Genomic DNA, 56,065 nt, shown 5'->3' on the forward strand with positions numbered 1-56,065 from the left:
CACCGGGAGAGCATAGATATCCCTGGTGCTCCTCATCGAACATCTCCGGAAGCGCGCCGACCCGGGAAGCCACGACCGCAACTCCACTTGCGAGAGCCTCCATGACCACATTGGGGCGTCCATCCAAACGGGAGGGAAGCACCAAAATGTCGCAGGCCCGAAGATAGGGTTTGACGTCAGGCACCGAGCCCAGAAGAAGAAACCGATTGACCGGAAACCCCGCCGCCGATATTGCCTCCCGCAGCGCAGCTTCCATCGGTCCCGCGCCAGTCATGATGAATGTCACGTCGGATTTCGATGGCACGCGCTTGGCAATTTCAACGAATCCGAGCGGATCTTTTTCTTCTGACCATCGCCCAAAAAATCCGACCACGGTAGTCCCACTTGGAATTCCAAGTTTCTCCAGCGACTTCGTGCTTTCCGTTGCGGGAGCGTTCTCTTCTAGATCCACGCCACTTTCAACGCAGCAAATTCTATTCTGCAACTCACCTGCATTCATCAACCAATTTTTAACTTCCGTATTCTCCACGAATGTAAGATCAATACAGTAGCTGTATCTTCTATTGTTTTCGGTATGACCTATCGTATTGAAAAGCAAGTCGACAATTTTTAACTCCGGATGCCTAAGCTTAAGTGCCGGCAAATAGTCGTAAAAAAACGAGCTCCCAACAAGCCAAAGGAGATTTATTTTGCGAGTGGCAAATACGTAATCAACGAAATCCTTCCAGCATTCAGTTTTCAAAAAACGTGGAAGATGGAATATTTCAGCCGTAGAACTTTCGAACCAGGACGTCGTGTCGCCGTGAGATCGATCAACCGGGACGGTTGTTAAAATGATCACGCGCCAACCGCATTTCGAGAGATTTGCGACAACGGCGCTGAGAAGTCGCTCTGCGCCACCCAGAATTAGAAATGGCATTGCGAACAGCAATGTCGGTCCTTTAGTCCGCGCCACCTCGTGATTGTGTTTCAGATCCCCAAGCAATTTAAATCTTCGGGGCGGCGGCGAAGCGCTACTCCGCCTCGCGCGTTCAAAGGCTTCGTCGGTAAGCACATCCGCGTTGAATTGTCGGATCAAGAGCTTCTGGGCATCGTTATCCAGGACCGACTCGCTGTTACTCAGCGTGCTACCGTGACTGCGGTAGTGAAGGAGCGGTTCCTGAATATTGATGAAGCGGGCGCCAAGTGCAGCCAAACGAACCCACAACAGCCAATCTTCATGCACGTGACCTGTTTTCGGGTCTGAATCTCGATAGCCGTCGGCCTCTTGCCACAAGGTCTTGCGATACACCGCACAGGTCACCACCTGGTTTCCTTCGATCAGCATGTTCAACGTCGGTTGCTCATGCGGCATCCACACATCCGACTTGTTTCCGAAAAATTGAAGACCAGGAGAGACTACGTCGTACCCAGCGCTTTCCATCACGAAGACAGCCTTCTCGATGTAGGTCGGCGCAAGGCGATCGTCGGCGTCAAGACAACAGATGTATTTGCCGCGAGCGTGGCTGATGCCGAAGTTCCGGTTCGCTCCCGCGCGATGCGGCTTGCTTTGCAGCAACAGCCTCACACGGGAAGATGCTTTCTCCACGGCTTCGATCAATTGCTGACGAGACTCAGCCGAACTGGAACCGCCTTCCACCACGATGATTTCCAGATCCGGGAAGGTTTGCTCTTCCACCGATCGAATAGCTTCCGACACCAGATGGCCATAATTAAAACAGGGGATCACCACGCTCACGAGTGGGCGGTCATCTGGCCAGTCGAGCCCTTCCGGCAAAGGAACCAAGTCGGCAACGACGCATGTTTCAGTCATCAACTTCACTTTGCGAAGCAGCCGCTGCTGATCGGCATTCACAGTCGCTGAGGCTGGGTGCGCCGCTGCGCGCCGGCGTCTGAACTCTCGAACATGGTCACCTAAAGTGCCATTGGCCGTCCACCAGATCAGCTTCGCCAATTGCCCGGTTCGCTTTGCAAGTCGCGGGTAGCGGCGGCTCGCCCTGCGCAAAGCCGCAGTAGCCCGCCAGGTGGTGCTTTGCTCAATCGCAGCTAGGCGGTTCATCAGATCAGACGCATACGCCTCCTGATCCGCGGCTCTGGTTTCAGCGGCAGAGATTTTCTTGCGAAGCGCCGCATCTTTGCGCACGACGGCGGCACCACGCCTGATTTCGAAGGTCAGGGCCTCGGTTGCCCGCTCCGCATTGAGTCGCGCATCGTGTTGAACCGCTTCGAGATCTGCTCTAAGGCGATCTACCTCCTGAGCCGCTCTGTCGATCTGCTCCGCTCTCGAATCCAGCCTTCTAAGATCAAAGGACCAGAGTTGGGCAATCCGCGCAACCAGCGGAGGCGTCATGTCGCGGCTGGGAAGTCTCGCTAGGGATTTGACGAATACATCGGACGCATGCCCGGCGTGCAGGAGATGCAAGTGCGTCGCAGCCCGAGCCTCTTCGTTGGATACGCTGTCAAGATCAGCCGCCATCAGTCGGTCAAAGACTCCCCGCACGCGTTCCGATTGCGCTGGGTCTTTTGTCACCAACCCAACGTAGGTCGAGGCATAGTCCTTGATGACGAGTTCCGAACCCACCAACTGACAGCCGAGGACGGTTTCGACGATATAGCGGATCGACTTCTCGGTGGGATAGTAGATATGCTCGAAAGAGCTTTGCATCCAAGCAACGTTGTTGCCGGAGGGAGACATCACCGGCACTTCGAACAGCAGGAATCCGTCGCTCTTGAGCATCGCGACTGCAGCCTCGAATCCTTGTCGAAAGTCGAGCAGATGTTCAAAGACCGCGATCGAAGTCACGACGTCGAACTCAGATCGATACTGCTTGACCAGTTCGGGAGACAACAGGTCATGGCCGAGTATCTGAATACCCTTCCCACCAGCCTCCGCCGCAGCCTTCGCGTTGACCTCGACTCCGAACCTGTCGAACTCAGGCCCGAATTTCTCCAGCAAGTACCCATCGGCACAGCCAATATCGAGGATTCGCCCCCGGCTGCACAACAGGTTCACCAGCGCCGCGGTCCATCCGAGGCCATGCTCTGCCATGAAGCTGTAGTCTTCATAGCCGCTGTTGCCTCCCTCCACGTAGTAGTTGTCGTCGTAGTACTCCTCCGTGCTTTCGGGAAGTTGAGCAACGACACCCAGACCGCAATACGTGCACTGCTTTATCTCGACGCCATCCCCTCGAATGGAGAAATGCTTGAAATCTGTCCCGGAACAGGCGTTACAAATCATGGGAGGGGGTTCAATCGTGTTTTCAGTATTGGGAAAGCCAAGGAAGTTCTCTCGATGAACGCAGTCATCGAGAGACTCGCTCCGTCTCAGTCTGCGCTGACCTCGAGTCGAGCGCTTCTCAGGATGCTTTCCAGGAGGGGACGGATGTCGGGAGATGAAGGAGTCAGACCGAGTGACCGCAGTTCGGTCGGATCTCCAATGAACGAACGCACGTCACTGTTGCCACGCCGGGACGCGTCACACTGCAATTCCACCGGAATCCCCGAGATCTCGATCAAACTCTCGGTCAATTCCTGCAATCGAAGACCCTTGCCGGTACATACATTGACGATGTCGACCGAGCCCTGGTGCTTCAATGCGAGCGCCACGAAAAGACTTGCGGCAGCCCGGACGTCCATGAAGTCCCGCACGACATCAAGATCTCCGGTAGTCAGCACACCGCCGCGTTCGTCCATCATTGCGATCTGGTGTGCAAAACTCCCCAACGCCAGTGACTTCGGCATGCCGGGCCCGATGGGATTGAAAAGCCGGGCAACCGCGACGGGCAGCCCGCGCATCCTGGCAGAAAGTGCATGGCCGGTTTGAGCGAGTTTGCTGATGCCGTATGCGGTGTTGGGCCGGCAAGAAAAGTCTTCCCTGACGGGAAGTTGCGCCTCCGGGACCGGTCCATACTCTGCGGCGCTTCCAGCCAGAAGCACGTGTGGCTTGCGCGACATGGCAAGCGATGCATCCAGCAGATTTGCCGCGAAAACGACGTTGGCTCCGTACAAATCCGCATAGTTGCCGGCGGAAGATATGCCAGCAAGATGAATGACAAACTCAGGATCAACCGATCGGAGCAGGTCTTGCACCGCAATCGCATCCTCAGGGGATTCGAGCACGCGACACTGCTCGCCAGCCACGGCCGCGCGCTCGCGCCTGCTCACCGCGATGGCATCAAGTCCGCGCGCACGCAGTTCTTCGAGAACCGCGCGGCCCAGGAATCCACTGGCCCCCGTGACAAGTACGCGCATGGCCTACGCGGGCAGGAAGAGCTCGCGGTTCTCGTCGAACATCTTCTGAGCAGTTGAATAGTCGTCTGGGCGACCGATGTCGAGCCAGAAGCTCTCCGCCTGTTGATGGCAGTGCACTTTCCTGCCGCCATTGAGCAGTTTCATCAACAGATCCGGCATGTCCAAATGGACGCCAGCCTGGACGTGAGGGGCAATGGCATCGCGATTGAGYACGTAGAGGCCCATGCTGACCAGGTGCTTGCTCATCGGCTTTTCCAGATACCCCTTGAGGTTCATGTCCGAGTCGACCTGAATGAGCCCGAAGTCAATTTTGACCTCGCGCTCGTAGACGCAGATCGTTGCGTCCGACTGCCGCTCCGAGTGCGTTTGGATCAGCTTTTCAATGTTGAATGTCGTGAGCAAATCACCGTTCGTGACGATGAAGTTTTCGCCGACTTTTTGCAACAGCGTCCCCAAGGGACCGGCTGTTCCCAGCGGGCTATCCTCAAGACTGTAGTCAATCTTCAGGCCGAACCTGGAACCGTCACCGCAGAAGGCGCGAATCAGGTGATGTAAGTGATTGACCGCGAGGAACACCTCGTCAACTCCCGCACGACGAAGTTGATGCAATAGAAGCTCCAACACGGGCATATCGCCCAGCGGCATGAGAGGCTTCGGAAACGACGCCGTGAAGGGCTGCAATCGCGTTCCCTTGCCCCCGGCCATGATGACTGCTTTCATTTTTAACACCCCAGAACAGGAAGGCTTTTAGACGGTGTAGACCGTCGGCCGATACAGGTGAATGTTCTTGCGCACGAAGTCAATGCTCTGCAAAAGGCCTTCGTCCAGATCTACCTTGGGACTCCATCCCATGGCCTTGGCGGCAAGGGAATTGTCCGAAACGAGTTTGAGCACTTCGCTCTTCTCGGGACGCATGCGCGCCGCGTCGGCGACGATTTTCCTTTCGACGCCCATCAATCGAAGAATCCGCTCCGCGAAATGACCGATGGTGAACGTGGAGCCCGTGCCCAGATTGATGGTTTCACCTTCGATCCCCGGCRTCACCGCGGCAGCAACAAAGCCAGCGACAGTGTCGGTGACGAATGTCATGTCGCGCTCCGGAGTCAGAGATCCAAGCTTGATCTCGTCCTGCGTCAGCGCCTGCGAAATGATGGTAGGAATGAAGGCTCTGGCTGATTGCCTCGGCCCGAACGTGTTGAAGGGCCGCAGCGTTACGACCCCGGTATCGAAAGACCGGTAGTAGCTTTCTGCCATCTTGTCGGCGCCGATCTTCGAAGCCGAATAGGGGGACTGGCCCTGCAGCGGGTGCGATTCGTCGATCGGAACACGCATCGCTGTTCCATAGACCTCCGACGTACTAGTGTGCACGACGCGGCGCACCGACAGCCGGCGTGCCGCCTCCAGAACATTCAGCGTTCCTTCGACATTCGTGCGGACATAGCTTCGCGGCGCCACGTACGAGTATGGAATTGCGATCAACGCGGCAAGATGGCAAACGGTGTCGATGCCTTGCATCGCATGAAAGACGAAATCTCCGTCGTCGATGTTCCCAGCCACGACGCGGAAGTTTCCCTTTATGTCGTCGGCAACGAATTCCAGATTTCCCCAACTGGAGGCAGAACCATAGCGAACCATCGCCGTAACGTCCGCGCCAGCGCGAACCAGCGCCTCAACGAGGTGACTGCCAATGAATCCGCCTGCGCCCGTAACCAGATACTTTTGGCCGGGGATGACACTATTTGAAGATGACTGCATAGCTTGTACTTGAGGTAAGAAAATCGTGGTGGCAGAAGTGTTCAGGAGCGGATCTTGTCGCTCAACAGGCGGTTGAGGTATTTCCCGTACCCATTCTTCTGAAGCGGCAGAGCCAGACTCGCCAACTGCTGGTCATCGATGAAGCCGTGCCGCCATGCAATCTCTTCGGGACAAGCAATCTTCAGACCTTGCCGATGCTCCAGCGTCGCAATGAACTGACTCGCTTCGAGCAAGCTTTCGTGCGTGCCCGTATCAAGCCATGCATAGCCGCGCTGCATGATCTGGACATTCAGCTTGCCGAGGTCCAGATAGGCTTGATTGACTGCAGTGATCTCCAGTTCACCGCGCGCGCTCGGCTTGACCGCCCGGGCAATGTCGATCACCCGACTGTCGTAAAAATAAAGCCCGGTCACCGCATAACTGCTCTTGGGTTCGACCGGCTTCTCCTCGATGCTGCTCGCCTTTCCATTCGCATCGAAGGCCACCACACCATAGCGTTCGGGATCTTGAACGTGGTACGCAAACACCGTCGCCCCGGTTGCGTTCGAGTCTGCATCGCTCAGCAGATTCTCGAGGTCGTGCCCGTAGAAGATGTTGTCCCCCAGCACCAGCGCACTCGGCGAATTCCCCACGAACTTGTCGCCGATGATGAAGGCCTGTGCCAGCCCGTCCGGACTCGGCTGCACCGCATACTGCAGATTGATGCCCCACTGGCTCCCATCGCCCAGCAACTGCTGGAATCGCGGCGTGTCTTGCGGCGTGCTGATGATCAGGATGTCGCGCATGCCACCCAGCATCAGCGTGCTCAACGGGTAGTAGATCATCGGCTTGTCGTACACCGGCAGGAGCTGCTTGCTCATCGCGAGTGTGGCCGGATGAAGCCGGGTGCCGGAKCCACCGGCCAGGATGATGCCTTTGCGTTGGGTCATTCTTTTGGATCGTGGAATTACAGGGTCTCGGCCAGCATGCGCGCCACGCCGACCTGCCAGTGCGGCAGCTTCAGCCCGAAAGCGGCTTGCAGCTTGTCGGTGTTCAGCCGGGAATTATGTGGGCGTACCGCCGGCGTGGGGAACGCGCTCGTCGGCACCGCCTCGACGGCTGCCGGCGATGCCTTCAGGGCCACGCCTGCCGTTTGCGCCTGTTGCAGGACGAACCGCGCATAGCCATGCCACGTCGTCTCGCCGCCAGCCACCAAGTGATAGAGCCCCGCCTTGGCCGGGTCGCTCAGCGTCGCCCGGATGGCATGGGCCGTGACATCGGCCAGCAACTCGGCGCCGGTCGGCGCGCCGAACTGGTCGTCGATCACGGTGAGCCGGTCTCGTTCCCTGGCCAGGCGCAGCATGGTCTTGGCGAAGTTCCCGCCGCGCGCCGCATAGACCCAGCTGGTGCGAAAGATCAGGTGGCGCGCGCAGTTCTGCGCGACCAGCCGATCGCCTTCGAGCTTGGTGCTGCCGTAAACGCTGAGCGGCCCGGTGGGGTCGTCCTCGCGCCAGGGCCTGCTGCCGCTGCCGTCGAAAACATAGTCGGTCGAGTAGTGCACCATCAGCGCGCCGATCTGCTGCGCCGCCTGCGCCACCACGCCGGGTGACGTCGCGTTCAGCTTGCGCGCGAACTCGGGCTCGCTCTCGGCCTTGTCGACCGCGGTGTGCGCGGCCGAATTCACGATCACGTCGGGCCGCACCTTCAGCACCGTCTCGGCCAATTGCTCCGGGTGGCTGAAATCGGCATGCAGATCGGTGCTGGCGGAGCCCAGCGCCACCAGTTCGCCCAGCGGCGCCAGACTGCGCTGCAGCTCCCAGCCCACCTGCCCGCTCTTGCCGAGCAGCAGGAGCTTCATGCCGCCGCCTTCGCGGGCGCAGCGTCGTACTGCTTCTGCACCCATTCGCGGTAAGCGCCGCTCTGCACGTTGCCCACCCACTCGCCGTTGGCCAGATACCACTCGACCGTCTTGCGGATGCCGGTATCGAAGGTCTCGGCCGGCTTCCAGCCCAGTTCGCGCTCGAGCTTGCGCGCATCGATCGCGTAGCGGCGGTCGTGCCCGGGGCGGTCGGTCACGTAGGTGATCTGCTCGCGGTAGCTCTTGCCGTCGGCGCGCGGACGCAGTTCGTCGAACAGCGCGCAGACCGTGTTGACGATCTCGATGTTGGGTTTCTCGTTCCAGCCGCCGACGTTGTAGGTTTCGCCGAGCCGGCCGGCCTCCAGCACGCGGCGGATCGCGCTGCAATGGTCCTTGACATAGAGCCAGTCGCGCACCTGCATGCCGTCGCCGTACACCGGCAGTGCTTTGCCGGCGAGCGCGTTGACGATCATCAGCGGGATGAGCTTTTCGGGGAAATGGAAGGGCCCGTAGTTGTTCGAGCAGTTGGTCGTGAGAACGGGCAGGCCGTAGGTGTGGTGCCAGGCCCGCACCAGATGGTCGCTGGCCGCCTTGCTGGCCGAGTAGGGGCTGTTGGGCTCGTACTTGTTCTCTTCGGTGAAGGCCGGATCGGTGGCCGAGAGCGACCCGTACACCTCGTCGGTCGAGACGTGAAGGAAGCGGAAAGCCGATTTCTGCTCCGCAGGGAGGGTGCCCCAGTAGCCCCGGACCGACTCGAGCAGCCGGAAGCTGCCGAGCACGTTGGTCTGGACGAAGTCTTCCGGGCCATGGATCGAACGGTCGACATGCGACTCGGCGGCGAAGTTGACGACGGCCCGAGGCTTGTGCTCGGCCAGCAACCGGCCGACCAGGGCGCTGTCGCCGATATCGCCCTGAACGAAGACGTGCCTGGCATTGCCCTTGAGGGACGCCAGCGTCTCGAGGTTGCCGGCGTAGGTCAGCTTGTCCAGATTAACGACGGCCTCGTTGCCTTGCGCAATCCAGTCGAGAACGAAATTGGCACCGATGAAGCCGGCGCCCCCGGTTACCAGGATCATTGAGGGTCCCTCGTTATTAGTCAGATGTACGAATGTCGCCTACCGGCGCGCGAACCGGGGATTATCCCATCTGTGAAAGTTTCCCTTCGAAGCTAGAACTTAGCCTCTACATCCGTCCCGACACCGCGGCTAGAGTCGCAGTGCCACACCAAGGATCACCCATGCCGACCCCAGACGACGAAAAGCCCACCGACCGCATCAAGGACTCCGCCCAGCAGATCTGGCTGGCCGGGCTCGGCGCCTTCGCCAAGATGCAGCAGGAAGGCAGCAAGGCCTTCGAAGCGCTCGTGAAGGACGGCGCGGGCGTGCAGAAGAAGACCCAGCAGGCCGCGGAAGAGACGCTGGCACAGGCCCAGGCGCGGATGGCCGGTTTCGCGAGCGAGTTCGGAACCAAGGCCGCGGGCAGCTGGGGCAAGCTCGAGAACATCTTCGAGGACCGGGTCGCTCGGGCCCTCGAGAAGCTCGGCGTGCCGTCGGCTCAGGAAGTCGAGGCGCTGCGGACCCGGGTGGAGGCGCTCGAGGCGCAGCTGAAACGTCAGGGCGGCGCTGGCGCCACCGCACGCGCAGCCATTCCCCGCAAACCCTCCCAACGACACAAGCCCGGCGACGCCAGCTGACCCCGAGCTGATTCCCTGGAAGGCACCCAGCAGGTGCCGCCCCCCTCCCCGCGCCCCTTGGACTTGCGCTAGAGTGTTCCAACGAGACAAACCGGGGCTACGACATGGCCAAGAAAGCGCCACGCCGAACTGCGCAACGCATCCTCGAAGCCGCACTTGACCTGTTCAACCGGTTCGGGGAACCGAACGTCTCGACCACCCTGGTGGCCGGCGAACTCAACATCAGCCCCGGCAATCTCTATTACCACTATCCCGCCAAGGACGAGCTGATCAACCGGCTCTACGAAGGCTACGAGACCGAGTTGCTGGAACTCCTGCACGCGAGCGAAGGCGTGCACGACGTGGAGGACGCCTGGTTCTTCATGCACAGCCTGTTCGAGCTGATCTGGCGCTACCGTTTCCTCTACCGGGACCTGAACGACCTGCTGAGCAAGAACCGGCATCTCGAAACCCAGTTCCAGCTGGTGCTCAAGCACAAGGTGCGCGCCATTCGCGTCCTGCTCGCCGGCCTGGGCCGCGCCGGGCACCTGGACATCGATGCGCGCGAGGTCGACACGCTGGCGCAGAGCATGGTGGTGGTGCTGACCTACTGGCTCAGCTACGAATACGTTCGCAACCCGCGCGAGGCGCTGGAGCCGGCCCACGCTCAGGGCGCCCTGCTGCGCGGCGCGCATCACACGCTGCATCTGCTGGCGCCCTACCTGGCGACGGAACAACGGCGGCATTTGCTGACGCTCAGCACCGCCTATGCCGGCGAAGATCAACCTGCGACGGCCTGACTTCTCATTTTTTTCGAATGAACCCACCGCACCTCGAACCGCTCTCGCTGCTGTCGCCCGCGGACCCCGACGCGGCCGGACCGTGGGCCTGGACCCGGCTGCCTTACCCCGATGCGCCCCGTTTCAGTGCCGCCGACCTGCACCTGCACTGGCCCCGGCTGCATGCGGGCCAGGGCGTCTCGCCGCCCGAGCAAGGCCCGCTGGCGGACGGCTGGGCGGCCTACCACAGCGGCGAGTTCGAGCGCGCCGCCGCCCTCGGCCTGGCGCACGGCCACGAGGGCCTGGCGCTCGCCAACCAGGCGACGGCCATCTACGCCAACTACCTCGAGCCCCGCGAATCCGTGCGGCTGGCGTTGTTCAAGCAGGTGGCCGAGCGCGCCACCGCGCAAATCGCCGCCGATCCCGACAACTGCCAGGCGCTCTATTGGCAGGCTTATGCGCTGGGACGCTACAGCCAGGGCATCAGCGTCGCACGGGCGCTGGCGCAGGGCCTGGGGACCAAGGTCAAGGGGGCGCTGGAGCACGTGATCGAGTTGCGGCCGCTGCATGCCGACGCCCATGTGGCACTGGCCGCCTTCCATGCCGAGGTGATCGACAAGGTCGGCTCGCTGGTCGGGCGCATGACCTACGGCGTTCGGACCGACACCGCGGTCGCGCTGTTCGAGCGCGGGCTCCAGCTCAACCCACACTCGGCCGGCGCGCTCATGGAATACGCCCGCGGCCTGCTAATGCTGCATGGCGACTCGCGCATGGGCGACGCAACCCGGCTCTACGAGAAGGCGGCCCGACTCGAACCGGCCGACGCACGCGAGAAGCTCGACGTCGAACTGGCGCGCGCGGGGTTGATCGACTGAACCTCTGGGTTTCTAAACGGCACCGTCACTTAAGATCGCGTTTCGTTCCCTTTCCAAGCCCCCGTTTTCATGTCCGACCTGAACACCCTGTTCGAAACCGCCCAAGCCAACTCCAAGCTGCTCGCAGAGCGCCCGGACAATCCCACCCTGCTGAAGATCTACGGCCTGTTCAAGCAGGCCACGGCCGGCGACAACAGCGAGAAAAAGCCCAGTTTCAGCGACATCGTGGCGCGTGCCAAGTGGGATGCCTGGACCGCGCGCAAGGGCCTCAGCCCCGACGAGGCGAAGCAACAGTACATCGACCTGATCGAATCACTGAGATAGGCTCGCCCCCAGGTCGGGCTCACTTCGTGTAGCCCTCCCACCCCCTGCCGGGGGCAACACCAGCGGCCCGGCGAAGCCGGTTCCGCGGTGGCACTGTTGCTCGCCCCCAGGTCGGGCTCACTTCGTGTAGCCCTCCCACCCCCTACCGGGGGCAACACCAGCGGCCCGGCAAAGCCGGTTCCGCGGTGTTTCACCAACGGGCCTGGCTGCGCCGGCCAACGGCGACTTGCGCTCAACGAAGGCTCGCTACGGGTTGCGCGGATGTCGTGAGCGCCTGTCGGCGCTCGGCCTGGGGTAGCTCGGCCAGCCGCCTGGCGGCGGCATAGAAGCGCGGCCAGTCCTCGCCTTCGCGCTCGAACAGCGCCTCGAAACCGGGCACCAGTTCGTCGTAGGCGGCCTGGGCGCCGAAGGTCGCGTTGTTGGCCCGCGCCACCCAGCCGTCGTAGGCGCCCTGGCGCGGACCGCTCCAGCCGGCACGCGACACCGCGTAACGCTGGCGGAAATCCTCCATCACGGACTTCTTCATGGCGTCGACCGCCGGCCAGTCCTGCGCCTTGGCTTCCCGGGAGGCATAGACCTTTTCCAGCGCACGCCGCGTTTCGGCCGTCAGCGCCCGGAACTGCTGGCGCCGGGCGTCGAACTGCGCGTACTCCACCCGCGCGGCTTCGGTGGCCTGGGTCTTGAGCCAGCGCGCGCCGCCGATACGCTCCACTGCGGTGGCGAAGGATTCGTTGAACATGGTGTCGTCGGGCACATACAGCACCTGGTGCGCGAGTTCGTGGAACACCAGGCGCGCCAGTTCGCCTTCCGGATAGCCGATGAAGGTCGACAGGAGCGGGTCGCCGCCGGCCCAGTTCATCCAGCCGAGGGTCGAGTACGCCGGCACCGGGTAGACCGCGGTTTCCAGGCCTCGCGCCTCCTGGGCAGCGGCCTCGCCCTTCGCGGCCGCCTCGTCGTAGTAGCCGCGATAGCCGACGCAGCCGGCGACCGGGAAGCACCAGGTCTTGAGCGTCAGCGAATGCGGCGGCGCGGCCACCACGTTCCAGAGCGCGGCGTTGCGGTGCAGGTCGGCATAGGACTTGTAGCTGGCGTTGTCGGGCAGGCCGAGCTCGGCCACCGCGAACTGGCGGATGCGCTGCGTGAGCGCCAGCTTGGTCTTGAGCGCCTCGGAGGTGGCCGGGTCTTCGAGCCACTGCGGCACCGGACGGGCGGCGCGCATGAGCCCCAGGTGGCCGCTGGCCGATTGCCAGTAGTAGCCGAGGTCGGCACAACCCGCCAGCAGCGCCGCAGCGGCGAGCACCGCCAGCGCCGCCGCGCCGCGCCGGCCGGGCCTCATGGCGTGACCGCTTCGGCGACGGCCTCGACCTCGACCAGGCAGTCGTAGAAGGTGGGCCCGCGCCCGATGTCGGTCAGCCGCTGGCTGGTGAGCTGGTTGACGTTGGTGCCGTCCAGCCCGAGCTTGCGCCACCAGATGCCCAGGCCGTGCACCACGCCCGGACGGGCGCGGCGCGAGACCTCGGCGCGGCAGCGGTGCTCGCCGCGCCGGTTGAAGACGCGCACCGTGGCGCCGTCGGCGATGCCGCGCGCCGCCGCGTCGGCTTCATGGATCTCGAGCAGGGGCTCGCCCTCGATCGCGCGCAGGCTGCGCACGTTGACGAAGCTCGAGTTGAGGAAGTTGCGCGCGGGCGGCGAGATCATCGCGAGCGGGAACGCCTTCGAACTGCCTGCCGGCTCGTAGTTGGGCACATGGTCGGGCAGTCCATCCTGGCCCGTCGCCGCCAGCCGCTCGCTGAAGAATTCGCAGCGCCCCGATGGCGTTGGAAAATTGCCTTCGGCGTAGGGCGCATCGGCCAGCTTGAGGCTCGTGAAGCCCTGCGCCTGCAACTGCCCGAAATCGACCACGTCGGCGGCGAAGGCGCTGCGGCAGATTGCCTCGTCGTCGTCCGAGAAGCAGGGTTCGTCGAAGCCCATGCGGCGGGCCAGCTCGCGGAATACCCAGGTGTTGCTGCGGGCCTGGCCGCGCGGCGCGATCGCCGGCCGGTTCAGCAGCACGTCGGTGTGGCCATAGCTGGTGTGGATGTCCCAGTGCTCGAGCTGCGTGGTGGCCGGCAGCACGTAGTCGGCGTAGTCGGCGGTATCGGTCTGGAACTGCTCCAGCACCACGGTGAAGAGATCCTCGCGGGCAAAGCCCGCCACCACCTTGCCCGAGTCGGGCGCGACCGCGACCGGGTTGCTGTTGTAGACGATCAGGGCCTCGATCGGATTCGCGGTGTCGGCGAGCGCGTCGCCGATCGTGCTCATGTTGATGGTCCGCGGCCGCCGGCCGGCCAGCAGGTCGGGCCGCTGCAGGGCCGCCCGGTTCACCGGGTACAGGCCCGAGCTGCTCAGCAGCAGGCCGCCGGCCCGATGGCGCCAGGCACCGACCAGTGCCGGCAGGCAGGCCACGGCGCGTGCCGCGTTGCCGCCGCCGCGCACGCGCTGCATGCCGTAGTTGAGGCGGATGGCGGCCGGTTGGGTGGTGCCGTAGGCGCGCGCCAGCGCCACGATTTGCGCCTCGGGCACCCCGCAGACCGCGGCAGCCCGGGCCGGTGGCCATTGCAGCGCGCGCTCGCGCAGCCGGTCCCAGCCCACGGTGTGGCGCTCGATGTAGTCGGGGTCGAGCCAGTCGTTCACGATCAGCTCGTGCATCAGGGCCAGCGCCAGCGCCGCGTCGGTGCCGGGCAGCAGCGCCACGTGCTCGTCGCACTTGTCGGCGGTCTCGGTCTTGCGCGGGTCGATGCACACCAGCCGCGCGCCGGCGCGCCTGGCGGCCTGGGCGTGGCGCCAGAAGTGCAGGTTGCTCGCGATCGAGTTGCTGCCCCAGATCAGGATCAGCTTCGCTTCCGCGAAGAACTCGACCCGCATGCCCACCTTTCCGCCCAACGTAAAGCTTAAGGCTTCACCCCCGGCGGTCGAGCAGATCGTGCGGTCCAGCAGGGACGCGCCGAGCTTGTGGAAAAAACGACGGTCCATCGATTCGCCCTGCACCAGACCCATGGTTCCGGCATAGCTGTAGGGCACAATCGTTTCGGGATTGTTACTTTTGAGCACCTGGAGACGGGCGGCGATGTCGTCGAGCGCCGCGTCCCAGCTCACCGGCTCGAAGCGGCCGCTGCCCTTCGGGCCCGAGCGCTTCAGAGGTTGCACGAGGCGCTCGGCATGGTCGTTGCGTTCGATGTAGCGCGAGACCTTGGTGCAGAGCACGCCCGCGGTGTGTCGATGCTCGGGATTGCCTTGCAGCTTGATGGCCACGCCGTCCTGCACGGTGGTGACGAGGGCGCAGGTGTCGGGGCAGTCGTGCGGGCAGGCGCCGAGCACCTGGGTCACGGGATTTGCAGGAGTGTGGAAAGTCATGATTCGACCGGGGCGAGGACCAACGGGCGAGTCTAGTTTGTACGCCGCGAACGCGGGCGAAGGGGTTTTCAGGATGATCCATCGCAGGCACTTTTCGATCGCCACCGGTGCCGCGGCGCTCGGCGGCTTCCGCTTCGCGCGGGCGCAGAGCGACAGCCCGATCGTGCTGGGCCAGTCGGCGCCCTTCAGCGGACCGGCGGCGCAGCTCGGCATCCAGTTCTACGAGGGCGCCAAGCTCTTCCTCGACCAGTACAACGCGCAGCCGGGCCACCGCGAGGTGCAGATCAGGTTCCTGGACGACGGCTACGAGCCCGATCGCTGCGCCGCCAACACGAAGAAGCTGATCGATGACGAGGCCTTCGCGCTGTTCGGCTACATCGGCACGCCGACCAGCCTGGCGGCGCTGCCGCTGGCGGTGAACGCGAAGATCCCGTTCGTTGCGCCCTTCACCGGCGCCATGGCGCTGCGCGAGCCGTTCCAGCGCAATGTGTTCCACCTGCGCGCCTCGTACAACGACGAGACCGCGCTGATCGTCAAGCAGCTCACCCACCTGGGGCTGAAGAAGATCGCGGTCTTCTACCAGAACGACGCCTACGGCAAGGCGGGCCTCGACGGCGTGACGCTGGCGCTGGCGCAGCTGGACCTGAAGCCGGCCGCGCTGGCCACGGTCGAGCGCAACTCGGTCGACGTGGCCGCCGCGGCCAGGACCATCGCGGCCGCGAAGCCGGATGCGGTGGTCCAGGTCAGTGCCTACAAGTCCTGCGCCGCCTTCATCCGCGAGGCGCGCAGGGCGGGCTATGGCGGGACCTTCTTCAACGTCTCTTTCGTCGGCACGCAGGCGCTGGCCGACGAGCTCGGCAGGGATGGGGCCGGCGTGGTCGTGACGCAGGTCGTCCCGTCGCCCTACAACGCGGCCAACGGCATCACGCGCGAATTCAACGAGGCGCTGCGCAAGGGCGGCAGCGCCACCAAGGCCAATTTCTCCAGCCTGGAGGGCTATCTGGCGGCCAAGGTGCTGGTCGAAGGCCTGCGCCGGGCACCGGGCAAGGCCACGCGCGAGGGGCTGATCGCCGGTCTCGAGAGCATCGACCGGCAGCAGTTCGGCGGCTTCGAGGTCTCTTTCTCGCCACGCAACCACGTGGCGTCGAGGTTCGTCGAGCTGTCGATGATCACCGGCGACGGCCGAATAAGAACGTAGCTCGCCCCCAGGTTGCCCGGCACTTCGTGTCCGGGCGCCCACCCCCTACCGGGGGCAACACCAGCGGCCCGGCAGAGCCGGTTCCGCGGTGTTCCACCAACGGGCCTGGCTGCGCCGGCCAAAAACAATGGGCGCTGTGGTTGTTCGACGGCTGCGCGCAGCGCGCCTGTTCGTGGGCAGCCGCGGAACCGGCTTCGCCGGGCCGCTGGCTGCGCCCCCCGGTAGGGGGGTGGGCGCCCCGACACGAAGTGCGGGGCAACCTGGGGGGCGAGCCCGTTACCTCGGGGAGAGCCCATCCACCGTTTGGAACATGGCCTGGCGGGCCTGGCTGATGATCTGGCCGCGCCAGGCATCGGTGTCGGTGTAGAAGGCCTCCAGCATCTTCGAGCGGATCGACGCCGCCAGATCGGCCGGGGCTTCCGGATGCTTGTGCAGCCAATGGTCGGCCCGGAGCGCACCCACCACCTCCATCACGGACACGGTGCCGTATTCGAGCGCGATGCCGGTGTACTCGGCCTGCGGGCATTCCTCGTAGACCGAGCCCCACATCAGCCCCGTCAGGAAGGCCGAGGTCGACGAGCCGTCGTAGATCGAGGTCACGGGTGCGGCCGGCGTGCCCCACCACGCGTTGGCGCGCGCATAGGCGGCCTTGTCGTCCCGGCAGGAAAAGATGCGTTCGCCGAGGCCGTTGGGACCCAGCCCCGTGTGAAGGTCGATCCAGGCCAGCTGGCGCGCCGCCTGCACCTGGGTGCGCAAGACCTCGCGCAGGGTGTTGTTGCTCCAGGTCGGGGCCTTGCCGCCGAAGAACAGGCCGTCCTCGAACTGGTACTGGCCGCGGGTCACGGCCGCCTGGTAGGCGGTCGCCCCGTTCTTTTCGATCCAGGCCGTGATCGCGGCCTCGTTGGCGGCGGAGGGCGGCCACTGTTCGGGCAGCAGCAGCGCGTGCAGTTCGGCGTACGCCTCGTTCACCGGCAGCGGTTGAGCGAAATCGAAGAAGTTGCGGTTCAGGTCGCAGCCCTCGTTCGTCACGCGGCGGCCATGCGAGAAACCATGCGGATTGAGCGCATGCACGTACAGCACGGCCACACCCTGCGCCTTCGCCTTCTCGCGCCATTCGGCATCGTGCAGCGCGAACACCTGCACACCGCTGCCGCAGTGGCCCTCGACCCCGTGGCAGGCGCTGGTCAGGATCAGCAGACGCTCGGCCTGCGGATCGCCGTCGAGCGCCACGTCCATCGCGAGCTCTTCGCCATCGCGTCCCTTCAAGGGGTGGACGTGGGAGCGCACCGCGAGCCCGGCTTCGGCGCAGCCCTGGAGGAATTTCTGCCGCGCCTGGGCATAGCGCGGCGAGAAAGCCTCACCGACGCCGATCATGCCGCGCCCCCTTCGGAGAGCCGGGGTCCGTTCAGGAACTGCTCGGCGAGCTGCACCCAGCAGGTGGCGCCCAGCGGGATCAGGTCGTCGTTGAAGTCGTAGCTCGCGTTGTGCAGCAGGCACGGGCCGCCGCCGTGCTGCATGGCGCGGTGGCTGCCGTCGCCGTTGCCGATGAAGGCATAGGCGCCCGGCTTGGCCAGCAGCATGAAGGCGAAGTCCTCGGCCGTCATGGCGGCCTCCTGCACCAGCACGTTCTCCTCGCCGACGATGCCGGCCATCACGCGGCGCGCGAAATTGGCCTCGGCGGCCGAATTGATGGTCGGCGGGTAGTTGCGGTGGAAGTGGAAGTCGCACTGCGCCTCGTGGGCCGCGCAGATGTGCTCGGCGACGGTCTTCATGCGGGCCTCGATCAGGTCCAGCACCTCCAGCGAGAAGGTGCGCACCGTGCCCTTGAGCTCGCAGGTGTCGGGAATCACGTTGCTGGCCTCGCCGCCGTGGATCATCGTGACCGAGATCACGCCGGCGTCGGTCGGCTTCTTGTTGCGCGTGAGGATGGTCTGGAAGGCCTGCACCATCTCGCACGCCACCAGCACCGGATCGATGCCCGTGTGCGGCAGCGCGGCGTGGCCGCCCTTGCCGCGGACCGTGATCACGAACTCGTTGCTCGAGGCCATGGCCGGACCCGGACTGACCGCGAACTGGCCGGCCTTCATGCCGGGCCAGTTGTGCATCCCGAACACGGCTTCCATCGGGAATTGCTCGAACAATCCTTCCTTGACCATCTCGCGCGCGCCGCCGCCGCCCTCCTCGGCCGGCTGGAAGATCAGGTAGACCGTGCCGTCGAAGTTGCGGTGCTTCGCCAGATGCTGCGCCGCCGCCAGCAGCATCGCGGTGTGGCCGTCGTGGCCGCAGGCGTGCATCTTGCCGTGGTGTTTGCTCGCGTGCGCGAAGGTGTTGAGTTCGGTGACGGGCAGCGCGTCCATGTCGGCGCGCAGGCCGATGGCGCGCTCGCTGGTGCCGTTCTTGACGATGCCCACCACGCCGGTGGTGCCGAGCCCGCGGTGGATCGGGATGCCCCACTCGGTCAGCTTGGCCGCCACCACGTCGGCGGTGCGGACTTCTTCGAAGCAGAGTTCGGGATGGGCATGGAGGTCGCGCCGGACCGCGGCGATGCCGGCCGCCTGGGTGACCAGGGAATCGATGAGTTTCATGGACACGAGTCTAGACTTTGCGGATGGAGCCCGCAAAGAGCGTGCCGCGTGGGGCCGCGCGACTGACGATTCAACGCACTTGCTGTTTCAGCCACGCTGCGCGCGCGGCCAGTGCCGTATCGGTGAAATCGGTGAAGACGCCGTCCACGCCCAGCCGGTAGTACACCAGGTACTCGTTCGACGGATCGCCCTTGTAGTCCGCCGGCAGCCGCCGCGATTCGTTGCGGAAGGTGAAAGGATGGACGAACAGGCCGGCCTTGTGGGCGTCGGCGACCAGCGGGGTCGGGCCAAGGGTGGTGGCGTCGGCATCGTTGATCTTGCCGTCGCCATTGACGTCCACCGGCTTGCCATCGGGCCCGATGGTGCCTTTCATGCTCACGATGTAGCGCTTCCAGGGGCCGATGCCGTCCGCATAGGTCTTGATCTCGGCCAGGCCTGCGGGCGTCACCATCACGTCGAAATTGCGCCGGTCGCCTGCTTTGGTCCATTCGTAAGGACGATCGACCGGCACCGCATAGGTCATCGCGCCGCTCTTCATGTCGATGCCATCGCCATCGATCAGCTGGACGACGCGGGTCTTCAGTCCCTTGGCCTTCATGTATTTGAGGCTGCCGGGCTCGAAGGACTGGACGAACACCGGCGCCCCCTTGTTGTTCCAGCCGGCGGCCTCGAGCATCGCGATCAGCTTGTCTTCGAGCGGCAGGCCCAGGTCGCGGAAGTAGGTCGGGTTCTTGGTCTCCGGATAGATGCCGATGGTGCGGCCGCTTTCGCGCGACTTGGCCTTCGCGAGGTCGATCACCTGCTGGAAGGTCGGCACCTTGTACTGGCCATTGAACTGCCGCGGACGCTCGGCATCGGTAGAGATGGCCCCCAGCCGCTGGATCTCGGCCAAGGTGAAATCATTGCTGAACCAGCCGGTCTGCGTTTCGCCGTCGACCTGGATGGTCTTCTTGCGAGCCGCGAATTCGGGCCGGCTGGCGACGTCGGTGCTGATCGCCAGGTTGGGATCGTGGCGCGTGATCAACACGCCGTCCTTGGTCGAGACCAAGTCCATCTCGATGTAGTCGGCACCCAGTTCGATCGCGCGCGCATAGGCCTCCAGCGTCTCCTCGGGCAGATAGCCCGAAGCACCGCGGTGCGCGACCACCAGCGGCGGCTGGCCGTCCAGCGTCGGCAGGCCGGAGGTGGATTTGCCGCCCGGCGCGCTGCAGCCCGCAAGGCAAAGCACAGCGGCCAGCGTGCCGGCTGCGATCGGGGTCTGGCTGGATGTCATGGTTCTTCTCCTTGGTGAATGCGACCGCACAGCCTACTCCTGCGCCATGACACTTCGGCGGCGCCGGCACGCCAGCCCCGACTTCCGGGACAATGCCCCGCATGCCACACGTGCTCTCCCCCCGCAGCCTCGAACTCGCGCAGACGCTGGTGCGCATGAACACGGTCAGCGCCAACAGCAATCTCGAGCTGATCGACTTCGCACGCGACCACCTGGCGGGGCTGGGCATCCGCAGCCGGTTGACCTACAACGCCGACAAGACCAAGGCCAACCTGTTCGCCACGCTCGGCGCCGGCAAGAAGGCCGGCGTGATCGTCTCGGGCCATACCGACACCGTGCCGTGGGACGGCCAGGACTGGAGCGTCGACCCGCTTTCGGCGATCGTGCAGGACTGGCCGAGCGACGACGCCGATGCCGACGCCGCGCACGTCCAGCCGCGCCTCTACGGCCGTGGCGCGGCCGACATGAAGAGCTTCATCGCGATCGCGCTGGCCAATGCCGAGCGCTTCATCGAGAGCGACTCGCCCTTCGCGGTGCATTTCGCCTTCAGCTACGACGAGGAGGTCGGCTGCTTCGGAGTGCGCGAGCTGATCGCCGACATGAAGGACCAGGGCATCAAGCCGCTGGCCTGCATCGTCGGCGAGCCGACGCTGATGGTGCCGGCCATCGCCCACAAGGGCGTCTACCGCTACAAGTGCTGCGTGCGCGGCAAGGAGGCGCATTCGTCGCTCACGCCGCAGTCGGTCAATGCGATCGAGATGGCGGCACGCGTGGTCGGCAAGCTGCGCGACATGGCCGAGGACTTCGAGCGCAAGGAGCCGCGCTACGCCGGTTTCGACGTGCCCTTCAGCACCGCCAGCGTCGGCCAGTTCCACGGCGGCATCGCCGACAACGTGGTGCCGCGCGACGCCGAGTTCCGCTATGAATTCCGCAACCTGCCGACCGCCGATGCGCAGCGGATGCAGGACGAGATCCTGGCCTACGCCGGCCGCGCCGAGGTGGCCATGAAGAAGATCGCGCCCGATGCCGGCTTCCGCTTCGAGACCATCTGCGAGATCCCGAGCTTCCTGAGTTCCGCCGACGAGCCCGTGACCCGCCTCGCCCAGCGGCTGGCGAAGGAGCCGGGCACCACGCTGGTGGCCTTCGGCACCGAGGCCGGCATCTTCCGCAATGCCGGCATCCCGACCGTGGTCTGCGGCCCCGGCAGCATCACGCAGGCGCACCAGCCCGACGAGTTCGTGACGCTGGAGCAGCTGGCCCGCTGCGAGCAGTTCCTGCGGGGGCTGGCGAACATCGAGGAAATTCGCTGAAACGCGTCGCGCTCGCCCTGCTGGGCGCCGCCGCGCTGCTCTACGCGCTGGCGACCGCGCTCGAGGCCAGGCACCCGGCCTGGGGCTACGTGGCGGCCTTCGCCGAAGCCGCAATGGTCGGCGCGATCGCGGACTGGTTCGCGGTGGTGGCGCTGTTCCGGCACCCGCTGGGCCTGCCGATCCCGCATACCGCGATCATCCCGGCCAACAAGGACCGCATCGGCGCCAGGCTCGCCGGCTTCATCTGCAACAACTTCCTGAGCACGCCGCAGGTGCTGGCCAAGCTGGCGCAGTTCGACCCTGCCGCGCGGCTCGCCGACTGGCTCTCGCGGCCCGAGAGCGCCGAGAAGATCGGCGGCCACCTGGTGGCCGCGACGCGCTACGGTCTCGCGGCCTTCGACGACGCACGGGTGCGCGATTTCCTCGGCCGCATGGCGGCCGCCGGGCTCGCCCAGGTGGATCTCGCCAGGCTGGCCGGCCAGGCGCTCGAGGCGCTGACCGCCGATGGCCGCCATCACGCGCTGCTGGACGACGTGCTGCGGCAGGTGGCGGACGCGGTCGAGGGCGAGGATGTGCAGGAGCGGGTCACCGAGGCGATCGCGCGCGAGATCAAGGCGCTGCGCTACGTCGGGCTGGACCAGATGGCGGCCAGGCTCGCCACGCGCAAGATCGTGGCCGCGGCAGTCCACACCCTCGGTGAGATCGCCATCGAGCCGGCGCATCCGCTGCGGCTGCGCTTCGATGCCTACATGGCCGGCTTCGTCGAACGGCTGAAGGCCGACCCCGAATTCCACCGCCGCGGCGAAGCGATCCGGGCCGAACTGCAGGCGCATCCGGCGCTGGGCGACTACCTGCACGGCCTGTGGAGCGAACTGCTGGCCTGGCTGCACGACGACCTGGCGAAAAGCGAGTCGACCATCCACCGGCGCCTGGTCGGCATGGCGGGCACCCTGGGCGCGCGGCTTTCGGCCGACGCGGCGATGTGCCGCTGGATCAACGAGCAGATCCTGGATGCGGCACCGCGCGCCATCGAGCGCTATCGCGAGGACATCCGGCGCTACATCGTGGAACGCGTGGCCGACTGGAACGCCGACGAGATGACGAGCGAACTCGAGCGCCACATCGGCCGCGACCTGCAATTCATCCGGGTCAACGGCACCCTGGTCGGCGGCCTGGTCGGCCTGGCGATCCACACCGCCACGCAGCTCTGGAAGGGCTGATCAAGCGGGAGCCGGCGCCATGCCCCCTCCGCGACGCATGAAACCGGCGCGCCCAGATCCTGGGATACCGCGGAACCGGCTTCGCCGGGCCGCTGGTATCGCCCCCTGGGGGGCAGCGCCGAAGGCGCTTCGGGGGGGCACCTACCCCGGGAGCAGGCGCTCCTGGGCGATCACCAGCAGCCCGTCCATGATCAGGCTGTCGACCAACTCGAAGTCGCCGTTCATGCTGGGCGCCATCTTCCAGCCCGCGCCGCCGGTCATGTAGCAGGCCGGCTCGGCGCCGCAGTGCGCCCTCACATGCTGCACCATGCGGTCGACCGCGCCCGCGATCGCATAGGTGCCGCCGCTGGTCAGGGCGTCGCTGGTGTTGGTCGGGAACTCGCGCACCTCGCCGGTCGGCACATGCAGGCCGGCCGTGCCGGACTCGAGCGCGCGCAGCATGATGCCGTGGCCCGGCAGGATCAGGCCGCCGAGAAAGCGGCCATGGGTGTCGACCGCCTCGACCGTGACCGCGGTGCCGATCATCACCACCACCATCGGCCGCGCAGCGCCTTGCGACATCATGCGGTGGCGCGCGCCGATCATCGCGACCCAGCGGTCGGCGCCCAGGCGCGTCGGGTGGTCGTAGCCGTTCACGATGCCGGCCTCGGCCACACTGGAAACCACCCAGCGCGGCGAGCACTCGAAATGCTCCACCAACTGCTCCTCGGCGCGGCGCCGCACCGCATCGCCGGCCACCACGCAGCCCAGCATCGAATCGGGCGCAGGCAGTTCGGCCCAGGGACCGTCGGCCAGCCGCTCGATGTGGTCGAGGAACTCTGCACCATGCGCGAGCAGCGCGGCGCCGGGCCGTGCCGCATCGTAGAGGGACCACTTGAGGCGGGTGTTGCCGATGTCGATCGCGAGGAATGCCATGCGCGGCATTATTGCGAGTTTGTGCTTACGGGCGCTTGCAGATGCGGCCACAGCCTACGCGAAGGTGCCATCTTCCGCCGTTAAAGTCGCCTGTCCCATCCACACGTCACAAGGAGAAAGCCATGGGTTTGCTGAGTTTCATCAAGGAGGCCGGAGAGAAGCTCTTCGGCGGTTCGGCGGCGCAGGCGGCGGAGCCGGACAAGGACCAGGCGGCGGCAGCGGCGATCAAGACCTACATCGAGACCCAGAACCTGGGCCTGACAGGACTGGAAGTCGGCTACGTCGCCGTCACCGGCATCGTGACGCTGTCGGGCAGCGCGCCCTCGCAGGAAGCCAGCGAGAAGGCCTCGCTGGCCGCGGGCAACGTGGCCAACGTGACGCAGGTCGACAACAACCTGGTGGCACCGGCCGCCGATCCGGCGCAATACCACGACGTGGTCCGCGGCGACACGCTCTCGGCGATCTCGAAGAAGTTCTACGGCGACGCCAACAAGTACAACGCGATCTTCGAGGCCAACAAGCCGATGCTGAGCCATCCGGACAAGATCTATCCGGGCCAGAAACTACGCATTCCGAAGCTCTGACTCGCCCCAAGGCTCTGAGCTCGCCCCCAGGTTGCCCGGCACTTCGTGTCCGGGCGCCCACCCCCTACCGGGGGCGCAGCCAGCGGCCCGGCGAAGCCGGTTCCGCGGCTGCCCACGAACGGGCGCGCCGCGCGCAGCCGTAGAAAAAACACAGCGCCGAATGATCTGGCCGGCGCAGCCAGGCCTGTTGGTGGAACACCGCGGAACCGGCTCCGCCGGGCCGCTGGTGTTGCCCCCGGTAGGGGGTGGGAGGGCTACACGAAGTGAGCCCGACCTGGGGGCGAGCAACACCTACTACATCTGTTTCCAGGGTAGGCCGCGGAAGCGCCAGCCGCCCTTGCGGCCGCGATGGCCCTCTTCGTCGGCATCGCCCTCGAAGCCTTCGAGGATGTTGTAGGCCTCGAGGCCGAGTTCGGTCGCGCGCCTGGCGGCCGCGATCGATCGCACGCCGCTGCGGCACAGCATCAAGACCTTGGCGTCCGCCGGCACGGCGGCCCGCAAGACTTCGTCGAAGGCCGGATTGAGCGCCATGCCGGGCCACTGCTTCCAGGCCAGGCCCAGCGCGCCCGGCACGTAGCCCACCCATTCGCGTTCGGCGTCGCTGCGAATGTCGACCAGCACACCCTCGCCGCTGTCGATCCATTGCGCCGCCTGTTCCGGCGTGACGTCGCCGGCATAGCCCGCGGCCGGCCTCACACCGGCCCGATCGGCAGCCGGGGAAGACGTTGTCGCGTCGATGGGAGTCATTTCTTGTCCTTGAAACATGGAGGGAAAGAGCCGGGCCGAATTCTTCACCACTTGGGAAAACGGCCCGCCACAGATCGAATTCTGCTCAGTTCGAGAAAACCCTCTCTATCACAAAAGTTCACACATCAAAGAAAATGTCTAGGTCTCATACCCACGGAGGCACGCGATGACAGAGAACTCAATGAGCCGTCGACGCAGTGTGTTGAAGGGGGCCGCCGTCGCGGCGGGCGCACTGTCCGCGCCCATGATCAGCATGGCCCAGACCACTTCGATGCGATTCCAGAGCACCTGGCCGGCGAAGGATATCTTCCATGAATACGCCAACGACTTCGCCAAGAAGGTCAACGACATGGCGGGCGGCCGCCTGAAGATCGAAGTCCTGCCCTCGGGCGCCGTGGTGCCGGCCTTCCAGCTCCTCGAAGCGGTGAACAAGGGCACGCTGGACGGCGGCCATGGTGTCGTGGCCTACCACTACGGCAAGAATTCGGCGCTCGCGCTGTGGGGCTCGGGCCCGGCCTACGGCATGGATGCGAACATGGTCCTGGCCTGGCACTACTACGGCGGCGGCAAGGCGCTGCTCGAGGAAATCTACAAGTCGATCCACATGGACGTGGTGTCGTACCTCTATGGCCCGATGCCGACGCAGCCGCTGGGCTGGTTCAAGAAGCCGATTGCGCGCGTCGAGGACCTCAAGGGCCTGAAGTACCGCACCGTGGGTCTCGCGGTCGACATCTTCACCGAGCTGGGCGCGGCGGTGAACCCGCTGTCCGGCGGCGAGATCGTGCCGGCGCTCGACCGCGGCCTGATCGACGCCGCCGAGTTCAACAATGCGTCGAGCGATCGCGTGCTGGGTTTTCCCGATGTGGCGAAAAACTGCATGCTGCAGAGCTTTCACCAGAGCGGCGAGCAGTTCGAGATCCTGTTCAACAAGGGCAAGTACAACGCGTTGCCGCAGGAGCTTCGGTCCATCATCGACTACGCGGTGCAGGCCGCCAGCGCCGACATGAGCTGGAAGGCCGTGGACCGCAACACCAAGGACTACCAGGAGATGAAGAAGGCCGGCGTCAAGTTCTACAAGACGCCCGACGCCATCCTGCGCGCCCAGCTCGCCGCCTGGGACAAGACCATTGCCCAGAAGGCGAAGGAAAACCCGCTGTTCCAGAAGGTGCTCGATTCGCAGAAGACCTTTGCACAGGCCGCCGGCCAATGGCAGAACGACTACATGGTCGATTTCAAGATGGCCTACAACCACTACTTCTCCTCCTCGGCGAAGAAGGCCTGACGGCCATGCGCCTCCCGCCATCGCGGCGCCAGCTTTCCGGTTGACCCCGGAAGGCGCCTTCCTGCCCAGGTAGCTGCACGCCGCGACGCCGATGAAAACCCAACAACTGCTGCATGCCGCCGACCGCCTGAGCACCTGGACCGGCAAGGCTTTCGCGTGGCTCATCGTGGCGCTCATGCTGGTGGTGTGCGCCGAGGTGTTCAAGCGCTATGCGCTCAACGCACCCACGGCGTGGATCTACGACGTGAACAACATGCTCTACGGCACGCTCTTCATGATGTGCGGCGCCTACGCGCTGTCGCAGGACGGCCATGTGCGCGGCGACTTCCTCTACGCCAGCATGAAGCCGCGCACCCAGGCCACCCTGGACCTGGTGCTCTACATCGCCTTCTTCCTCCCCGGCATCGGCGCCCTGACCTGGGCCGGCTGGAGCTACTTCCAGGACTCCCTGGCCATGAACGAGCAGACCTTCAATGCCACGCCGCTGCCGGTGTATCCCTTCAAGTTCGTGATCCCACTGGCCGGCGCCATCGTGATGCTGCAGGGGCTCGCCGAGATCCTGCGCTGCGTGGTGTGCCTGCGCACCGGCGCCTGGACGCCGCGACTGAAGGACGCCGGCGAGATGGACGTGGTCGAGCAGCAGCTCGCCAACAGCACCTTCGTGGACGAGGAGGCGCGGCGCGACGCCATCGAGCGCGCCAAGGACCTGGACGAAGCGGCGCGCCTGCGCGGCAGGGAGGCGACATGAGGCGCTTCGAATGACCCAGGCCGTACTCGGGCTCACGATGCTCGGCCTCATCGTGGTCGTCATCATGCTGGGCTTCCCCACCGCCTTCACCCTGATGGGGCTGGGCATGCTGTTCGGCTTCGTCGCGTTCTACGACCCCGCCGCGCCGTGGTTCGACAACCACGTCTTCGACCTGATGGTGCAGCGCACCTTCGGCGCGATGACCAACGAGACGCTGCTGTCGATCCCGCTGTTCGTGCTGATGGGCTACGTGATGGAACGCGGCGCGCTGGTCGACAAGATGTTCTACAGCGTGCAGCTCGCGTTCCGGCGCGTGCCGGGATCGCTGGCGGTCGCGACCCTGATCATCTGCACCTTCTGGGGCATCGCCAGCGGCCTGGTCGGCGCGGTGGTGGTGCTGATGGGCGTGATCGCGATGCGGCCGATGCTCAACGCGGGCTACGACACGCGGCTCGCCGCCGGCGTGATCACCGCGGGCGGCACGCTGGGGATTCTGATCCCCCCGTCGGTGATGATCATCGTCTACGCCGCGGTGGCCGGGCAGTCGGTCGTCAAGCTCTACGCGGCGGCGATGTTTCCGGGCTTCTTTCTCGCGTTCCTCTATCTGATCTACGTCATTGCCTGGGCGCTGATCCAGCCCAAGGTGGCGCCGAAGCTGCCGCCCGAGGCACAGCGCGCCCCCGTCACGCCCGCGGTGGCGCACCTCGCTGCCAGCTACTCGCCGCGCATGCTGCCGGCGCTCGCGACCGCGGTGATTCTGCCCGGACGTGCGTTGGGCGCGGCAGCCGCCGGCCTGCGAATCACGTGGCGGACGCTGCTGGGCTATCTGGCGCAGGCGCTCGTGCCGCTTCTTCTTTCGATCGTCACGCTGGGCTCCGTCTGGTGGTATGTGACGATCTACTCGCAGGCGGACACCGACACGCCGCCTCCGGTGGCAGAGCAGTCCGGGCAGGCGCCGCGGGGCGGCAGCGCACTGCCGGAACCGCCGACCGAGGGCTTGCAGGAGCCGCCCTCGTCCGAAGGCGTGCAGGAGCCGCCCGGCGCTGAGAGCCACTCCCCCGGCGGCGCCTCGGAAGGCCTGCAGGCGCTCGGCGAGCCGGTCGCCGCGCCGCACGCGCAAGCGGTCCCCGCCGCCTTCTACACGGGCTTCTGGTGGACCTGCGCCTTCGTGCTGGCGCTGCTCGGCTGGTACTACGCGAAGCTGGACGCCGAGCAGTTCGAGATCCTGCGCATGCTGGTGTCATCGGTCATGCCGCTGGGCATCCTGACGCTGATCGTGCTGGGCGTGATCCTGTTCGGCATCACCACCGCGACCGAATCGGCGGCCGTCGGCGCGGCGGGCGCCTTCCTGATGGCCTGGCAGGCAAAGACGCTGAACTTCCAGCGCATCAAGGAGGCCGTGTTCCTGACCGCGAAGACCACGGCGATGGTCTGCTGGCTGTTCGTGGGCTCCGCGCTGTTCTCGGCGGTCTTCGCGCTGCTCGGCGGCCAGCGCGTCATCGAAGAGTGGGTGATGGGGATGAACCTGACGCCGCTGCAGTTCCTGCTGCTGTCGCAGGCGATCATCTTCGTGCTCGGCTGGCCGCTCGAATGGACCGAGATCATCGTGATCTTCATCCCGATCTTCCTGCCGCTGCTGGCGCATTTCCAGATCGACCCGCTGCTCTTCGGCGTGCTGGTCTTCGTGAACCTGCAGGCCGCCTTCCTGTCGCCGCCGGTGGCGATGTCGGCCTTCTATCTGAAAGGGGTGTCGCCTTCGCACGTGACGCTCAACCAGATCTTCGCGGGCATGATGCCCTACATGCTCATCGTGATCCTGTGCATGGTGTTCATGTATGTCTGGCCCGGCCTGACGCTGTGGCTGCCGAAGTATCTTTATGGAGGCTAGCCAGACATCAAAAACCATCCATATGGATGGCAACGGGATGGTGGTAGGATGGCGAGATGCAAAGTCATCCCGTCCCCGCCGCGCTGCGCGCCAGGCCGCCTGAGGCCGAGAAGATCACGATCAACCTCGGCTATGTCGACCTGGGCCACGTCGACCTGCTGGTGGCCGAGGGCTTCTACTCGAACCGCACCGACTTCATCCGGACCGCCATCCGCAACCAGCTGGCGGTCCATGGCGAGGCACTGAAGCAGGTGGTCGCGCGCAAGATGCTGGTGCTCGGCCTGCAGCAATTCAGCGCCGCCGACCTCGAGGCGGTCCGCGGCGCCGGCGAGAAGCTCGAGATCCGGGTGCTCGGCCTGGCGAGCATTTCCGCTGACGTGACGCCCGAACTGGCGCTCGAAACGATCGCTTCGGTCACGGTGCTCGGCGCCCTGCACGCGAGTGCCGCGGTCAAGGCCGCGCTGGCCGACCGCCTGCATTGATTCCCTCGCTTTCCCTTCCTTCGAGGCACCCCATGAATCCCCTGTTCGAACGCCTGATGCGCAAGGCCACCCTTCTCACCCAGGGGGGCCACCTGCAGGAGGCGACCCGGGCGATCCAGCGCGCGCTGGGCGGCGCCGACGCGACGCCCCGGGCCGAGCGGACGACCCCCGCCGCGCCTGCGGCCAACGATGACGAGGCGCCGGTCGTGGACGTCGAGGCCCGCGTCGTCGGGCCCGCCCCGGCACACCTCCCGACGCGCGAAAGCGGCACCGAGCAATGGACCGACGGCCTGTTCGCCCACCAGCACCGGCCGATCGCCTACAAGCTGTTCGTGCCCGAAACGGGTGCCGGCAGCCCGCGCCCGCTGGTGCTCATGCTGCACGGCTGCACCCAGAACCCGGAGGACTTCGCCGCCGGCACGCAGATGAACCAGCTGGCGCGCGAGCACGGTTTTCTGGTGCTCTACCCGGCGCAGACCCAGCACGCCAATTCGTCGAAGTGCTGGAACTGGTTCAAACCGCAGCACCAGCAGCGCGGGCGCGGCGAACCGGCCCTGCTGGCCAGCCTCGCGCAGTCGGTCATCGACGCCCACGGCGTCGACCCCGAGCGGGTCTATGTCGCGGGCCTGTCTGCCGGTGGCGCGATGGCCGACATCCTCGGGCGCAGCTACCCCGACCTGTTCGCCGCGGTGGGCGTGCACTCCGGCCTGCCGAGCGGCGCGGCCAGCGACCTGATGTCGGCGCTGGCCGCGATGAAGAGCGGGCCCGCCGCCGCCGGTTCGGGCGGACGGACGGTGCCGACCATCGTCTTCCATGGCGACGCCGATGGCACCGTGAATGTCCGCAATGGCGAGGCGCTGGTCACCGCGGCACTCGCGGGCCAGGAAGAGGCCGCAGCGTCGGCGCAGGCATCGGACGGCCGCTCGACGCAGGGCCGCGCCTTCACCCGCCGCGTGCACACGGATGCCCGGGGCCTGCCGGCCGTCGAGCACTGGCTGCTGCACGGCGCCGGCCACGCCTGGTCCGGCGGCAACGCGCGCGGCTCCTACACCGACCCTTCGGGCCCGGACGCCAGCGCCGAGATGCTGCGTTTCTTCCTGAGCCACCGCAAAGCGATGGCCCCAGCCACGCCCTGAACCCGCGACCTCGGCCGCCGGACGGAGGCAAGCCACGCTTACATGCGGTTGCCTGCCGGGGGGAAATATTGCGGTGCTTTGCACAGCGGATGCCAGCGCGGACCCGCCTTCGTGCGTTGAGTGCGAAGAGACGAAAGAAGGATCGGATGAAGCACCGCACCGCCCTCTTTTCCGCACGCGCCGCGCGCTGGCTGCTCGGCCTGGCATTGCTGCTGGCAGGCCTGCCCGTGTCCGCCCAGCAAGACCCTCCCGGCCGGGTCGGCCACCTGAACTACCAGCAGGGCGCGGTGAGCTTTTCGCCCGCCGGCGACAACGACTGGTTCGAGCTCGGCCCGAACCGCCCGATCACCACGGGCGACCGGGTCTGGACCGACCGCGACGCCCGCGCCGAACTCTACCTGGGCGCCATCGCGCTGCGCCTCGATGAGCAGACCGGCATCACCGTGTCCGAACTCGACGACGACACCGCCCGCATCACGGCCTCGCAGGGCCGCCTGCAGTTGCGGGTGCGCGAGGAACTGGCCGGCCGGCGCCTCGAGATCGATACCGCGAACCTCGCACTGGTGGTCGACGCGCCGGGCGACTACCGGGTCGAGACCGATCGGGCCGCCGGCACCACCCGCGTCGCGGTGGCGGCCGGCCATGTCACGCTGTTCGGCGAGGGCGGCGAATCGGTCGCCCTGGGCGCGCAGCAGCAGCTCACCACCTCCGGTCGCAACCTCGCGGCGGTGGACGCAGCGGCGGCTCGCGTCGACACCGGGTTCGATCGCTGGCTGGCCGAACGCGATCGCCTCGAGGAGCAATCGGTCTCGGCGCGCTACGTATCGCGCGAAGTGGTCGGCTACCAGCAGCTCGATGCCTATGGCGACTGGCAGAACGACCCGGACTACGGCGACGTCTGGTATCCGCGCAACGTCGACGCCGCATGGGCGCCCTACCAAGACGGCCAGTGGATCGACGTCGCGCCCTGGGGCTGGACATGGATCGACGCCGCGCCCTGGGGCTTCGCGCCGGCCCACTATGGCCGCTGGGCACGCATCGGCCCGCGCTGGGGCTGGGTCCCGGGGCGGCGGCAGGCACGGCCGGTGTATGCGCCGGCGCTGGTGGGCTTCGTCGGCGGCACGGCCGGCGGCCATGCGACCCTGGCGATCGGCGGCGGCCGCAACGGCGTGGGCTGGTTCCCTCTGGCGCCGGGCGAACCCTGGCGGCCGGGCTACCGCACCAGCCAGCGCTACGTGGACGCGGCCAATCGGGCCGCCTTCCAGCGGCAGATCGCGGCGCGCGACGCCGGCTTCGCGAACCAGCACCTGCCCGGCGCGGTCACGGTGGTGCCCACCGATGTCTTCGGCCGCCGTCCGATCGGCCGGCGCGACGTGGTCCGCCTGCCGGCCGACCGCCTGACCGGCGTGCCGGTCGGCATGGGTGCGCCGATTCCGCACGGCCGCGATCACGGCCCCGGCGGCTTCGGCCGCCCCGCCGCGCCGCCGCCGCCGCAGGCCGCGATACAGCTGCGACAGTTCGAGCAGGTGCAGCAACTTCAGCAACTGCAGCAGGCCCAACGGCTGCAACAGGCGCAACAGCTTCAGCAAGCACAGCAGCTGCAGCAGGGGCAGCAGCTGCAACAAGCCCAGCAACTCCAGCAGGCCCAGCGCCAGCAGATCGAGGCCCAGCAGCGTGCCGCGCAGGCGCAGGCCCAGCAGCAGCAGCAATGGCAGCAGCAGGCCTTGCGCCAGCAGCAGGAGATGCAGCAGCGCGCTGCCCAGGCGCAGGCCCAGCAACTGCAAGCGCAACACCAGTTGCTGCAGGCGCAGCAGGCCAACGCCATCCGCCAGGCGCAGGAGGTGCAGCAGCGCGTCCTGCAGATGCAGATGCAGCAGCAGGCGCGGGTGCCTGTCGATCCGCGCGCGCCGCAGCGCACTGGCGTGCCGGCGCCGGGCCAGCCTGCCCATCAGCAGCAGCCGGATCGTCCATAGGCCAAGGCCCAGCGGCAACGCCTCGCGCCGGCTACAGTCGGCGCGAAGGAGTTCCCATGCGCACCTACGACTTCGACTTTTTCGTCATCGGCGGCGGCAGCGGCGGCGTGCGCGCCGCGCGAATGGCCGCGCAGCGCGGCGCCCGCGTCGCGCTGGCCGAAAGCGCCGAGCTGGGCGGCACCTGCGTCAACGTGGGCTGCATCCCCAAGAAGCTCTACAGCTATGCCGCAGGCTATGGCGAAGCCTTCGAGGAGGCGGCCGGCTTCGGCTGGGACCTCGGCGAACGGCGCTTCGACTGGGGCCGGCTGAAGGCCAACCGCGCGCGCGAGATCAAGCGCCTCAACGAGGTCTATCGCAGCCTCCTCGAAGGCGTCGACGTGACCTTGATCCAGGGCTGGGCGCAGCTCGCCGATCCCCACACGGTGCAGGTCGGCGACCGCTCGTACACGGCCCAGCACGTGCTGCTCGCCACCGGCGGCATGCCCTTCGTGCCCGATCTGCCGGGACGCGAACATGTCATCGTCTCCGACGCGATGTTCGATCTCGACCCTTTCCCGAAACGCCTGCTGGTGGTGGGCGGCGGCTACATCGCCTGCGAGTTCGCCTCGATCTTCAACGGCCTCGGCGCCGAGGTCGTCCAGTTGCAGCGGCGCGCACATCTTCTGTCCGACTTCGACGAGGACATCCGCGAGTTCCTGGCCAAGGAAATGCGGCGCGCCGGCGTCGACATCCGCTTCAACACCGAGATCACGTCGATCCGCCGCCTGGACAGCGGCCTGTGCGCCGTGCTTTCGCGCGGCCAGCGGGTCGAGGCCGACGCCATCCTGTTCGCGACCGGGCGCGTGCCGAACACCCAGGACATGGGGCTCGAGGCCGCCGGCATCGCGCTCGACGAGCGCGGCCGCGTGGCGGTCGATGCCAACTACCGCAGCTCGGCGCCTTCGGTCTACGCGGTGGGCGACGTCTCGACCCGCCAGCAGCTCACGCCGGTGGCGCTGGCCGAGGCGATGGCGGTGGTGGACACGCTGTTCGGCAAGGGCGAGCGGCGGCTCGACTACGAATTCACGCCCACCGCGGTCTTCACGCACCCGAACATCGGCACCTGCGGCTACACCGAGGCCGCGGCGCGCATGAAGTTCGGCGCCGTCACGCTGTTCTCGAGCGAATTCCGCGCGCTGCGCCACACCTTGTCGGAGAGCAAGGAGCGCACCTTCATGAAGCTGGTGGTCGACACGGCCAGCGATCGCGTGGTCGGCCTGCACATGGTCGGCCCCGACGCCGGCGAGATCGTCCAGGGCTTCGCGGTCGCGATGCGCGCCGGTGCCACCAAGGCGATGTTCGACCGCACGATCGGCATCCACCCCACGGTCGCCGAGGAATTCGTGACGATGCGCGAACCGATGCCGGGCTGAGAATGCCCGGCCGGCGCAGCCAGGCCCATTGGTGAAACACCGCGGAACCGGCTTTGCCGGGCCGCTGGTGTTGCCCCCGGTAGGGGGTGGGCGGGCTACACGAAGTGAGACCAACCTGGGGGTGAGCCACAATGCCTTTATGCCGTACATGCCTGCCTTCATCGCTCCAGCCCGGTTCACCGATCCCGACGCCGCCCTGGAACAGGTCCGCCTGATCTACAACGGCGGCCTGCAGCACCTGCGCGACGCCATGCAGCGCTTCGTGGCCGGCGAGAGCCTGCCGGGCCGCGTGCGGGCCTGCTACCCCTTCGTCCGGATCCACACCCACACGGTGTCGCGCAGCACGCCGCCGGCCAATGCCGGCCTGAGCTACGGCTTCGTGTCCGGGCCCGGGCGCTACGAAACCACGCTGACGCGGCCCGACCTGTTCCTGCGCTATTACCGCGAACAGTTCCGGCTGCTGCTCGAGAACCACCAGGTCGAACTCGAGATCGGCACCAGCACGCAGCCGATCCCGATCCACTTCTCGTTCGCCGAGAACGACCACATCGAGGGCACGATGAGCGCCGAGCGCCGAGCGCTGATGCGCGACGTGTTCGACCTGCCGGACCTCGGCGCGATGGACGACGGCATCGCCAATGGCACCTACGAAGCCAGGGCCGGCGAGGCGCAGCCGCTGTCGCTCTTCACCGCCGCGCGCGTCGACTATTCGCTGCACCGGCTGCGCCACTACAGCGGCACCGCGCCCGAGTGGTTCCAGAATTTCGTGCTGTTCACCAACTACCAGTTCTACATCGACGAATTCGTGCGATTGGGCCACGAGGCCATGACCGACGAGAACAGCGAATACATCGCCTTCATCGAACCCGGCAACGTGATCACGCGGCGCCGCGGCCTGGCCGCGGCTTCGAGCTCGATGTACGGCGAACTGCTCGACGGCTCGCAGGGCACGCCGCCGCCGCGGCTGCCGCAGATGCCGGGCTACCACCTGGTGCGCGAGGACTGCACCGGCATCAGCATGGTCAACATCGGTGTCGGCCCGGCCAATGCCAAGACCATCACCGACCACGTGGCGGTGCTGCGGCCGCACGCCTGGGTGATGCTCGGCCACTGCGCCGGGCTGCGCCAGGGGCAGCGGCTCGGCGACTACGTGCTGGCGCATGCCTATGTGCGCGAGGACCACGTGCTCGACGAGGAGCTGCCGCTGTGGGTGCCGATCCCGGCGCTGTCCGAGATCCAGCTCGCGCTCGAGAAGGCGGTGGCCGAGGTCACCCGCACGCAAGGCACCGAGCTCAAGAAGATCATGCGCACCGGCACCGTGGCGAGCACCGACAACCGCAACTGGGAGCTGCTGCCCGGCAACCAGCCGCAGCGGCGCTTCAGCCAGAGCCGGGCGGTCGCGCTCGACATGGAGAGCGCCACCATCGCGGCCAACGGCTTCCGTTTCCGGGTGCCCTACGGAACCCTGCTGTGCGTCAGCGACAAGCCGCTGCACGGCGAGATCAAGCTGCCCGGCATGGCCAACCAGTTCTACCGCGAGCGCGTGGAGCAGCACTTGCGCATCGGCATGGCCGCCATCGACATCCTGCGCCAGGAAGGTTCGAGCCGGCTGCACAGCCGCAAGCTGCGAAGCTTCGCGGAAGTGGCTTTCCAGTAACCACGCTCAGGCCAGGCCGAAAAGCTCCGGCATCTCGCGCTCGGCCTTGAGGGTGAGCGTGAGCGCCCGGCCGTCGAGTTCCTGGCGCACCCAGCCGCGCCGCAGCGACAGCTGCAGGCAGGCCGCGCCCAGCGCTCCGCCCAGGTGGGGCCGCCGCTCGCTCCAGTCGAGGCAGGCGCAGGCAAAGCGCCGGCGGGCGCCGCGCGCCGTCTCCACGTCGAGCCCCAGGCTCTCGAGCGCCACGGCACCCTCGGGCGTGAGTTCGTAGTCGCCGCCTTCCGCCGTCGCATGCAGCCAACCCTGCGCATGCAGGCTGTCGTGCAGCGCGACGCCGGCCGTGCCGGCCATGTGGTCGTAGCAGGTGCGCGCCGCTCGCAGGCGGCTGGGCGTGGTCGGACGGAACTCGCCGCGCGGCGCGCCGGCAAGCACCAGCAAGCTCTCGAGCGCCGCGGCCACCTCCGGGCCCGCGAGCCGGAAATAGCGGTGCTTGCCCTGCGCAAGCGCATCGACCAGGCGCTGTTCCTTCAGGCGCGCCAGGTGTGCACTGGCGGTCGAGGCGGCGACCTCGGCCACGGCGGCGAGTTCGGTCGCGGTGCGGGCGTGGCCATCCATCAGGCAGCACAGCATGCGCGAGCGCGCGGGCTCGGCGATGGCGCCAGCCAGGCGGGCCAGGTGGGTGTCGGCAGAAGCTTCATCCATATTTCGATCGTAAGCGAAGCGTGATCGCAAGAAAAGACCAGACTGCGGGCATGAACACCACCGCCCCGCCCGCCGACGCGATCGCCGCCGTCACCCATGCCAACCCCTATCCCTGGTACGCCAGCCTGCGCAGCGGGCCGGCGCTGGTCTTCGACCCGGCACTGCGCCTGTGGATCGCCAGCCGCGCCGAGGTGGTGCGGGAGATCCTCGCCAACGACGCCCTGCGCGTGCGGCCGCCCGCCGAGGCGGTGCCGCGCGCGTTCGCGGGCACACCGGCCGGCGAGCTGTTCGGCCTGCTGGTGCGCATGAACGACGGCGCGCCGCATGCGGCGCATAAGCCGGTGCTGCAGCGCGCGCTGGCCGACCTCGATCTCGCCGCGGCACATGCGGCGACGCTTCGGGTCGCCGCGGGATTGCCCTCGGCGGATCTCACAGAGACCGCCTTCGCGCTGCCGGTCAGCGCGGTGGCACACCTGCTCGGCTTCGCCGCCGGCGAACTGCCGCAGGTCGCGCAATGGACCCGCGACTTCGTCGCCTGCCTGTCGCCGCTGTCGACCGCCGCGCAACTGGCGACCGCGAGCGTCGCCGCCGCCGGCCTCATGGACCGCTTCGAGAGCCTGGTCGCCGCGCAGCCCGCACCGCGCGGCAGCCTGGTTGCCGCGGTGCAGGCCGACGCGCCGGCGCCCGCATCGCGCGCGCTGCGGGCCAACCTGGTCGGCCTGCTGTCCCAGACCTGCGAGGCCACGGCCGGCCTGCTGGGCAACAGCCTGGTGGCCCTCGCGCGCGAGCCGGGCCTGCGCCGGAAGATCGACGACCGCATGGCGCTTCTGCCCGCGCTGGTGGCCGAAGTCGCCCGCCACGACCCCGCGGTGCACAACACGCGCCGCTTCGTCGCCGAGACCACCACGGTCGCCGGCCACCCGCTGGCGCCGGGCGATGCGGTGCTGCTGGTGCTCGCTGCCGCGAATCGCGATCCGGCCCTGAACCCGGCGCCCGCGACCTTCGAGCCGATGCGGGCCGAGCGGCGCTGCCTGGGCTTCGGCCATGGCCGCCACGCCTGCCCCGGCCAGGCGCTGGCCTGCACCATCGCGGCGGCCGGGCTCCAGGCGCTGCTGGCCGACGGCCTCGACACCGATCGGCTGCTGCGGCGCGGCTGGCACTACCGGCCGTCGGTCAATGCGCGGATCCCGGTCTTCCGCTGAGGCGCCGTGTCACGCGGCCTCCGGCCAGCGCCCGGTCGCATCGAGGTAAGGCGACGGCTCCGCGCTGCCCCAGCGCAGCGGCAGTGCCGCGGGCCGGTACAGCACCGAGGCCACCTGCATGCGCAGCAGCCGCTCGGCGCCCTCGTAGGCGGCCAGCTCCGGTCCCTCCCAGAGCACTTGCGCGCTGACCGCGATCTGCAGCAGGTCGCCGCGCTCGAAGTCGATGAACAGCAGCCCGGCCCGCGGATTCACCGCGATGTTGCCCAGCGTGTTGAAGAAGCTGTTGCCGACGAAGTCGGGCACGGTTAGCGTGCCCTCGCCGCTCAGGCGCACGAAGCCCGCGCGGCCGCCGCGGTGCGAGACATCGACGCCTTGCGCCGCGCCGGCATGCCCGGCCGACGGATGCGCCGTGGCAATGAAGAAGGTGTCGGCCTGGCCGACCAGCCGCCGCGCCGCGGCATCCAATCGATCGACGCGTGGCGCCGGCACCCCCGCCGGCGCGCCGCCCACGAAGAGCGGTTCGCGGGCCTGGATGTACTTCGGGCAATTGCCGAAGCTCTGCAGCACCGCGACCGAGAAGCCGGCGGCGTCGACCCCCTCCACCACGCCGTTCATGCGGTTGCGCCGCCGAGTGTGCGGTTCGATCCCGAGCAGGCCGATCGGCGCGCCGGACACCAACGCCGCCGCGAGGGGATCCCCGGCCAGCGGCAGCGCGTCGATGCGCAGCCGCTGCGGGTCGGGCGAATGCGCGAAGCCCGGCGGCGCCGCCAGCACGCCGGCCCACGGTTGCGAGGCGGCATCGAGGCTGCCCGCGACCAGGAACGGAAGCTGGGCAAAAAAGTCCCGATGCTGGTCGGGCATGTGATCCCGGATCACCCGTGGCCCGAGGGCCGCCATCCGTTCGCGCACACCGGCGCGCGCCTGCATGGCGCGCTCGCCCTCGTGCCAGGGCGACGGCTCGATGGCGGTGTTCATACCCGCAGCCCGATGCGTGAAGCCACCATCGGCACGAAGCCCGGCAGCGCCTCGATGCGCGCCAGCCATTCGCGCACCCGGGGGTAGGCCTCGAGCGACACGTTGCCCTCCGGCGCGTGCGCCACGTAGCTGTAGTTGGCGATGTCGGCCAGGGTGGCGGACGCGCCCGCCAGGAACGGCCGCGCCGCGAGTTCGCCCTCCATCACCCGCAGCAGGTCGTGCGAGCGCGCAATCACCTCGGCCGGGTCTCGGGCCAGCCCCAACAGCACGATCACGCGGGCCACCGACGGGCCGGCCGCCAGCGGGCCGGCGGCCACCGACAGCCAGCGCTGGACCTGGGCCGCGGCGAGCGGATCGCGCGGGTACCAGCGCGCAGGATCGGCGGCGTAGCGCTCGTTGAGGTAGACCAGGATCGCATTCGAATCCGCCACGGTGACGTCGCCGTCCTCGATCACGGGCACCTGGCCGAAGGCATTGCGGCGCAGGAAGTCGGGGCGCTTGTGCTCGCCCGCGCGCAGGTCGACCTCGATGGTCTCGAACGGCAGGCCGAGCAGCGAGAGGAACAGCCGGACACGGTGGGAATGGCCCGAGACGGTCGAACTGTAGACCTTGATCGGCGCGGCGGGACGGGGGGTTGTCATGGCGTTTTCTCCTGAGGCGTTGGGGGTGTGCCGATTCTTGTTTGTTCCTCACTCCGGAGTAATGACTCCGATTGCATTTGACTGCTCCGATTTCCGGTCTAATCGCTGCATGGACCGACTGAAAGCCATGCAGACCTTCGTTCAGATCGCCGACCAGGGCAGCCTCACCCGGGCCGCGGACGCGCTCGACGCCTCTCTGCCGGCCGTGGTGCGGTCGCTGGCGGCGCTCGAATCGCACCTGGGCGTGCGCCTGTTCCACCGCACGACGCGGCGCATCTCGCTGACCGAGGAGGGCCGCCACTACCTGCAGAGCGCACGCGAGGTGCTGGCCGCCGCCGACGCCGCCGACCGGGCGCTCACAGCCGACGCTGCCGAGCCCGCGGGTCAGCTCACGGTCACGGCGCCGGTGCTGTTCGGCCACATGTACGTGGCGCCGGCGATCGTTCGCTTCCTGCAGCGCTACGAGCGGATGCGCTGCAGCGTGCTGCTGCACGACCGGTCCGTGAACCTGCTGGAGGAAGGCGTCGACGTCGGCATTCGCATCAGCGCGCTGAACGACTCCTCGCTGGTGGCGCAGCAACTCGGCAGCATCCGCCGCGTGGTGGTCGCGAGCCCGGCCTGGCTGCGCGCGCATGGCCGGCCGAGCCATCCGCGCGAGCTGTCGCGCGCGAACTGCGTCTGTGTCCAGCCGAACACGACGGGGCCATGGATGTTTCGCGACCACGGCCGGCCGCTGGCGGTCGCGGTCAAGGGCAACATCGAGTTCAATCACATCGCGCCGGCGATCGAGACCTGCGCGGCCGGCATGGGCTGCGGCATGTTCCTGTCCTACCAGGTGCTGCCGCTGGTGGCCGAGGGGCGGCTCGAGATCCTGCTCGAGGACTTCGAGGCGCCGCCTCGCCCGGTGAGCGTGATCTACCCGCATGCGCGGCTGCTGCCCACGCGCACCCGCGTCTTCATCGACTGGATGAAAGCCGAGTTCAGCGGCCTGCGGCTCTGAGGCCGGGCATCGCGGGCGCTTGCGCCACAATGCGCCGGTGCCGACTCCCCTCTTCCACGCCAGCCACCTGCGCAAGCGCTACGGCGACACCACGGTCGTCGACGACCTGTCCTTCGAGATCGCGCCGGGCGAATGCCTCGGCGTGATCGGTCCGAACGGCGCCGGCAAGACCACCACCATCCGCATGTGCCTGGGCCTCACCGCGGCCGACGGCGGCACGATCGAGGCGCTCGGCGGCCTCTCGATGCCGCGCGACGCGCGCGCCATCAAGGCGCAGCTCGGCGTGGTCAGCCAGTTCGACACGCTCGACCCCGACTTCAGCTGCGCCGAGAACCTGATGGTCTACGCACGCTACTTCGGCATGCGCCGCAGCGAGATCGCGCCGCGCATTCCGCAGCTGCTCGAATTCGCGGCACTGTCGCACAAGGCCCACGCGAAGCCCGGCGAGCTGTCTGGCGGCATGCGGCGGCGGCTCTCGCTGGCACGCGCGCTGGTCAACGACCCGAAACTGCTGATGCTCGACGAACCGACCACCGGGCTGGATCCGCAGGCGCGGCACCTGATGTGGGAGCGGCTGCAGGTGCTGCTGCAGCAAGGCAAGTCGATCCTGCTGACGACCCACTTCATGGACGAGGCCGAGCGGCTGTGCTCGCGGCTCCTGGTGCTCGACCACGGCCGCAAGATCGCCGAGGGCCGGCCGCGCGACCTGATCGCCGAGCACCTCGAGCCCGACGTGGTCGAGCTCTACGGCGACGGCGCGCTCGAACTGGCGCATTCGCCGCTGAAGGACTTCGCGGCCCGCGTCGAGGTCAGCGGCGAAACGGTATTCTTCTACACCCAGGACGCGCGCGGCCTGATGGCGGCGCTGGGCGACCGCAGCGGCCTGCGCACCTTCCACCGGCCGGCCAATCTCGAGGATCTGTTCCTCAAGCTGACCGGCCGACAGATCCGGGAGGATGGTTGACCGACATGGCGAACTCGACGACTTCCTCGCTGGCGGATCTCCCGCCCACGCCACCGGCGCCCTCGGTCTGGCGCGCGCCCGAGCTTTCGATGCGCTGGTGGCCGGTGTTCCTGCGCAATCTCCTGGTCTGGCGCAAGCTCGCGATCCCGAGCCTGATCGGCAACATCGCCGAGCCCCTGATCTGGCTGGTGGCCTTCGGCTACGGCATGGGCGCACTGGTCGGGCAGGTGCAGGTGGACGGCGCCGCGGTGCCCTACATCCTGTTCCTCGCCAGCGGCTCGATCTGCATGAGCGCGATGAACGCGGCCTCGTTCGAGGCGCTCTATTCGGCCTTCTCGCGCATGCACGTGCAGAAGACCTGGGACGGCATCATGAACGCGCCGGTGGGCCTCGACGACGTGGTGCTGGCCGAGATGCTGTGGGCCGGCTTCAAGGCCATCTTCACCACCACCGCGATCCTGTTCGTGATGCTGGCGCTGGGCATCAGCCACAGCCCGAAGCTCATCGTCGCCTGGTTCGTGCTGGTCGGCGTCGGCGTCACCTTCTCGTGCATCGCGCTGATCTTCAATGCGCTGGCCAAGGGCTACGACTTCTTCACCTACTACTTCACGCTGTTCATGACGCCGATGATGTTCCTGTCGGGCGTGTTCTTCCCGCTCGAGCAGTTGCCGGGCGTGGTGCGAACGATCGCAGGATGGCTGCCGCTGTCCAACGCCGTGGCGCTGGTGCGGCCGCTCTTCATGGACCAGTGGCCGGCCGACTGGTGGCGGCACGCGCTGGTGCTCGTCGCCTACACGGTGGTCGCGTTCTGGATCGCGCTGGCCCTCACGCGCAAGCGCTTCAGAGCTTAGTGGGCCCCCACGCTCCCTCACTGCGTGTGGTCGCTGCCCCCCGAGGGGGCGTCGGCAGGCCGCCCGTCAGCGCGGAGCGCGGACTTCGCCGCGCGGGCGGCCCGGCGCCGGCCTGAACCGCTTGTCTCGTTCGTGACTGCAAAGCGGCGCGCCGCTGTTAGGGTCCGGACACAACGAGGAGACAGCATGAACCGTGTCCTGAGCGGCTTCCTGATGGCGTCGACGCTCGCCCTCGGCGCCTGCACGACGACCCCGACCCCGCCCACGCGCCCCGCCGCCTGGGCCCCGCCCGAGGCGATCGTCGCCCCTTCCGCCTTCTCGGGCGTGCACGGCCTGGCGATCGACCGCCAGGGACGGCTGCTCGCCGGCTCGGTGGTCGGCAATACGCTGTGGGAGGTCGACCGCCAGACCGGCGCCGCCCGCGTGCTGGTCAAGGGTCCCGAAGGCCAGGCCGACGACATCGCGGTCGGTCCCAAGGGCGAACTCGCCTGGACCAACTACCTGATGGGCATGCTGCGCCTGCGCGACAACGATGGCGCGCCGATGCGCGTGGTCGCCAAGGACCTGCCCGGCCTCAACTCGCTCGACTTCGATCGCCGCAACGGCAAGCTCTATGCGTCGCAGGTGTTCCTGGGCGATGCGCTGTGGGAGATCGACCCCGCCGGCCAGAAACCGCCGCGGCTGATCAAGAAGGACATGGGCGGCTTCAACGGCTTCGAGGTCGGGCCCGACGGCATGCTCTACGGCCCGCTGTGGTTCAAGGGCCAGGTGGTGAAGATCGACCCCTCGAACGGCGCCATGACCGTGATCGCAGAGGGCTTCAAGATCCCGGCCGCCGCCAATCTCGACGGCAAGGGCAACCTGTGGGTGGTCGATGCACGCAGCGGCGAGCTGGTCCGGGTCGATCTGGCGACCGGCCGCAAGACCGTGGCCAAGCAACTCAAGCCCTCGCTCGACAACCTGGCGATCGCGCCCGAAGGCACCATCTACGTCTCGAACATGGCCGACAACTCGGTCGAGGCCTTCAATCCGGCGACCGGCGAGCTGCGCCTGCTCACCGGCGGCAAGCTGGCGGTGCCGGCCGGCCTCAAGATCGACGGCAACGAGCTCTGGGTGGCCGACGTGTTCGGCTTCCGGCAGGTCGATGCCACGACCGGTGCGGTCCGCGACATCTTCCGGATGCAGCGCGACCCGGAGCTCGAATACCCGTTCGCGGTCGGCCTGTCGGCCACGCATTTCGCGCTCACGTCGTGGTTCACCGGCACGGTGCAGCTGGTCGACCGCAAGACGCTCAAGACCACCGGCGTGCTGCATGGCCTGAAGGGACCGGTCGACGCGATCCCGATGGCCGACGGCAGCGTGATCTACGCCGAGATCGCGACCGGCAGCGTGACGCGCGCCAAGGGTCCCAAGTTCGAGGACCGGGAGGTGCTGGCCAGCGGGCTCGGCGGGCCGGTGCAGATGATCGTCGGCCGCGACGGCGCGCTCTACGTCACCGAGGCCGCGGGCAGGCTCACGCGCATCCCGCTCGACGCCAGCGCGCCGCTGCGCCCGGTGGCCGAAGGGCTGGCGATGCCCGAAGGCGTGGCGCAGACGCCGTGGGGCACCTTCATCGTGGCCGAAAGCGCGGCCCGGCGGCTGGTCGAAATCGACCCCGTGAGCGGCAGCCGCCGCACCGTGGCCGAGAACCTGCCGATCGGCCTCGAGCCCGGCCCCGGCATGCCGCCGCCCTATGTGCCGACCGGCGTGGCGGTCGGCAGCGACGGCACGATCTATATGACGGCGGACCGCGACAACGCGCTGTACCGGATCCGGCCCCAGCGCTGAGGCTTCAGCTGGCGCAGTAGGCCGTCAGGGCGCCGACCAGGTGCCCGAAGGTCGCGCGCACGCGGCGCACGCGGCGCAGGTCCTCGTGCATCGTGACCCAGGTGTCCAGGCCGTAGCTGAAGGCCTCCGGCAGCACCGCCACCAGCGACGGATCGCGCCGCGCGATCGCCTTCTGGCAGATGCCGATCCCGAGGCCGGCGCGGATCGCGCCCAGCTGCGCGAGCTGGTTGTCGGTGCGGCAACTGAAGTGCGGGCGCGCCAGGCGCAGGCCGAGCGCGCTCAAGGCGCGCAGGTCGGCGGTCTCGCGGTCCGGGCCGATCAGCGCGAAGCGATCGAGGTCTTCGAGGCCGGCCGGCGTGCCATGGCGCTCCAGATAGCCTGCCTTGGCGAACAACCCCAGCTCGACCACGCCGACCCGTGTGGCGACCATCGCGGCCTGCGTGGGCCGCACCATTCGCACCGCGATGTCGGCCTCGTGCCGCAGCAGGTCCTCGTTGCGGTTGGTCAGGCTGAGTTCGAACGCCAGGCCCGGCTGGGTTTCCCGCAACCCGGCCAGGACCAACGGCAGGACCTCCGCGCCGACCACGTCGCTGGCGGTGATGCGCACCGTGCCGTGGGCGGCGTCGGTGTCCGCCGAAGCCGTCCGTGCGAAGGCTTCGGCCGCGGCGGCCATCACCTCGGCATGGCCGCCGAGTTCGCGCGCGGCCTCCGTCGGCGACAGGCCGCTGGGCGAGCGCGTGAAGAGGGCGACGCCGATCGAGCGCTCCAGCGCTTCGAGCCGGCGCCGCACCGTCGGCTGCGCGACGCCCAGCGCCCGCGCCGCGGCCGACAGGCTGCCCCCGCGCAGCACCGCGAGAAAGGCGCGCTGGCTTTCCCAGTCCAAAGAACTCTGGCTCATACATTTCATACTAGCCGATAGCAGCGTTATGACAATTGTGTTTATCCTCGCCCGCTTCAAGAATGGGTTCCTCAACGAAAGGAACCGGTCATGGAACGAGGAACGGTATTGGTGCTCGGTGCAACGGGCGGCATCGGCGGTGAAACCACGGCAGCCCTGCTGCGGCGCGGCTGGCAGGTGCGGGCCCTGGCGCGCGACCCGGCCAAGGCGGCGGCACAGTGGCCGGCCGGCACGACGGCGCCGCAATGGCTGGCGGGCGACGCGATGGACGCCGACCGCGTGGTCGCCGCCGCCCGCGGCGCCTCGCTGATCGTGCACGCGGTCAACCCGCCGGGCTACCGCCACTGGAATACGCTGGTGCTGCCGATGCTCGAGAGCACGATCCGCGCAGCCGAAGTCTCGGGCGCCCGCATCGTGCTGCCCGGCACGGTCTACAACTACGGGCCCGACGCCTTCCCCGACATCGCCGAAAACGCGCCACAGCACCCGCAGACGCGCAAAGGCGCGATCCGCGTGCAGATGGAGCAGCGCCTGCGCGCGGCGGCCGAGCGCGGCGTGCGCACGCTGATCGTGCGAGCCGGCGACTTCTTCGGCCCGCACGCCGGCAACAACTGGTTCTCGCAGGGCCTCGTCAAGCCCGGCCAGCCGCTGGCCGCCATCACCGACCCGGCGCGGCCGGGCATCGGCCACCAATGGGCCTACCTGCCGGACGTGGCCGAGACCATCGTGCAACTGGTCGAACGCGAGGCTGCGCTGCAAGCCTTCGACAGCTTCCACATGGGCGGCCACTGGGACGCCGACGGCACCCGGATGCAGGCGGCGATCCGGCGCGCCAGCGGCCAGCCCGAATTGCCCGTCCGACGCTTCCCGTGGTGGCTGGTCGCGCTGGCCTCACCGTTCGTGCCCGTGTTTCGCGAGCTGCGCGAGATGCGCTACCTCTGGCAGCAGCCGGTGCGCCTCGACAACGCGCGGCTGCTGGCGCTGCTCGGCAGCGAGCCGCACACGCCGATCGACCTCGCGGTCGGGGCCACGCTCGAAGGCCTGGGCTGCCTGCGGTCGACGCCGGCAGCGGGCGCTAGCCACTTCCCGCAAGCGCGCCCGGCCGACCCGGCCTAGAGTGGTCCACGCTCACAGCAGGACCGACCGGAACCAGGCATGAATTACACGCACGAACACCTCGAGATCCAGAAGACGATGCGCCGCTTCATCGACGAGGAAATCAATCCACACGTCGACGAATGGGAGGCGGCCGAGAGCTTCCCGGCCCACGAGGTGTTCGCCAAGCTCGGCGCGCTGGGCCTGCTCGGGCTCAACAAGCCGGAGGAATACGGCGGCGCCGGCCTCGACTACTCCTACGCGATGGCGATGGCCGAGGCGCTGGGCCACGTGAGCTGCGGCGGCGTGCCGATGGCCATCGGCGTGCAGACCGACATGTGCACCCCGGCGCTGGCCCGCTTCGGCAGCGACGAACTGCGCCGCGAGTTCCTGGCGCCCGCGATCGCAGGCCAGACCGTGGGCTGCATCGGTGTCAGCGAACCCGGCGCCGGCAGCGATGTCGCCGGCCTCAAGAGCCATGCGCGAAAAGACGGCGGCGACTACCTGATCAGCGGCCAGAAGATGTGGATCACCAACAGCCTGCAGGCCGACTGGATGTGCATGCTGGTCAACACCAGCGACGGCCCCGCGCATCGCAACAAGTCGCTGATCATGGTGCCGATGGACAGCCCCGGCATCGAAAAGGCGAGGAAGATCCGCAAGATCGGCATGCACTCGAGCGACACCGGCCTGATCTACTTCGACGAGGTCCGGGTGCCGCAGCGCTATCGCATCGGCGGGGAAGGCCAGGGCTTCGTCTACCAGATGCAGCAGTTCCAGGAAGAGCGCCTGTGGTGCGCGGCGAGTTCGCTGGCGCCGCTCGACGAGTGCATCGCCGACACCATCGAATGGGCGCAGCAGCGCAAGCTGTTCGGCGGCACGCTGGCCGACCAGCAGTGGGTGCAGTTCAAGCTGGCCGAACTCAAGACCGAGGTGGAAGCGCTGCGCGCGCTGACCTACCGCGCCTGCGACCTGCACGTGCAGGGCCAGGACGTGACCGAACTGGCCTCGATGGCCAAACTCAAGACCGGCCGGCTCACGCGCGAGGTGTCCGACACCTGCCTGCAGTTCTGGGGCGGCATGGGATTCACCTGGGAGAACCGGGTCTCGCGGCTCTTCCGCGACGGCCGCCTGGCCTCGATCGGCGGCGGCGCCGACGAGGTGATGCTCGGCATCCTCGCCAAGACCATGGGCATCGCGAAGCGGCCGCCGCGGGAATGACGGCAGCCGCCCGGGCTCCTACCGATCGCGCGCCGGGGTCGCGGCCTGCAGCGCGCGCAGCTTGTCCTTCTTGCTCGGCCGCTTGCCCTTGACGCCGCCGGTGCCCGGCTCGCCCGCGGGCGCGGGCGGCGGCACCTCGACCGGCTCGAAGCCGGCCACCCGCTCGCGCGGCACGTTGAGGCCCTGGCGCTTCTCGATCAGCCTGAAATGCGCCTCGGTCGCGGCGCTGACGAAGCTCACCGCGACGCCGCTTTCGCCGGCCCGGCCGGTGCGGCCGATCCGGTGCACGTAGTCGACCGACGAGCGCGGCAGGTCGAAATTCACCACCACCGGCAACTGCGCGACGTCGATGCCGCGGGCCGCCAGGTCGGTGGCCACCACCACCTGCACCCGGGAAGCCTTGAAGTCGGCCAGCACCTGCGTGCGCTTGCCCTGGCTCAGCACGCCATGGAAGGGTTCGGCCTCGACACCGGCGCGGCGCAGCTTGTCGGCCACGATCTCGGCGCCATGCTTGGTGGCGACGAAGACCAGCACGCGGGTCCAGCCGCTGTCCTTGATCAGCTGGCGCAGCAACTGGGTGCGGCGGCTGGCGTCGACCTCGATCGCACGCTGCTGGATGGCCGCTGGCTCCCCGGCCGGCTCGGCCTCCACCTCGACGCGCACCGGCTCCTTCAACAGGCTGTCGGCCAGCGACTGGATCGCCTGCGGGAAGGTGGCCGAGAACAGCAGGTTCTGGCGCCGCGCCGGCAACAGCGCCAGGATGCGGCCCAGTTCCTCGGCGAAGCCGAGATCGAACAGGCGGTCGGCCTCGTCGAGCACCAGCGTGGCCACCGACGACAGCCTGAGCGCGCGATGGTCGATCAGGTCGAGCAGGCGGCCCGGCGTCGCGACCATGATGTCGGCGCCGCCGCGCAGCGCCATCATCTGCGGGTTGATCGAGACGCCGCCGAAAGCCACCGCGATGCGCACCGGCGCCGGCAGGTGCTGCGCCAGGCTGCGCATCGACTCGCCGACCTGCGCGGCGAGCTCGCGCGTGGGAACCAGCACCAGCACCTGCAGGCGGCGGGGCGACTGGCGGGGCTGGCCGGCGAGCGCCTGCAGCAGCGGCAGCGAGAATGCCGCAGTCTTGCCGGAGCCGGTCCGGGCCGCGCCCAGCAGGTCACGTCCCTGCAGGATCGCCGGGATGGCTTCGAGCTGGATCGCGGTGGGCGCGACGTAGCCCTTGTCGGTGGCGGCGCGCACCAGGGCGGGATCGAGTCCGAGCGATTGAAATGGCATGGATGGAGGCACGGGATAGGGCGTTGAGAATGACGGAGCATAGCTACCATCCACCAGGCGACACAGCAACGATGAATTCCGAGGACCTCGACAAGCTCGTCAGCCGCGAGATGCCGTTCGGCAAATACAAGGGCAGGCTGATTGCCGACCTGCCCGGCAACTACCTGACCTGGTTCGCCCGCGAAGGCTTCCCGCCCGGGGAAATCGGCCGCCTGCTGTCGCTGATGCACGAAATCGACCACAACGGGCTCAAAGGGCTGCTGAACCCGCTGCGCAGGCGGCCGCCGGGCTGATTTCGTCTCTTTTTTCAGCCCCGGAACAAATAATCACTCGAATTTCTAGCGGAAGTTCACACAAAAGTCTGATAGTGCACGACAATGCTGGAGCGTTTCTGGCAGTCACTGCCAGTTTCGTGAACCGGTGATCGGTCAGTTTCGCGCCACAGCGCCACTTATGTTTGTTGTGATACTGGGACTCCATCGCTTTGTTTTTTTGGTTTGATTAGGAGTCCCTCCATGGGCAAGAAACTTTACGTAGGCAACCTCGCTTACTCCATCCGCGACAACGACCTCGAACAGGCTTTCAGCCAGTACGGCTCGGTCGCCAGCGCCAAGGTCATGATGGAACGCGACAGCGGTCGCTCCAAGGGCTTCGGCTTTGTCGAAATGGGCACCGACGCGGAAGCGCTGGCTGCCATCGAAGGCCTGAACGGCCAAGCACTCGACGGCCGCAGCCTGACCGTCAATGAAGCACGTCCGATGGAGCCCCGCTCGCCCGGCGGCTTCGGCGGTGGCGGCGGCCGCAGCGGCGGCGGCGGTGGCTACGGCGGCGGCGGTGGTGGCGGCTACGGTGGTGGTGGTGGTGGTGGCGGCAACCGCAGCGGCGGTGGCGGCTACGGCGGCGGCGGCGGTGGCCGCGGCGGCTACTAAGCCCTCCCCAGCTTCAAGCAAAAAAGGCTCCTTCGGGAGCCTTTTTCGTTGGCGCGCCAGCGCTCGGTACGTGGAAGTCCGTACAGTGCTGGTCAGCCCACCGTCAGGCGCTGGCGACGACCCTCGAGGCAACTTCAACGAGGATCGAGACAATGCGCATCAAGAGTCAGGCCGACTTCTATTCAGGAGTCATGTTCGCAGCGGTGGGGGCGGCGTTTGCCATCGGCGCCACCACCTACAACATCGGCGATGGGGCCCGCATGGGGCCCGGCTACTTCCCGCTCATGCTGGGCATCCTGCTGGCTGTCCTTGGCGCCCTTGTCATGTTCCAGTCGCTGGTGGTCGAGACGGTCGACGGCGACCCGATCGGCAAATGGGCCTGGAAGCCGCTGTTCTTCGTCATCGTGGCCAACCTCGCCTTCGGCGTGTTGCTGGGCGGACTGCCGAGCATCGGCGTGCCGGCCATGGGCATGATCATCGCGATCTACGCGCTGACCATCATCTCCAGCCTCGCGGGCGAGCACTTCAAGCTGCGCGACGTGCTGGTTCTCTCGACCATCCTGGCGGCAGGCAGCTACGTGGCGTTCATCTGGGCGCTCAAGTTGCAGATCCAGGTCTGGCCCACCTTCATTTCGGGCTGAGGACACCGCCATGGAACTGTTTCACAACCTCGCGATCGGCTTCGGCGTCGCCTTCACCTTCACCAACCTGCTGTACTGCCTGGTCGGCTGTATCCTGGGCACGCTGATCGGCGTGCTGCCGGGCATCGGCCCGGTCGCCACCATCGCGATGCTGCTGCCCGCGACCTACGCGCTGCCGCCGGTGTCGGCCCTCATCATGCTGGCCGGCATCTACTACGGCGCCCAGTACGGCGGCTCCACCACCGCCATCCTGGTCAACCTGCCGGGCGAATCGTCCTCGGTCGTGACCTGCATCGACGGCTACCAGATGGCGCGACAGGGGCGAGCGGGGCCTGCGCTGGCCGCGGCCGGCCTGGGTTCGTTCTTCGCCGGCTGCGTCGGCACGCTGATCCTGGCGGCCTTCGCGCCGCCGCTGACCGAGCTGGCGTTCAAGTTCGGCCCGGCCGAGTACTTCTCGCTGATGGTGCTGGGCCTGATCGGCGCCGTGGTGCTGGCCTCGGGCTCGCTGCTCAAGGCGGTCGCGATGATCGTGCTGGGCCTGCTGCTCGGCATCGTCGGCACCGACGTCAATTCGGGCGTGGCGCGCTTCAGCTTCGACATTCCTGAACTCACCGACGGCATCGGCTTCGTCGTGATCGCGATGGGCGTGTTCGGCTACGGCGAAATCATCGGCAACCTGTCGCAGCCCGACGAGGAGCGCGAGGTGTTCACCTCCGAGGTCAAGGGCCTGTGGCCGACCAAGGACGACTTCAAGCGCATGACGCCCGCGGTGCTGCGCGGCACGGCGCTGGGCTCGGCGCTCGGCATCCTGCCCGGCGGCGGTGCGCTGCTGGCTTCGTTCGCGGCCTATGCGCTCGAGAAGAAGATCCGCATGCGGCCCGGCGAAGTACCCTTCGGCAAGGGCAACATCCGCGGCGTGGCATCGCCCGAGTCGGCCAACAACGCCGGCGCCCAGACCTCCTTCATCCCGCTGCTGACGCTTGGCATCCCGCCCAACGCGGTGATGGCGCTGATGGTCGGCGCGATGACGATCCACAACATCCAGCCCGGCCCGCAGGTGATGACCAGCAACCCGGAGCTGTTCTGGGGCCTGATCGCCTCGATGTGGATCGGCAACGCGATGCTGATCATCCTGAACCTGCCGCTGATCGGCATGTGGATCAAGCTGCTGACGGTGCCCTACAAGTTCCTGTTCCCGGCGATCGTGCTGTTCTGCGCCATCGGCGTGTACTCGACCAACAACAACACCTTCGACATCTGGATGGTGGCGGCCTTCGGCTTCATCGGCTATCTGTTCATCAAGCTCCGGACCGAGCCGGCGCCGCTGCTGCTGGGCTTCATCCTGGGGCCGATGATGGAAGAGAACCTGCGCCGTGCGCTGCTGCTGTCGCGCGGCACGTGGAGCGTGTTCGTGACGCGGCCGCTGTCGGCCGGGTTGCTGGTGGCGGCCTGCCTGCTGCTCGGGATCGTGCTGCTGCCGTCGATCAAGGCGAAGCGGGAAGAAGCCTTCGTCGAAGAATAAGCCGGCCCCGCCCCGGGGGGTGCCGTGCCCCCCGGAGGCTGTGTTCTCAGGCGTTGCGCTCGACGATGAAGCTCACGACGGTGGTGGCACTGCCGCCGATGTTGAGCGTCGCAAAGCGCCGGGCGCCCTCGACCTGGCAATCGCCGGCCCGCCCCGCCACCTGGCGCGCGGCGTCGAGCACCATGCGCACGCCGGTGGCGCCCACCGGGTGGCCCAGGCCGATCAGCCCGCCGCTCGGGTTGACCGGCAGGCGGCCGCCCCGTTCGATGGTGCCGGCCTCGATGGCGCGCCAGCTCTCGCCTGGCGCGGTGATGCCGAAGTGGTCGATCGCCATGTACTCGGTGGTGGTGAAGCAATCGTGCGTCTCGATGCCGTCGAGCTGCCACACGTCCGCGATGCCGGCGCGGCGGAATGCACCCTGGACCGCCTCGCGCACATGCGGGAACACGTAGGCCTGGCCGGCACTGGCCTGCAGCTTGGGATCGAGCTTCAGGTGCGCCGTACGGTGACCCCAGCCGGCGATGCGCGGCAGCGCGTCCAGCGACTGGCCCCGCCGCCTGGCCCATGCCTCGGCGAAGCGCGGCGACGCGAGAATCACGGCTGCGGCGCCGTCGGTGACCTGGCCGCAATCCTGGCGCCGGATCATGCCCTCGATCACGGGATTGGCTGCATCGTCGGCGGTGAAGCTGGCCTCGGTGTAGTCCCACGCTCGCGTCTGCGCGAACGGGTTGCGGCGCGCGTTCGAGATGTTGATCTCGGCGATGCGCGCCAGATGCTCGTACTTCAGTCCATAGCGCCGCTCGTACTCCTGCCCCACCCGATGGAACATGTGCGGCCACACGTAGGTCGCCCCGGCGCCTTCCTCGCCCACCCAGGTCGCGGCACCCAGGTGCTGTGCGGCCACGGCGCCGGGCACGTTGCGCTCCAGCTCCACGCCGGTGACCAGCACGCAATCGTAGCGGCCGCACTCGATCTCGGCCGTGGCGGCCAGCATCGCGATGCTGCCCGACGCGCAGGCCGCCTCGTGCCGCCCCGCGGGCGTGCCGTAGAAGCCGGGGTCGATCGCCGCGAGCATGCCGCCCAGCTGACCCTGCCCGGCGAAGAGTTCGCCGACGAAATTGCCGACATGGCCGGATTCGATCTCGCGCGGCTCCAGCGCGGCATCGGCGAGCGCGCCCTGCACCGCGTCGCGCATCAGCTCGAACAGGCCATCGCCGGCGCGTGACGCGTGGCGTGCGAAATCGGTCTGGTGACCGCCGAGGATGTAGACCGGGGTGGGAGTCATGCACTTCTTTCCGAGGTGATGGCGGCAAGCTGCCGGGCGGCCTCGCGCAGAGGTGCCTTGACGAGCTTGCCATTGAGGTTGCGCGGCAGCGGCGTCGCGCTGACGGTGACGAAATCGGGTGTCTTGTAGTCGGCCAGCGTGCGACGGCACAGCGCACGCACGGCCTCGGCATCCACGGGCTCGGTGGCATGCACGAACACGTGCACGCGCTCGCCCAGCACCGGGCAGGGGCTCGCGACCGCAGCCACCTCGATCACGCCCGGGTGGCGCTGGATCACGTTTTCGAGCTCCACGCAGTACACCTTGAAACCGCCGCGGTTGATCATGTCCTTGATGCGGTCGAACACGCGCACGAAGCCTTCGGCATCGATGCTGCCGATGTCGCCCGAGCGCCAGTAGCCGGCCACGAACGCGTCCCGCGTGGCCTCGGGGTTGGCCCAGTAGCCGATGGCGTTGCCGGGGCTTCGGATCCACAGTTCGCCCGATTCGCCGGTGGCCACTTCGCGGCCGGCGGTGTCGAGCACGCGGATATCGACGCATGGCACCACGGTGCCGACGGTGTCGGGCTTGCGCGCCGCGTCGCCGCGCTCGGTGAGCGTGACCGCCGAAGTCGTCTCGGTGGCGCCGAAGCCGTTGTAGAGCGCGAGGCCGGGCAATGCCGCTGCCAGTCGCGCAATCGTGATCTCGGGCATCGCTGCGCCGCCGAAATGGCCGATGCGCCAGCACGACAGGTCGCGCCCGGGCAGCGAGGGATGCAGCAGGCAGAGGTTGTACATGGCCGGGACCATGACCGCGGCCGTGACGCGCCGCGCCTCGATTTCGGCCAGGGCTTCGCCCGCGCCGAACTGCCGCAGGCACACCAGGCAGCCGCCCACCTGCAGCGCGACGACCACCACCGCCAGCAGGCCCGAGATGTGCGAAGCCGGGATCGCCAGCAGCATGCGGTCGTCGGCGGTGTAGCCGAAGCGGCGCACGTAGTGGCGCGCGGTATGAAAGAAGCCCAGGTGGGACAGCACCGCACCCTTCGGGTGCCCGGTGGTGCCCGAGGTGTACATGATGCAGGCGGCCCGGGTGTCTTCGAAGTCCGCGCCGACCGGCGCATCGTCGCCGGCGGCCAGCAGTGCCGCATACGAAAGCGCGCCCGGCCGCAGCGCCGCATCGAGGCCGCGCTCCTCGATGCACACGGTGCAATGCACGCCGGCCATGTCGGCCGGCGGCGGCAGCCGGTCGGCCAGGGAGGCGTCGAACACCAGCGCTGCAGCACCGCACTGGTTGAGCATGTAGCCGAGCTCCGCCGCGCTCTGCCGGGTGCCGATCGGCACTGCGATCGCGCCGAGCCGCCAGATGCCGGCCAGCAGCACGATGAACTCGGACCGATTGCCGACGAACAGCGCGACCCGGTCGCCGCTCGCCACGCCGCGCGCGGCGAGTCCGCTCGCGACCCGGTCGGCCAGGCGGTCGAGCATGCGGTAGCTCAGCGTCACGGCGCCGTCCTCGACCGCCGGCGCGTCGCCGCGCAGGGCCACCGACGCGCGCAGCATCGCGTCGAGGTTGCGCGGCCGCTCGGCATAGCACGGCACCAGCCGATCGCCGTAGAGCGCCTCCAGGCGCAGCGCGTCGCCCTGCGGGGTGAAAGTCGGACCGCTCATGATGCCGCCCTCCCTTCCCGCGCCATGGTCGGCTCGCGCATGCGCACGGCGCCGTCGATGCGCACTACCGAGCCGTTCATCATCCCGTTCTCGATCAGCGCCTGCACCATGTGGGCGAACTCCTCCGGCCGGCCGGGACGCGGCGGAAAGGGCACGTCGTCGATCAGCGTGCGCCGCGTGTGCGTGGGCACGACCTCGTACATCCCGGTCTCGAAGGTGCCCGGCGCGAGCGCCACCACGCGGATGCCGAAGCGCGCGAGCTCGCGCGCCAGCGGCAGCGTCATGCTGGCCACGCCGGCCTTCGACGAGCCGTAGGCCGCCTGCGCCGAGAGCGCCTCGTAGGCCGCCACCGAGGCGGTGTTGACGACCACGCCGCGGTCCTCGCCGTCGGCGGCGTGGTCGTCGCTCAGGCCCTCGGCGAACAGACGAAGGGTGTTGAAGGTGCCGACCAGGTTGACGTCGATGACGCGGCGGAAGACCTCGAGCTCCCGCGGCACCGGGCGGCCGGTCGCCTTGTCGGTGCGAAACACGCGCGCGGGCCCCAGCACGCCGGCGCAGTTGACCAGGATGCGCGGCAGGCCGAGCGCAGCGCGCACCTGCGCGAAGGCCGCTTCCATGTCGCTGGCTGCGCTCACGTCGCCGCCGATGGCCAGCACCGGCTGCGCGGCGGCGAGCGCATCGAGCGGCGCGCCGGCCAGGTCCAGCGCCGCCACGCGCGCGCCCTGCGCCACCAGGCGCCGCACCGTGGCCCGCCCCAGCCCCGAGGCCGCGCCGGTGACGACGGCCACCGTTCCTTCGATCTGCATCGTTTCTCCTTGGTGAGCGGCGTTCAGACGCGCGCCGGCATGCGCAGCGCGCCGTCGAGGCGGATCACTTCGCCGTTGAGCATCGGGTTGCCGACGATTGCGAGCACCAGCGCCGCGAACTCGCCGGCTTGGCCGGGCCGCTTCGGGAACGGCGGCACGGCGGCGAACACCACATCGCGCGATGGCGGCGCGAGGTTCATCGTCATCGGCGTCTCGAACACGCCAGGCGCGATGCCCATGACGCGGATGCCGTGCTCGCCGAGCTCGCGTGCCAGGGGCAGCACCATGCCGGCCACGCCGCCCTTGGACGCGGCATAGGCGGCCTGCCCGATCTGGCCGTCGAAGGCGGCGATCGAGGCGGTGTTGACGATCACGCCGGCCTCTGCGTCGCCCGCGCGCCCTTCGATCATCTGCGGCACGGCGCAGCGGATGCAATTGATGGCGCCCAGCAGATTGACCTCGATCACGCGCCGGAACTCGGCCAGCGGCATGGCGACGCCGCGGCGCACCACGCTCCCCGGGTCGGCAATGCCGGCGCAGTTGACCAGGATGCCGGTTCGCCCCAGCCGCTCGGCGACCTGGCCGAACACGGACTCGATGCGGTCGGCATCGGCCACGTCGGCCGCGAAGCCGATGGCACCCAGCGCCGCGGCGGCCGCCTCGACGGCCGCCGCATCGCGGTCGATGAGCGCGACGGACGCGCCCGCCGCGCGCAGTGCCTTCGCGGTGGCTGCGCCGAGGCCCGACGCACCGCCCGTGACCACCGCGACCCTGCCCTGCACCCCGGCGCCGATGAACTGCATGCGAACCTCAGTCAGGACGGTTCATCTTGCAGTTGACGGGCAGCTCGGTGACCGGACCCGGCACCTTGGCCACCGTCTTCCAGCCCATCCCCAGGCCTTCGGCGTCGTACTTCACGCCCTTCACGAGCTGAGTGACGTAGAGCGGGTGCGTGGCCTGGTGGTCGGCCTTGCGCATCTGGATCTTGCCGAAGGGCGAGTCGTAGTCCATGCCTTCGAGCGCCTGCGCGATCTTCACGAGATCGGTGGCGTTGCCCACCTTCTCGATGGCGCGCGCCAGCATGTCCATCTGCACGAGGATGGAGGTGTAGTAGAGGTCCTCGCCGAACTTGGCCTTGAAATCCTTCTGATACTTCTCGAGCGCAGGCTGCTTGTCCTCGACCGGCACGTTCGGATGCCACGAAGCGATCTGGAACACGGTGTCCTCGCCGGCCGCTCCGATCGACGTCGGGACGCCGAACAGGCCGCCGTAGTAGGTCAGGTAGC

At 67.7% G+C, this 56,065-nt stretch carries 51 protein-coding genes (1 of these 51 cut by a window edge); 27 read left to right on the forward strand and 24 right to left on the reverse strand.

Features of this window, described 5'->3' with window-relative positions; all coding sequences use genetic code 11:
• The 7 genes from AC1D2O_RS31715 to rfbB all read right to left on the reverse strand — a co-directional run.
• Positions 1-3,238 (reverse strand): glycosyltransferase (locus AC1D2O_RS31715; protein WP_478158483.1); only part of this gene is annotated, 3,238 nt, incomplete at its 3' end.
• Positions 3,239-3,324: 86 nt separating this feature from the next.
• A complete protein-coding gene (locus tag AC1D2O_RS31720) occupies positions 3,325-4,251 on the reverse strand; it encodes an NAD-dependent epimerase/dehydratase family protein (protein ID WP_478158484.1) in 927 nt (308 codons plus the stop codon).
• A 3-nt stretch (positions 4,252-4,254) separates the two neighbouring features.
• The gene (locus AC1D2O_RS31725; protein WP_477650660.1) at positions 4,255-4,971 is read right to left on the reverse strand and encodes a sugar phosphate nucleotidyltransferase; all 717 of its coding nucleotides are present in this window, start codon (positions 4,969-4,971) and stop codon (positions 4,255-4,257) included.
• Between the two features lie 27 nt (positions 4,972-4,998).
• Complete coding sequence (locus AC1D2O_RS31730) at positions 4,999-6,006, reverse strand: GDP-mannose 4,6-dehydratase (protein WP_478158485.1); 1,008 nt, start codon at positions 6,004-6,006, stop codon at positions 4,999-5,001.
• A gap of 41 nt (positions 6,007-6,047) precedes the next feature.
• A complete protein-coding gene (gene rfbA / locus AC1D2O_RS31735; RefSeq protein ID WP_478090786.1) occupies positions 6,048-6,935 on the reverse strand; it encodes a glucose-1-phosphate thymidylyltransferase RfbA in 888 nt (295 codons plus the stop codon).
• 17 nt (positions 6,936-6,952) lie between these two features.
• Entirely contained in the window at positions 6,953-7,843 is an 891-nt protein-coding gene (gene rfbD / locus AC1D2O_RS31740; RefSeq protein ID WP_478090785.1) for a dTDP-4-dehydrorhamnose reductase, read from the reverse strand.
• Positions 7,840-8,919 carry a dTDP-glucose 4,6-dehydratase gene (gene rfbB / locus AC1D2O_RS31745; RefSeq protein ID WP_478090784.1) on the reverse strand — a complete coding sequence of 360 codons (1,080 nt, stop codon included), beginning with the start codon at positions 8,917-8,919 and terminating at the stop codon, positions 7,840-7,842. Before rfbB ends, rfbD begins: the two co-directional genes overlap by 4 nt.
• A gap of 161 nt (positions 8,920-9,080) precedes the next feature.
• Here rfbB and AC1D2O_RS31750 point away from each other — a divergent pair, with 161 nt between their 5' ends.
• The 4 genes from AC1D2O_RS31750 (at position 9,081) to AC1D2O_RS31765 (ending at position 11,493) form a co-directional block, all read left to right on the forward strand.
• Complete coding sequence (locus AC1D2O_RS31750) at positions 9,081-9,536, forward strand: phasin family protein (RefSeq protein WP_478090783.1); 456 nt, start codon at positions 9,081-9,083, stop codon at positions 9,534-9,536.
• Positions 9,537-9,640: 104 nt separating this feature from the next.
• Complete coding sequence (locus AC1D2O_RS31755; RefSeq protein WP_478090782.1) at positions 9,641-10,315, forward strand: TetR/AcrR family transcriptional regulator; 675 nt, start codon at positions 9,641-9,643, stop codon at positions 10,313-10,315.
• A gap of 17 nt (positions 10,316-10,332) precedes the next feature.
• The gene (locus tag AC1D2O_RS31760) at positions 10,333-11,169 is read left to right on the forward strand and encodes a hypothetical protein (protein ID WP_478090781.1); all 837 of its coding nucleotides are present in this window, start codon (positions 10,333-10,335) and stop codon (positions 11,167-11,169) included.
• Between the two features lie 69 nt (positions 11,170-11,238).
• Complete coding sequence (locus AC1D2O_RS31765; RefSeq protein WP_478090780.1) at positions 11,239-11,493, forward strand: acyl-CoA-binding protein; 255 nt, start codon at positions 11,239-11,241, stop codon at positions 11,491-11,493.
• A 232-nt stretch (positions 11,494-11,725) separates the two neighbouring features.
• On the opposite strand, the gene AC1D2O_RS31770 is transcribed toward AC1D2O_RS31765, so the two are convergent.
• Positions 11,726-12,829, reverse strand: coding sequence for an aminopeptidase (locus AC1D2O_RS31770; protein ID WP_478090779.1), 1,104 nt, complete (start codon positions 12,827-12,829; stop codon positions 11,726-11,728).
• A complete protein-coding gene (locus AC1D2O_RS31775) occupies positions 12,826-14,886 on the reverse strand; it encodes a molybdopterin-containing oxidoreductase family protein (RefSeq protein ID WP_478090778.1) in 2,061 nt (686 codons plus the stop codon). Before AC1D2O_RS31775 ends, AC1D2O_RS31770 begins: the two co-directional genes overlap by 4 nt.
• A gap of 73 nt (positions 14,887-14,959) precedes the next feature.
• On the opposite strand from AC1D2O_RS31775, the gene AC1D2O_RS31780 reads away from it, so the two are divergent.
• A complete protein-coding gene (locus AC1D2O_RS31780; protein ID WP_478158486.1) occupies positions 14,960-16,084 on the forward strand; it encodes an ABC transporter substrate-binding protein in 1,125 nt (374 codons plus the stop codon).
• A gap of 276 nt (positions 16,085-16,360) precedes the next feature.
• On the opposite strand, the gene AC1D2O_RS31785 is transcribed toward AC1D2O_RS31780, so the two are convergent.
• From AC1D2O_RS31785 to AC1D2O_RS31795, 3 genes are all read right to left on the reverse strand, one after another.
• A complete protein-coding gene (locus tag AC1D2O_RS31785) occupies positions 16,361-17,458 on the reverse strand; it encodes a M14 family metallopeptidase (RefSeq protein ID WP_478158487.1) in 1,098 nt (365 codons plus the stop codon).
• Positions 17,455-18,669, reverse strand: coding sequence for a M20 aminoacylase family protein (locus tag AC1D2O_RS31790; RefSeq protein WP_478158488.1), 1,215 nt, complete (start codon positions 18,667-18,669; stop codon positions 17,455-17,457). The genes AC1D2O_RS31785 and AC1D2O_RS31790 overlap by 4 nt, the downstream gene beginning before the upstream one ends.
• A 70-nt stretch (positions 18,670-18,739) precedes the next feature.
• Positions 18,740-19,942 carry a glycerophosphodiester phosphodiesterase gene (locus AC1D2O_RS31795; protein WP_478088335.1) on the reverse strand — a complete coding sequence of 401 codons (1,203 nt, stop codon included), beginning with the start codon at positions 19,940-19,942 and terminating at the stop codon, positions 18,740-18,742.
• Positions 19,943-20,043: 101 nt separating this feature from the next.
• Between AC1D2O_RS31795 and argE the strand changes: the two genes are divergently transcribed.
• Both argE and AC1D2O_RS31805 read left to right on the forward strand, forming a co-directional pair.
• Positions 20,044-21,252, forward strand: coding sequence for an acetylornithine deacetylase (gene argE, locus AC1D2O_RS31800; RefSeq protein ID WP_478088336.1), 1,209 nt, complete (start codon positions 20,044-20,046; stop codon positions 21,250-21,252).
• Positions 21,253-21,365: 113 nt separating this feature from the next.
• Positions 21,366-22,472, forward strand: a complete 1,107-nt coding sequence (locus AC1D2O_RS31805; RefSeq protein ID WP_478088338.1) for a DUF445 domain-containing protein — start codon at positions 21,366-21,368, stop codon at positions 22,470-22,472.
• A 141-nt stretch (positions 22,473-22,613) separates the two neighbouring features.
• Here AC1D2O_RS31805 and AC1D2O_RS31810 read toward each other — a convergent pair whose 3' ends face one another.
• Positions 22,614-23,387 carry a type III pantothenate kinase gene (locus AC1D2O_RS31810; RefSeq protein ID WP_478088339.1) on the reverse strand — a complete coding sequence of 258 codons (774 nt, stop codon included), beginning with the start codon at positions 23,385-23,387 and terminating at the stop codon, positions 22,614-22,616.
• A 122-nt stretch (positions 23,388-23,509) separates the two neighbouring features.
• Between AC1D2O_RS31810 and lysM the strand changes: the two genes are divergently transcribed.
• Positions 23,510-23,971: a peptidoglycan-binding protein LysM gene (gene lysM, locus AC1D2O_RS31815; protein ID WP_478088341.1), complete on the forward strand. Its 462-nt coding sequence runs from the start codon at positions 23,510-23,512 to the stop codon at positions 23,969-23,971.
• Positions 23,972-24,265: 294 nt separating this feature from the next.
• Here the strand turns inward: lysM and AC1D2O_RS31820 are convergent, their stop codons facing one another.
• On the reverse strand, positions 24,266-24,718 hold the full coding sequence (locus tag AC1D2O_RS31820; RefSeq protein ID WP_478088343.1) for a rhodanese-like domain-containing protein: 453 nt from the start codon (positions 24,716-24,718) through the stop codon (positions 24,266-24,268).
• A 166-nt stretch (positions 24,719-24,884) separates the two neighbouring features.
• Between AC1D2O_RS31820 and AC1D2O_RS31825 the strand changes: the two genes are divergently transcribed.
• From AC1D2O_RS31825 to AC1D2O_RS31860, 8 genes are all read left to right on the forward strand, one after another.
• Positions 24,885-26,000, forward strand: a complete 1,116-nt coding sequence (locus AC1D2O_RS31825) for a TRAP transporter substrate-binding protein (protein WP_478158489.1) — start codon at positions 24,885-24,887, stop codon at positions 25,998-26,000.
• 91 nt (positions 26,001-26,091) lie between these two features.
• Positions 26,092-26,748, forward strand: coding sequence for a TRAP transporter small permease subunit (locus tag AC1D2O_RS31830; protein WP_478088347.1), 657 nt, complete (start codon positions 26,092-26,094; stop codon positions 26,746-26,748).
• Positions 26,749-26,758: 10 nt separating this feature from the next.
• Positions 26,759-28,636, forward strand: a complete 1,878-nt coding sequence (locus AC1D2O_RS31835) for a TRAP transporter large permease (RefSeq protein WP_478088349.1) — start codon at positions 26,759-26,761, stop codon at positions 28,634-28,636.
• Positions 28,637-28,692: 56 nt separating this feature from the next.
• A complete protein-coding gene (locus AC1D2O_RS31840; protein WP_478088351.1) occupies positions 28,693-29,118 on the forward strand; it encodes a CopG family transcriptional regulator in 426 nt (141 codons plus the stop codon).
• Between the two features lie 32 nt (positions 29,119-29,150).
• Entirely contained in the window at positions 29,151-30,254 is a 1,104-nt protein-coding gene (locus AC1D2O_RS31845) for an extracellular catalytic domain type 1 short-chain-length polyhydroxyalkanoate depolymerase (RefSeq protein WP_478088353.1), read from the forward strand.
• A gap of 146 nt (positions 30,255-30,400) precedes the next feature.
• Entirely contained in the window at positions 30,401-32,227 is a 1,827-nt protein-coding gene (locus AC1D2O_RS31850) for a DUF6600 domain-containing protein (RefSeq protein WP_478158490.1), read from the forward strand.
• 56 nt (positions 32,228-32,283) lie between these two features.
• Positions 32,284-33,639, forward strand: a complete 1,356-nt coding sequence (gene gorA, locus AC1D2O_RS31855) for a glutathione-disulfide reductase (RefSeq protein ID WP_478088357.1) — start codon at positions 32,284-32,286, stop codon at positions 33,637-33,639.
• Between the two features lie 139 nt (positions 33,640-33,778).
• Positions 33,779-35,296 carry an AMP nucleosidase gene (locus AC1D2O_RS31860; protein WP_478088358.1) on the forward strand — a complete coding sequence of 506 codons (1,518 nt, stop codon included), beginning with the start codon at positions 33,779-33,781 and terminating at the stop codon, positions 35,294-35,296.
• 6 nt (positions 35,297-35,302) lie between these two features.
• On the opposite strand, the gene AC1D2O_RS31865 is transcribed toward AC1D2O_RS31860, so the two are convergent.
• Positions 35,303-35,995 (reverse strand): ArsR/SmtB family transcription factor, encoded by a 693-nt coding sequence (locus AC1D2O_RS31865; protein ID WP_478088360.1) that lies wholly within the window; start codon positions 35,993-35,995, stop codon positions 35,303-35,305.
• A 50-nt stretch (positions 35,996-36,045) separates the two neighbouring features.
• Between AC1D2O_RS31865 and AC1D2O_RS31870 the strand changes: the two genes are divergently transcribed.
• Positions 36,046-37,197 (forward strand): cytochrome P450, encoded by a 1,152-nt coding sequence (locus AC1D2O_RS31870; RefSeq protein ID WP_478088361.1) that lies wholly within the window; start codon positions 36,046-36,048, stop codon positions 37,195-37,197.
• A gap of 9 nt (positions 37,198-37,206) precedes the next feature.
• Here AC1D2O_RS31870 and AC1D2O_RS31875 read toward each other — a convergent pair whose 3' ends face one another.
• Both AC1D2O_RS31875 and AC1D2O_RS31880 read right to left on the reverse strand, forming a co-directional pair.
• Positions 37,207-38,172: a flavin-nucleotide-binding protein gene (locus tag AC1D2O_RS31875; RefSeq protein WP_478158491.1), complete on the reverse strand. Its 966-nt coding sequence runs from the start codon at positions 38,170-38,172 to the stop codon at positions 37,207-37,209.
• The gene (locus AC1D2O_RS31880; protein ID WP_478158492.1) at positions 38,169-38,813 is read right to left on the reverse strand and encodes a glutathione S-transferase family protein; all 645 of its coding nucleotides are present in this window, start codon (positions 38,811-38,813) and stop codon (positions 38,169-38,171) included. Before AC1D2O_RS31880 ends, AC1D2O_RS31875 begins: the two co-directional genes overlap by 4 nt.
• Positions 38,814-38,922: 109 nt before the next feature.
• On the opposite strand from AC1D2O_RS31880, the gene AC1D2O_RS31885 reads away from it, so the two are divergent.
• The 4 genes from AC1D2O_RS31885 to AC1D2O_RS31900 all read left to right on the forward strand — a co-directional run bounded on the left by AC1D2O_RS31885 (position 38,923) and on the right by AC1D2O_RS31900 (position 43,455).
• Positions 38,923-39,813, forward strand: coding sequence for a LysR family transcriptional regulator (locus tag AC1D2O_RS31885; protein ID WP_478090489.1), 891 nt, complete (start codon positions 38,923-38,925; stop codon positions 39,811-39,813).
• Positions 39,814-39,850: 37 nt separating this feature from the next.
• Complete coding sequence (locus AC1D2O_RS31890) at positions 39,851-40,777, forward strand: ATP-binding cassette domain-containing protein (protein WP_442282107.1); 927 nt, start codon at positions 39,851-39,853, stop codon at positions 40,775-40,777.
• Positions 40,778-40,782: 5 nt separating this feature from the next.
• Positions 40,783-41,628, forward strand: coding sequence for an ABC transporter permease (locus tag AC1D2O_RS31895; RefSeq protein WP_478090488.1), 846 nt, complete (start codon positions 40,783-40,785; stop codon positions 41,626-41,628).
• A gap of 186 nt (positions 41,629-41,814) precedes the next feature.
• Entirely contained in the window at positions 41,815-43,455 is a 1,641-nt protein-coding gene (locus AC1D2O_RS31900) for a Vgb family protein (protein WP_478158493.1), read from the forward strand.
• A 4-nt stretch (positions 43,456-43,459) separates the two neighbouring features.
• Here AC1D2O_RS31900 and AC1D2O_RS31905 read toward each other — a convergent pair whose 3' ends face one another.
• Positions 43,460-44,353: a LysR family transcriptional regulator gene (locus AC1D2O_RS31905; RefSeq protein WP_478090486.1), complete on the reverse strand. Its 894-nt coding sequence runs from the start codon at positions 44,351-44,353 to the stop codon at positions 43,460-43,462.
• Positions 44,354-44,443: 90 nt separating this feature from the next.
• Between AC1D2O_RS31905 and AC1D2O_RS31910 the strand changes: the two genes are divergently transcribed.
• Together AC1D2O_RS31910 and AC1D2O_RS31915 are read left to right on the forward strand one after the other, a co-directional pair.
• On the forward strand, positions 44,444-45,469 hold the full coding sequence (locus AC1D2O_RS31910; protein WP_478090485.1) for an NAD-dependent epimerase/dehydratase family protein: 1,026 nt from the start codon (positions 44,444-44,446) through the stop codon (positions 45,467-45,469).
• 39 nt (positions 45,470-45,508) lie between these two features.
• Complete coding sequence (locus AC1D2O_RS31915) at positions 45,509-46,669, forward strand: acyl-CoA dehydrogenase family protein (protein WP_478158494.1); 1,161 nt, start codon at positions 45,509-45,511, stop codon at positions 46,667-46,669.
• 18 nt (positions 46,670-46,687) lie between these two features.
• Here the strand turns inward: AC1D2O_RS31915 and AC1D2O_RS31920 are convergent, their stop codons facing one another.
• Complete coding sequence (locus tag AC1D2O_RS31920) at positions 46,688-47,947, reverse strand: DEAD/DEAH box helicase (RefSeq protein ID WP_478090483.1); 1,260 nt, start codon at positions 47,945-47,947, stop codon at positions 46,688-46,690.
• Positions 47,948-48,018: 71 nt separating this feature from the next.
• Here AC1D2O_RS31920 and AC1D2O_RS31925 point away from each other — a divergent pair, with 71 nt between their 5' ends.
• The 4 genes from AC1D2O_RS31925 (at position 48,019) to AC1D2O_RS31940 (ending at position 51,039) form a co-directional block, all read left to right on the forward strand.
• Positions 48,019-48,240 (forward strand): DUF3820 family protein, encoded by a 222-nt coding sequence (locus AC1D2O_RS31925; RefSeq protein WP_478090482.1) that lies wholly within the window; start codon positions 48,019-48,021, stop codon positions 48,238-48,240.
• A gap of 222 nt (positions 48,241-48,462) precedes the next feature.
• Positions 48,463-48,876 carry an RNA recognition motif domain-containing protein gene (locus AC1D2O_RS31930; RefSeq protein WP_478158495.1) on the forward strand — a complete coding sequence of 138 codons (414 nt, stop codon included), beginning with the start codon at positions 48,463-48,465 and terminating at the stop codon, positions 48,874-48,876.
• 152 nt (positions 48,877-49,028) lie between these two features.
• Complete coding sequence (locus AC1D2O_RS31935) at positions 49,029-49,517, forward strand: tripartite tricarboxylate transporter TctB family protein (RefSeq protein ID WP_478094627.1); 489 nt, start codon at positions 49,029-49,031, stop codon at positions 49,515-49,517.
• A gap of 10 nt (positions 49,518-49,527) precedes the next feature.
• The gene (locus tag AC1D2O_RS31940; protein WP_478094625.1) at positions 49,528-51,039 is read left to right on the forward strand and encodes a tripartite tricarboxylate transporter permease; all 1,512 of its coding nucleotides are present in this window, start codon (positions 49,528-49,530) and stop codon (positions 51,037-51,039) included.
• A 46-nt stretch (positions 51,040-51,085) separates the two neighbouring features.
• Here AC1D2O_RS31940 and AC1D2O_RS31945 read toward each other — a convergent pair whose 3' ends face one another.
• The 5 genes in view from AC1D2O_RS31945 to AC1D2O_RS31965 are tightly spaced (at most 23 nt apart) and all read right to left on the reverse strand, a layout consistent with a single transcriptional unit that may run on beyond the window.
• A complete protein-coding gene (locus AC1D2O_RS31945; protein WP_478158496.1) occupies positions 51,086-52,324 on the reverse strand; it encodes an acetyl-CoA acetyltransferase in 1,239 nt (412 codons plus the stop codon).
• A complete protein-coding gene (locus tag AC1D2O_RS31950; protein ID WP_478092488.1) occupies positions 52,321-53,973 on the reverse strand; it encodes a class I adenylate-forming enzyme family protein in 1,653 nt (550 codons plus the stop codon). Before AC1D2O_RS31950 ends, AC1D2O_RS31945 begins: the two co-directional genes overlap by 4 nt.
• On the reverse strand, positions 53,970-54,779 hold the full coding sequence (locus AC1D2O_RS31955) for an SDR family NAD(P)-dependent oxidoreductase (protein WP_478092487.1): 810 nt from the start codon (positions 54,777-54,779) through the stop codon (positions 53,970-53,972). The genes AC1D2O_RS31950 and AC1D2O_RS31955 overlap by 4 nt, the downstream gene beginning before the upstream one ends.
• Positions 54,780-54,802: 23 nt before the next feature.
• Complete coding sequence (locus tag AC1D2O_RS31960; RefSeq protein ID WP_478092485.1) at positions 54,803-55,582, reverse strand: SDR family NAD(P)-dependent oxidoreductase; 780 nt, start codon at positions 55,580-55,582, stop codon at positions 54,803-54,805.
• A gap of 7 nt (positions 55,583-55,589) precedes the next feature.
• Positions 55,590-56,065: the final stretch of a branched-chain amino acid ABC transporter substrate-binding protein gene (locus AC1D2O_RS31965; RefSeq protein ID WP_478092483.1), read on the reverse strand. Its footprint extends 769 nt past the window's final position; only the last 476 of its 1,245 coding nucleotides appear in the window; its start codon lies beyond the right edge, outside the window; it ends in the stop codon at positions 55,590-55,592.

This window comes from Variovorax sp. P1_G12 (genome assembly GCF_056405555.1).

Bases quoted from the DNA above. Each gene is read 5' to 3' on its own strand.
- gorA (WP_478088357.1), top strand. From the start codon at position 32,284: ATGCGCACCTACGACTTCGACTTTTTCGTCATCGGCGGCGGCAGCGGC.
- AC1D2O_RS31845 (WP_478088353.1), top strand. From the start codon at position 29,151: ATGAATCCCCTGTTCGAACGCCTGATGCGCAAGGCCACCCTTCTCACC.
- AC1D2O_RS31940 (WP_478094625.1), top strand. From the start codon at position 49,528: ATGGAACTGTTTCACAACCTCGCGATCGGCTTCGGCGTCGCCTTCACC.
- AC1D2O_RS31775 (WP_478090778.1), bottom strand. From the start codon at position 14,886: ATGACTTTCCACACTCCTGCAAATCCCGTGACCCAGGTGCTCGGCGCC.
- AC1D2O_RS31920 (WP_478090483.1), bottom strand. From the start codon at position 47,947: ATGCCATTTCAATCGCTCGGACTCGATCCCGCCCTGGTGCGCGCCGCC.
- AC1D2O_RS31915 (WP_478158494.1), top strand. From the start codon at position 45,509: ATGAATTACACGCACGAACACCTCGAGATCCAGAAGACGATGCGCCGC.
- AC1D2O_RS31950 (WP_478092488.1), bottom strand. From the start codon at position 53,973: ATGAGCGGTCCGACTTTCACCCCGCAGGGCGACGCGCTGCGCCTGGAG.
- AC1D2O_RS31810 (WP_478088339.1), bottom strand. From the start codon at position 23,387: ATGGCATTCCTCGCGATCGACATCGGCAACACCCGCCTCAAGTGGTCC.
- AC1D2O_RS31825 (WP_478158489.1), top strand. From the start codon at position 24,885: ATGACAGAGAACTCAATGAGCCGTCGACGCAGTGTGTTGAAGGGGGCC.
- AC1D2O_RS31875 (WP_478158491.1), bottom strand. From the start codon at position 38,172: ATGAACACCGCCATCGAGCCGTCGCCCTGGCACGAGGGCGAGCGCGCC.
- AC1D2O_RS31905 (WP_478090486.1), bottom strand. From the start codon at position 44,353: ATGAGCCAGAGTTCTTTGGACTGGGAAAGCCAGCGCGCCTTTCTCGCG.
- AC1D2O_RS31910 (WP_478090485.1), top strand. From the start codon at position 44,444: ATGGAACGAGGAACGGTATTGGTGCTCGGTGCAACGGGCGGCATCGGC.
- AC1D2O_RS31840 (WP_478088351.1), top strand. From the start codon at position 28,693: ATGCAAAGTCATCCCGTCCCCGCCGCGCTGCGCGCCAGGCCGCCTGAG.
- AC1D2O_RS31880 (WP_478158492.1), bottom strand. From the start codon at position 38,813: ATGACAACCCCCCGTCCCGCCGCGCCGATCAAGGTCTACAGTTCGACC.
- AC1D2O_RS31760 (WP_478090781.1), top strand. From the start codon at position 10,333: ATGAACCCACCGCACCTCGAACCGCTCTCGCTGCTGTCGCCCGCGGAC.
- AC1D2O_RS31780 (WP_478158486.1), top strand. From the start codon at position 14,960: ATGATCCATCGCAGGCACTTTTCGATCGCCACCGGTGCCGCGGCGCTC.
- AC1D2O_RS31835 (WP_478088349.1), top strand. From the start codon at position 26,759: ATGACCCAGGCCGTACTCGGGCTCACGATGCTCGGCCTCATCGTGGTC.
- AC1D2O_RS31750 (WP_478090783.1), top strand. From the start codon at position 9,081: ATGCCGACCCCAGACGACGAAAAGCCCACCGACCGCATCAAGGACTCC.
- AC1D2O_RS31785 (WP_478158487.1), bottom strand. From the start codon at position 17,458: ATGATCGGCGTCGGTGAGGCTTTCTCGCCGCGCTATGCCCAGGCGCGG.
- AC1D2O_RS31895 (WP_478090488.1), top strand. From the start codon at position 40,783: ATGGCGAACTCGACGACTTCCTCGCTGGCGGATCTCCCGCCCACGCCA.
- AC1D2O_RS31870 (WP_478088361.1), top strand. From the start codon at position 36,046: ATGAACACCACCGCCCCGCCCGCCGACGCGATCGCCGCCGTCACCCAT.
- AC1D2O_RS31765 (WP_478090780.1), top strand. From the start codon at position 11,239: ATGTCCGACCTGAACACCCTGTTCGAAACCGCCCAAGCCAACTCCAAG.
- argE (WP_478088336.1), top strand. From the start codon at position 20,044: ATGCCACACGTGCTCTCCCCCCGCAGCCTCGAACTCGCGCAGACGCTG.
- AC1D2O_RS31795 (WP_478088335.1), bottom strand. From the start codon at position 19,942: ATGACATCCAGCCAGACCCCGATCGCAGCCGGCACGCTGGCCGCTGTG.
- AC1D2O_RS31790 (WP_478158488.1), bottom strand. From the start codon at position 18,669: ATGAAACTCATCGATTCCCTGGTCACCCAGGCGGCCGGCATCGCCGCG.
- AC1D2O_RS31820 (WP_478088343.1), bottom strand. From the start codon at position 24,718: ATGACTCCCATCGACGCGACAACGTCTTCCCCGGCTGCCGATCGGGCC.
- AC1D2O_RS31850 (WP_478158490.1), top strand. From the start codon at position 30,401: ATGAAGCACCGCACCGCCCTCTTTTCCGCACGCGCCGCGCGCTGGCTG.
- AC1D2O_RS31770 (WP_478090779.1), bottom strand. From the start codon at position 12,829: ATGAGGCCCGGCCGGCGCGGCGCGGCGGCGCTGGCGGTGCTCGCCGCT.
- AC1D2O_RS31925 (WP_478090482.1), top strand. From the start codon at position 48,019: ATGAATTCCGAGGACCTCGACAAGCTCGTCAGCCGCGAGATGCCGTTC.
- AC1D2O_RS31945 (WP_478158496.1), bottom strand. From the start codon at position 52,324: ATGACTCCCACCCCGGTCTACATCCTCGGCGGTCACCAGACCGATTTC.
- AC1D2O_RS31865 (WP_478088360.1), bottom strand. From the start codon at position 35,995: ATGGATGAAGCTTCTGCCGACACCCACCTGGCCCGCCTGGCTGGCGCC.
- AC1D2O_RS31805 (WP_478088338.1), top strand. From the start codon at position 21,366: ATGGTCGGCGCGATCGCGGACTGGTTCGCGGTGGTGGCGCTGTTCCGG.
- lysM (WP_478088341.1), top strand. From the start codon at position 23,510: ATGGGTTTGCTGAGTTTCATCAAGGAGGCCGGAGAGAAGCTCTTCGGC.
- AC1D2O_RS31860 (WP_478088358.1), top strand. From the start codon at position 33,779: ATGCCGTACATGCCTGCCTTCATCGCTCCAGCCCGGTTCACCGATCCC.
- AC1D2O_RS31720 (WP_478158484.1), bottom strand. From the start codon at position 4,251: ATGCGCGTACTTGTCACGGGGGCCAGTGGATTCCTGGGCCGCGCGGTT.
- rfbD (WP_478090785.1), bottom strand. From the start codon at position 7,843: ATGAAGCTCCTGCTGCTCGGCAAGAGCGGGCAGGTGGGCTGGGAGCTG.
- rfbB (WP_478090784.1), bottom strand. From the start codon at position 8,919: ATGATCCTGGTAACCGGGGGCGCCGGCTTCATCGGTGCCAATTTCGTT.
- AC1D2O_RS31900 (WP_478158493.1), top strand. From the start codon at position 41,815: ATGAACCGTGTCCTGAGCGGCTTCCTGATGGCGTCGACGCTCGCCCTC.
- AC1D2O_RS31955 (WP_478092487.1), bottom strand. From the start codon at position 54,779: ATGCAGATCGAAGGAACGGTGGCCGTCGTCACCGGCGCGGCCTCGGGG.
- AC1D2O_RS31885 (WP_478090489.1), top strand. From the start codon at position 38,923: ATGGACCGACTGAAAGCCATGCAGACCTTCGTTCAGATCGCCGACCAG.
- AC1D2O_RS31935 (WP_478094627.1), top strand. From the start codon at position 49,029: ATGCGCATCAAGAGTCAGGCCGACTTCTATTCAGGAGTCATGTTCGCA.
- AC1D2O_RS31830 (WP_478088347.1), top strand. From the start codon at position 26,092: ATGAAAACCCAACAACTGCTGCATGCCGCCGACCGCCTGAGCACCTGG.
- AC1D2O_RS31755 (WP_478090782.1), top strand. From the start codon at position 9,641: ATGGCCAAGAAAGCGCCACGCCGAACTGCGCAACGCATCCTCGAAGCC.
- AC1D2O_RS31960 (WP_478092485.1), bottom strand. From the start codon at position 55,582: ATGCAGTTCATCGGCGCCGGGGTGCAGGGCAGGGTCGCGGTGGTCACG.
- AC1D2O_RS31930 (WP_478158495.1), top strand. From the start codon at position 48,463: ATGGGCAAGAAACTTTACGTAGGCAACCTCGCTTACTCCATCCGCGAC.